The organism is Fictibacillus nanhaiensis (assembly GCF_036213205.1).
GTDB lineage: Bacteria > Bacillota > Bacilli > Bacillales > Fictibacillaceae > Fictibacillus > Fictibacillus nanhaiensis_E.
Genome location: NZ_JARMFC010000001.1, coordinates 1 through 57,671, shown reverse-complemented (window position 1 = coordinate 57,671; position 57,671 = coordinate 1). Strand labels below are relative to the sequence as shown.

Genomic DNA, 57,671 nt, shown 5'->3' with positions numbered 1-57,671 from the left:
CCGACTCCTGCGGGACAAGCGGTCAGGTGAGACCCTTAACGGCGCGAAGCGGCAAGGGGCTCACCGATTGCCCCGCGGAAAGCGAGCAACCTGGAGCGGAAATCAACTACTACAAAGAGCATCATTGAATCTGAATAAACAGCTTTTAAGTTTTCTTATGCTCAAAAACAGTTTTTAGAACCGTATTATTGAATTATTTATAATTTTTAAAAAAGTATATAAAATTGTATACGTTTTCAATATAATAGGAATAAAGATATAGAAATTTTGAAGGAAGGCGTGAATTAAAGGAGGAGATGCAAGTGGAAAGACGGTGGCTCAACAGTTACCCTAGTGAGATTCCGGGACATCTTGATTACGACAGCAAACCTTTATTCGCGTATTTAGAATCCGCAGCAGAAGAAAAAACAGATAAAACTGCTGTACACTTTTTAGGAAAGACATTAACATTCGGCGAGCTTCATGAATGCAGTTTACGCTTTGCACATGCTCTAACAACGCTAGGTGTAAAAAAAGGTGATCGTGTTGCCATCATGCTGCCCAACTGCCCACAGGCAGTCATCGCCTATTATGGCACGCTTTTTGTAGGTGGAATTGTTGTGCAGACGAATCCACTTTACACGGAGAGAGAGTTACGCCATCAGTTATCAGACAGCGGGGCAAAAGTCATTGTAGGATTAGATCTTTTGTTTGGAAGAATTTCAGCCGTTCGCGGTGATACGAACATTGAACACATAATCATGACGTCTGTGAAAGATTATCTGCCTTTTCCTAAGAATTTGATCTATCCATTTATTCAAAAGAGGCAGAATCCAACAGTAGTTGTTGATATTACGTACAATCATGAAGTTCATTCGTTTCGAGATCTGCTTAAACGCTCTCAACCAGTGAAGCCTCAAGTAGAGGTTGATCCTGATGAGGATCTTGCGTTGCTGCAATACACTGGAGGTACAACTGGGCCAGCAAAAGGTGTGATGCTGACTCACAAAAACCTAGTCACGAATGCGTTGCAGTGCAATACATGGATGTATAAAAACAGGGAGGGAAAAGAAAAGATCCTCGGTGCTCTGCCTTTCTTCCATGTATATGGTATGACGTGTGTGATGAACCTTGGCATCATAACGAGAGCAGAGATGATTATACTGCCGCGGTTTGATCCAGCGCAAGTATTGAAGACGATTCATAAGGAACGACCAACGCTATTTCCAGGCGCTCCGACTATGTATATCGCACTTCTGAATCATCCCGATCTAAAAAAATACGATCTTTCATCCATTCAAGCATGTATAAGCGGATCGGCTGCCCTACCGCTTGAAGTCCAACAAAAATTCCAGGCGGTCATTTCAGGCTCATTAGTAGAAGGGTATGGACTTACAGAGGCTTCTCCTGTTACACATGCGAACCTCATTTATGGCAATCAGGTAAGAGGGAGTATAGGGTTACCTTGGCCGAACACTGAAGCAGCAATCATCTCAGCAGAGACCGGTGAATGGGCAGAGCCAGGTGAGATCGGAGAGTTAGCTGTAAGAGGACCTCAAGTAATGAAAGGGTATTGGAACCAACCTGAAGAAACCGCATCTGTTTTTAGAGAGGATTGGCTCATTACTGGAGATATGGGTTATATGGATGAAAAAGGTTACTTTTACATTGTAGATCGCAAGAAAGACTTGATTATCGCTGGAGGATTTAATATTTATCCTCGTGAAGTAGAAGAAGTTTTATATGAACACGAAAAAGTAAAAGAAGCTGTAGTAGTTGGTGTGCCTGATGCATACAGAGGAGAAACGGTTAAAGCTTTTGTTGTGCTAAAGGAAGGAGCAGAATGTACGGAAGAAGAGTTAAATAAATTCTGTCGAGAACACCTTGCATCCTTTAAAGTGCCTAGGCTCTATGAGTTTAGACAAGAGCTGCCAAAGACGATGGTAGGTAAGATCTTAAGAAGAGTTCTTTTGGAAGAAGAACGAGAAAAAGCAAAGCAAAGCTCGTGAAAGCTGCCACCTGGCGGCTTTTTCTATGTAAGAATATCACTCGACGAAAAAATGAAAAACGTTAACTTCAAGTTAAACTTGTAAAATGTATAGAAAAAATGACATAATGAAATTGACAGAAAAGAAAGATTTGTTTTACAATTATGAATGAACAATCATTCATTTTTGAAACGGTGATTGTGTTATACAAAAAGAGGCGATAGAAATGAAACGTAAAGGTCCAAAATACGAAAAAATAATTGATGCGGCTGTAAATGTGATAGCAGAACATGGCTACCATCAATCCCAGGTTTCAAAGATAGCGAAAGAAGCAGGTGTCGCTGACGGCACCATCTATCTATATTTTAAAAATAAAGAAGATCTGCTTGTTTCTGTTTTTAATGAGAAAATGGGGACCTTTATCGAAAAAACAGAAAACGAGCTAAAAAGTAACGATTCAGCGATTGAGAAGCTTAGAATTCTTGTTGAGATGCACTTTAAGCAACTGACTGCTGATTTTGAACTATCAATCGTAACTCAGCTAGAGTTAAGACAGACAAACAGGCAACTTCGTGCTAAGATCGGTGAGGTATTAAAGAGATACTTAGATTTAATCGACTCTATCTTAAAGGATGGTATGCATGAAGGAGTTTTTGTTAAAAACATGGATTACAGATTGGCTCGTCAGATGATCTTTGGAACAATTGACGAAACAGCAACAAACTGGGTAATGAACGATCATCGTTATGATCTACCTGCTCTTGCTGGTCCAGTCCATCAGATGCTTGTAAACGGTCTGTCTGTACGGTCTGTAGATCTAGAAGATTGATTTTCAAAAAAGGAGGGAATGCAAAATTGGAATTCTTACAAATCGAAAAACAAAATAAAGTGGCAACGATCAAACTTAATCGTGCGCCAGCTAATGCACTATCAACTGGAGTTATTGAAGAAATCGATATAGCTTTAGATCAGATCGAAAATGATAACTCTGTTAAAGCGGTTGTAATTTTAGGAGAAGGACGATTCTTTTCTGCAGGAGCTGACATTAAAGAGTTTACAGAAGTTCCTGATGAGAAAGGATTTGCAGAGCTTGGGAAAAAAGGACAAGATGTCTTTAACCGAATTGAACAGTTCTCAAAACCGGTAATCGCTGCGATTCATGGAGCTGCGCTCGGTGGAGGACTAGAACTTGCGATGAGCTGCCACATAAGACTTGTAGCAGAAGATGCGAAACTTGGTCTTCCGGAGCTCACACTAGGGCTAGTTCCGGGATTTGCAGGAACTCAAAGACTGCCACAGCTTGTAGGTGTACCGAAAGCTTGCGAGATGCTCCTTTCCAGTAAGCCGATCTCAGGAAAAGATGCTGTCACCTTTGGTTTAGCAAACAGCTCTTATCCAACAGAAGAACTTTTTGAAAAGGCTTACAAAATGGCTGAAGAGTTTACTATGAAGAGTGCTGTCTCCATTAAGTACACTTTAGAGTTATTGCATTATGCGAGACATGGACTCTATGAAAAAGGTGCAGAGAAAGAACAAGAACTATTTGGAAAAGCTTTCAAAAGTTTTGACGGGCAAGAAGGAATCTCAGCATTTATTGAAAAAAGAAAGCCTGAATTTCAGGACCGATAACTAGGAGGGTAACCATGAACATTTATGTAATTTTAAAACGTACTTTTGATACAGAGGAAAAAATTTCTGTTTCAAACAATAAGATTTCTGAAGACAGTGCAGAATTCATTATTAATCCATATGACGAATATGCGATTGAAGAAGCGATCACGTTAAAAGATGCTCATGGTGGTACTGTTACGGTTGTAACGGTTGGAGACGAAGATTCTGAAAAAGAGCTTCGTACAGCACTAGCTATGGGAGCGGACCAAGCGGTTCTAATTTCGAACGAAGATCTGGACAGCCAAGATCAATTCACAACTTCGTCAGTTTTAGCAGCTTACTTTAAAGATAAAGAATATGACATCATCCTAGGTGGAAACGTTGCGATTGATAACGGTACTGGTCAAGTGGGACCACGTCTAGCAGAATTACTAGATATTCCGCATGTAACAACCATCACAAAGATTGAAGTGAACGGAACAACTGTAAACATCGAACGTGATGTTGAAGGAGATCTTGAGAAGATTGAAACATCGCTTCCATTATTGGTGACTGCACAACAAGGATTGAATGAGCCTCGTTATCCTTCGTTACCAGGGATCATGAAAGCAAAGAAAAAGCCTCTTGAAACGTTGGAGTTAGATGATCTTGATATTGATGAAGATGACGTAGAAGCGAAAACAAAAACAGTAGAAGTATACCTTCCACCAAAAAAGGAAGCTGGAAAAATCCTATCAGGTGAAACTCCAGACCAAGTAAAAGAACTTGTATCTCTGTTAAGAAATGAAGCGAAGGTAATATAAGGAGGAGTCATCATGGCAAAAAAAGTTTTAGTACTTGCAGAATCCCGTGACGGTGCGTTACGTAATGTTTCATTTGAAGCAATTGCAGCAGCAAAAGAAATTTCTAGCGGCGGAGAAGTGTTCGCAGTATTATGCGGTGACTCTGTTCAGTCGTTAGCCACTGAGTTAATTCACTATGGAGCTGATCGAGTACTCACAGCAGAAAATGAAAAACTAGCAAACTACACACCAGATGGTTATTTCCAAACATTAAAGCAGATCATTGATGATGAAAGCCCTGAAGCTATCGTGTTTGGACATACATCTTTAGGAAAAGATCTTTCGCCACGACTAGCAGCTCGTCTCGAGTCTGGTCTGATCTCAGATGTTACAGGACTTGAACAAGCTGGTGAAAACACTGTGTTTACTCGTCCAGTTTATTCAGGAAAAGCCTTTGAAAAGAAACTAATCTCTGATGGTCTTGTATTCGTTACGATTCGTCCGAATAATATTGCACCATTAGAGAAAGATGAATCTCGTTCCGGTGATGTTACATCTGTATCTGTTGACATCAAAGACTTAAGAACGATTGTTAAAGAAGTAGTTCGCAAAGCGTCTACAGGCGTAGATTTAGCAGAAGCTAAAATCATTGTTGCCGGTGGTCGAGGTGTGAAATCCGAAGATGGCTTCAAACCTCTTCAAGAACTTGCAGATGTACTTGGTGCAGCTGTAGGAGCTTCTCGTGGTGCTTGTGATGCCGATTATTGTGATTATTCATTGCAGATCGGCCAAACGGGTAAAGTTGTAACACCTGATCTGTACATTGCTTGTGGAATCTCTGGAGCCATTCAGCATCTAGCTGGGATGTCTAACTCTAAAGTAATCGTTGCGATTAACAAGGATCCTGAAGCTAGCATCTTCTCAGTAGCAGACTACGGAATCGTTGGTGACCTGTTTGAAGTTGTTCCATTATTAACGGAAGAGTTTAAAAAAGTATTAGTATAATAGAATGTAAATGAATGAAAACGTCCGTTTTTCTGGACGTTTTTTTCAATTTTTAGAGCGAGGAAGGTTTATGATGACTACAATTGCATTTATTCGTCACGGTGAAACGGATTGGAACATTGAAAAAAGAGCTCAAGGCTGTAAGGATATCCCGCTTAACGACAACGGAAAGTATCAAGCAGAACGTTTAGCAAAAAGATTTGTGGATGAGAATTGGGATGCTATTTATGCCAGTCCACTCCTTAGAGCGTTTAAAACAGCCGAGGCTATTAGTGGAACAACAGGGTTGAACGTTATAGCTGATGCAAGGCTTCGAGAGATCTCGTTCGGTGAAACTGAAGGGACCACAGAAAGCGAACGATTAGAACGTTGGGGAGAAAATTGGATGGAACTTGATTTAGGCAGAGAAACAAATGAAGATGCTGATCTTAGATGGAAAGCAGCGTTAAAAGATATTATTCAAAAGCATAAAGACGAGAAGGTTCTTATCATCACTCATGGAGCATTGCTTGTAAGGATTTTCAAAGACCTTCTTCAAGATGATACTGACCGCTGGTACGGACTTAACAATACGTCTTTTTCGATTTTTAACCTTAAAGCAGAGAACGATTGGACTTGTGAATTATTCAATTGCCAACGACATCTAGAAAAGAGTGCTACTATCTAACGTTTGTCGAATAAAAAACTTGGGTACCATAAAGTTGAGCAAACTATTAGCAACTGTAACATTTGTGAGATATACTTTGTTTACACTTTGTTATTTAAAAGGAGGGCCAAATAAATGGCTATTGTTAATGCATCAGATCAAACATTTAATACAGAAACGAACGAAGGTTTAGTGCTTGCTGACTTTTGGGCACCATGGTGCGGACCTTGTAAAATGATCGCTCCTGTACTTGAAGAAGTAGATCAAGAAATGGAAGAAGTAAAAGTAGTTAAGCTTGATGTTGATGAAAACCAAGAAACAGCGGGTAAATTCGGTGTTATGAGTATTCCAACTCTACTTGTATTCAAAGACGGTCAAGTGGTAGATCAAGTTGTCGGTTTCCAACCGAAAGAAGCTTTAGTTGAGCTATTAAACAAACATAAATAAGCTTTGGAGGAAAAGCCCGTTGCTCGGGCTTTTTTTTATGACTTTTTTACAAGCTATTCAATATTTTCTAGGAAATATTGTCGATAAATGAAAATATGTGGTATTGAAATCATGATAGTATTATGAAAACGTTGATACATGATATGATAGTAGAAAAGACTGCTATGAGTGAAGGGGGGGAAGAAATTGACCTCTATTTCTGTAAAACAAAAACTAATGTTACTTCCAGACCAACCGGGCTGTTATCTAATGAAGAATGAGTTCGGGAAAGTTATTTATGTTGGGAAAGCAAAAGTGTTAAAGAATCGTGTGAAATCTTATTTTTCTGGGACACATGATGGCAAAACACAGAGACTTGTTAGTGAGATTAGAGATTTTGAATACATCGTAACTTCTACTGAGATGGAAGCCTTAGTCCTAGAGATGAATTTAATAAAAAAGCATGACCCTCGTTATAACGTTATGCTTAAAGATGATAAGAGTTATCCATACTTAAAAATTACTGCTGAAAAACAGCCAAGGCTTCTATATATTCGGAAGATAAAAAAAGATGGCGGAAAATATTTTGGTCCGTTTGTGAATGCTTATGCGGCACAAGAAACGAAAAAGCTATTAGACCGTATTTTTCCACTTCGTAAATGTGACACGATGCCTAAACGGGTGTGTTTGTATTATCATATCGGTCAATGTTTAGGTCCTTGTGTATATGATGTGACCGAACAAGAAAACAAGAAAATGGTAGACGGTATCGTAAAATTTTTGAACGGCGGTTATCAGGACGTTAAAAATGAGTTATCAGAAAAGATGCTAGAAGCCTCCGAAGCGTTGAACTTTGAACGCGCAAAAGAACTTCGAGATCAGATTCAGCATATTGAAGCTGTTATGGAAAAACAAAAGATGATGACAGCAGACTTAGTCGATCGAGACGTTTTTGGTTATCATTTCGATAAAGGCTGGATGTGTGTACAAGTCTTTTTTATCAGGCAAGGAAAAGTGATCGCTAGAGATATTTCCGTTTTTCCATTTTATGGAGAAGCGAACGAAGACCTGCTTACCTTTATCGGTCAGTTCTATCTGCAAAAAAATCACCTTCTTCCTAAAGAGATTCTGCTTCCTCAAGAAGTGGATGCTAATCTTGTATCGGAGCTTCTTCAAGTGAAAGTATTGCAACCGAAAAAAGGACAAAAGAAAGAGCTTGTGGAATTAGCAACTAAAAACGCGTCTTTAGCTCTTCACGAGAAATTTGCCCTGATCGAGCAAGATGAGGCGAGAACGGTTAAAGCCGTTGAGAACCTTGGCGAGAGGATTGGGATTGCCGCACCTTATCGGATTGAAGCGTTTGATAATTCAAATATTCATGGAACAGATCCTGTTTCTGCTATGGTTGTTTTTGTTGATGGAAAACCATACAAAAAGGATTACCGGAAATACAAGATTAAATCTGTGGAAGGGCCAGATGATTATGCTTCTATGAAAGAAGTTGTTCGCCGCAGATATACAAGAGTGTTAAGAGAAGAAGGGGAGCTTCCTAGTCTGATTCTAATCGATGGCGGAAAAGGGCAGATATCAGCTGCTCAAGATGTGTTAGAAAACGAGCTTAACTTATTTATACCTGTAGCAGGTCTATCGAAAGATGAAAAGCATAGAACCTCACAGCTTTGGATAGGAGATCCTCCTGAGATGATACATTTGCCTAGAAACAGTCAGGAGTTCTACCTTCTGCAAAGAATTCAAGAAGAAGTTCACAGGTTTGCGATTTCCTTCCATCGAAAGGTTCGCTCTAAAAGCATGTTCGAATCAACTTTAGACAGCATCGCTGGAATCGGAGATAAACGAAAGAAAATGCTTCTTCGACACTTTGGATCATTAAAGAAGTTAAAAGAAGCTTCTGTTGATGAGATTCAAGCTGCAGGAGTACCTAAACCAGTAGCGGAACTTATTGAAAAAGCATTTTTATCAAATGAGTAGTTGCAGCCAAAGAGTAACTTTGTTAAAATAAATCCAACTTTATAAATATGCCATGCTTCGTATGAAGTGATGGTAGAGGAGCAAGAACCAATAGTAACCCATCTGAAGAGAAGAAGCTCTAGTGATGGTGGTGGAAAGGGGATTCTTGCCGAAGTGTAAAAGGACTTCTAGCCTTTTATGCTGGACCTGTATTGAAGAAATACAGAGCTGTCACACAAGTCCCCCCAGGGTTTGTGTGGAGGACTATCTCACGAGGGGGAACAAACTTGGCTTGCTACTTAGAGCAACAATAGGGTTTTTCCTTATTGTTGCTTTTTTGTATTTACTTTCAAAAAAGAAGTCTGAAAGTATACGTGCAAACTAGGTAGACGCGGTCAGTTTAACGTCAATAAAATCTTCTAATAAAAGAGATAGAATCTTACAACAAGAAGGGATTGGAGTATATGGGGAGAATCGTTCAAAAATTTGGTGGAACTAGTGTTGGCTCAGTTGAGCGAATACAGAATGCTGCAAAACGAATCATCCATGAAGTAGATGCAGGAAATGAAGTCGTGGTTGTGGTTTCAGCCATGGGGAAAACAACGGATGAACTTGTAAAGCTTGCTACAGATATTAGTCAGAACCCTTCTAAACGGGAAATGGATATGCTTCTTACAACGGGAGAACAGATTACGATTGCCCTATTGACGATGGCTCTGCATCAAGAAGGATATAAAGCTCAATCATTAACAGGATGGCAAGCGGGCATTCAAACAGAAGATACCTTTTCGAATGCAAGAATACTAGACATCGATTCAAAGCGTATCTCTTCGTTGTTAAACGATGGCCACATCGTGGTTGTTGCTGGCTTTCAAGGCCTTATTCCTGAAACCAAGGATATTGCCACTCTTGGCAGAGGTGGGTCAGACACAACAGCCGTTGCTCTAGCGGCAGCTTTAAAAGCAGATCGATGTGACATCTATACAGATGTGACAGGTGTATATACGACTGATCCCCGTGTAGTGAATTCAGCTAGGAAACTACCTTCGATCTCTTATGATGAGATGTTAGAGATGGCGAACCTTGGTGCAGGTGTTTTACATCCGCGAGCGGTTGAATTTGCGAAAAACTATAATATCACATTAGAAGTACGGTCAAGCATGAGTGAAGAGCGTGGAACATTAGTAGAGGAGGAAGTGTCTATGGAACAAAATTTAATGGTTAGAGGTCTTGCGTTTGAAGGAAACATAACAAAAATTACAGTCTCATCAGTACCTAATGAAATGCACGCATTATCCGAACTATTCACTATTTTAGCTTCGAACGGCATCAATGTAGATATCATTATTCAAAATGTATTAAATGAAGAAAAAACGAATATTTCGTTCTCAATTGAATCAAATTCATTGTCTGCTACACAAGAAGTGCTTGCCGCACATCAAGAAAAATTAGGATTTGAGTCGATCAGTTATGAACAAGGTCTGGCAAAGGTGTCAATCGTTGGTTCAGGCATGATCTCTAATCCTGGCGTAGCTGCTAAAATGTTTAAAGCTCTTTCAGACGAGGAGATTATGATAAAGATGGTGAGCACTTCTGAGATTAAAGTATCTACCGTTGTAAAACAAGAAGATATGATTAAGTCGATTGAAACGCTGCATGATGTATTTGAGTTAGATGCTCGGGTCCCAGTTCAGAACACGTAAGACCAGACATTGAAAAAGCCGGCAATCTGCCGGCTTTTGTTATTCAATCGTATCTTTTTTGTCCCATTGAACAGTAATAAAAACTTTGTTTCGTTTTGTAGATTCTAAAGCTTCTGTTGTGCATTTTTTTTGCAGCTGAACTTGTTCAGCAAGGAAGCCTGCTTCTAGGCTGAACGTTTGATGATTGAAGTTTTCCATTCGCTGCATAATCAGTTGAGAGTTTAAAGAGAAATTCATCTCTGTTTTCGAAGCTTCGATCATTTCAAGAGTGCCCCAGCCTGCTTCAACAAAAAAAGCGTGAACTTCTTCCATCGTATGTAAAGGATATTTTCTAGCTAAGTGTCTTCCTGCCCAATAGAGAATATTTCGTTCTTGTTTGCCAAGAAGTTCAGGTAACAGATCGCTTCGAAGGATCTCATAGCCAAAAGCTGAAACAGAAAGCTGTTCTACAGGGGTGTTTTCTTCCTTTGTCTTTTGTTTAAACATTCTGCATCCCTTCTTTCTAATTTTTATTATAACGGGAAAGCGGTTTAAACTCTATAGCAACTATCGGTATTTGTCGAAAATATTAACCGTCCAAAAGCGTTGATGTATCTAGAAAATTTACGTATTTAGTTGTTAGCGTTTTCTTGACGGTGTCAAACGATGGGAGTAAAATGGACATGTTGCTAGTTAATTAAGCTAATTGTTTAACACTCATCCTCTAAAAGAGGAAACTTAAAACGCTTACATGTGGAGAGGGACTAAGATTAGCAGCCAGAGAGAGGCTAAATTTGAAGGGGGCAAGAGAATGGCTGGCAGTAGAGATTTTATTAACAGAAGGATTCATTCATTATTAGGAGTAATTCCGATCGGGATTTTTCTCGTTCAGCATTTAGTTGTAAACCATTTTGCAACGAGGGATGCTGAAGCATTTAACAAAGCGGCGCATTTTATGGAAAGTTTACCATTTCGTATTTTCCTAGAAACGTTTGTCATCTACTTACCAATTTTGTTTCATGCCGTTTATGGACTTTACATTACGTTCCAAGCAAAAAACAACGTTACCCGCTATGGTTATTACCGCAATATGATGTTCCTCGTTCAGCGTGTAACAGGCGTTATCACACTAGTTTTTATCGCTTGGCATGTATGGGAAACACGTGTACAGGCTGCGTTGGGACAAGAAGTAAACTTTGATATGATGGCAGACATCTTAAGCTCTCCGTTCATGGTTGTCTTCTATCTTGTTGGTGTTTTATCAGCAGTATTCCATTTTTCTAACGGATTATGGTCGTTCTTTGTCAGCTGGGGCCTTACAGTTTCGCCTCGTTCACAGAAAATTTCAACATACGTAACAATGGGTGTATTTGTTGCACTTGCTATTGTTAGCGTAAGAACAATCTTTGCATTCATTTAAAAGGGGTGAGACAAATTGAGTAATCAGAAAATAATTGTTGTTGGCGGAGGTCTCGCCGGTTTAATGGCTACGATTAAAGCAGCTGAAGCTGGTGTGAATGTTGACCTCTTTTCAGTTGTTCCAGTAAAACGTTCGCATTCTGTTTGTGCTCAAGGTGGCATAAACGGTGCTGTAAATACAAAGGGTGAAGGAGATTCACCGTGGGAGCATTTTGATGACTCTGTTTACGGTGGAGACTTCTTAGCTAACCAACCTCCTGTAAAAGCAATGTGTGACGCGGCTCCAGGAATTATTCATTTAATGGACCGTATGGGTGTAATGTTTAACAGAACTCCAGAAGGTCTGCTTGATTTCCGACGCTTTGGAGGAACTCAGCATCACCGTACTGCGTTTGCCGGTGCTACAACAGGTCAGCAGCTTCTTTACGCTCTGGATGAGCAAGTTCGTCGTCATGAAGTTGCAGGACTTGTTACAAAGTATGAAGGTTGGGAGTTCTTATCTGCCATAATTGATGACGAAGGTCAGTGTCGCGGAATCACTGCACAGAACTTGAAGACAATGGAGATTGTCAGCTTTCCTGCTGATGCTGTAATTATGGCTACAGGCGGACCTGGTATTATCTTTGGTAAATCTACTAACTCTGTAATTAACACTGGTGGAGCAGCATCAGCTCTTTATCAGCAAGGTGTTTATTATGCGAACGGTGAGTTCATTCAGATTCACCCTACTGCCATCCCTGGTGATGACAAGCTTCGTTTGATGAGTGAATCAGCGCGTGGTGAAGGTGGACGTGTTTGGACATACAAAGACGGAAAGCCTTGGTACTTCCTAGAAGAGAAATATCCAGCATACGGTAACCTTGTTCCTCGTGACATCGCTACACGTGAGATCTTCCACGTGTGTGTTGATCTGAAGCTTGGAATCAATGGTGAGAACATGGTATACCTTGACCTTTCACATAAAGATCCTAAAGAACTTGATATCAAGCTTGGTGGAATCATTGAGATCTATGAGAAGTTCATGGGTGATGATCCTCGTAAAGTTCCGATGAAAATCTTCCCTGCTGTTCACTATTCTATGGGTGGAATGTGGGTTGATTATGATCAGATGACGAACATTCCTGGTCTCTTTGCAGCTGGTGAGTGTGAATATCAATATCATGGTGCTAATAGATTAGGAGCGAACTCGCTGCTTTCAGCTATTTTTGGTGGTATGGAAGCCGGCCCGTCAGCAGTTAGATATATTAGGGGATTAGAAAAAACAGTTGAGGATGTACCTTCTACTGTATTTGATAACCAAGTGAAAAAAGACCAAGAAGTATACAACAACATTCTTTCCATGGATGGAACTGAAAATGCTTATGTGATCCATAAAGAACTTGGAGAATGGATGACAGACAACGTAACGGTTGTAAGATACAACGATAAGTTAAAACAAACGGATGAAAAGATTCAAGAATTGATGCAGCGTTACAAAAACATCAATATTAATGATACTTCCAAGTGGAGCAATCAAGGTGCTTCATTTACTCGTCAGCTTTGGCACATGCTTCAACTGGCTCGTGTTATTACGCTAGGTGCACTTAATCGTGATGAAAGCCGTGGAGCACATTACAAACCAGATTTCCCTGAACGTAATGATGAGCAATGGTTAAAAACAACAAAAGCGAAATTCAATCCAACAACGAACGGACCAGAATTCGAGTATGAAGAAGTAGATGTTTCGCTTATCCAGCCACGTAAACGTGATTATTCTAAGAAGAAGGCAGGGGTGTAAGAATGAGCACAAAAATGGTGAAATTCGTCATCTCAAGACAGGATAACCCAGAAACTGCCCCATATTTAGAAGAGTTTGAAATTCCTCATCGTCCAAACATGAACGTAATATCTGCTCTTATGGAAATTCGTAGAAACCCTGTTAACTCAAAAGGGGAAGCTACGACTCCCGTTACTTGGGAGATGGGTTGTCTAGAAGAAGTTTGTGGAGCATGTTCAATGGTGATCAATGGAAAGCCAAGGCAATCTTGTACGGCTCTTGTTGATCAATTAGAACAGCCAATTCGTCTTGAACCAATGAAAACATTCCCGGTTGTCCGTGATTTGGCGATCGATAGAAGTAGAATGTTTGATGCACTTAAACGAGTTAAAGCTTGGATTCCAATCGATGGTACTTACGATCTTGGACCAGGTCCACGTATGCCTGAGACTAAGCGTCAGTGGGCATATGAACTTTCAAAATGTATGACTTGCGGTGTTTGTTTAGAAGCATGTCCGAACGTAAATACAAATTCGGACTTTATTGGACCAGCACCTTTATCGCAAGTTCGTCTATTTAACGCTCACCCAACTGGTGAGATGAACAAGGAAGAGCGTTTGAACGCGATCATGGATGACGGTGGTCTTGCAGCATGCGGTAACTCTCAAAACTGCGTGCAGTCTTGTCCTAAGGGTATTCCTTTAACAACGTCAATCGCAGCACTTAACCGTGATACAAGCTTCCAAGCATTTAAGAACTTTTTTGGCAGCGATCGTTAAACGTATAATATAGAGCTTCTCTCATCAGGGAGAAGCTTTTTTAGAACATTTCTGTATATGAAAGGCGGTAAAAGATTTGGCTAGGCAGGATTACATATCAAATATGGATGAGTGGCAGAAGGGATTCTCTTTTTATCACGACTTGCAAGTGCGTTTTGGTGAGATCGACGGATTTGGCCACGTGAACAATACGAATATCTTTACTTATATGGAAGAATCACGGATCGCGATGTTTAAGGAATTGGGTTTGATGACTGACTGGGGTGCTCCAGATTCGGAAGAGATTCCAGTTGTCGCAGACCTTCAATGCGACTATTTGGCCCAGATTATGTACGATGAAAAATTAAAAGTATATGTGAAAATAAATGAAGTAGGTTCATCTTCTATAGACATCCATTACTTAGGCATAAATGAGAAGAAGGTTCCTGTATTTACAGGGAGAGGCGCTATCGTACAGATTTCTAGAAAGAATGGACGCCCTGTAAAGTGGAATGATGAGCTCAATAAACAATTAAAAAACTTTTCCAAAGAAGCCCATGTATGAAAATGGGCTTTTTTTTATTGTTTATCTGTAATATTCTTCATACTTTTTAAATGAACCAAGTCACTCCCATCTGATTCTTTACATACTATATGTTGACTAAATACTTCCAATATTCGTTGGCGGTTCCTAAACCCTAGCAAGGAGGGGTGAATTCATTGAAAGATAAACACTACCGACCGAAGCCTCTACTTACAAAAAGAGAGAGAGAAGTTTTCGAACTACTAGTTCAAGATAAGACCACAAAAGAAATTGCGGAACAATTATTCATTAGTGAGAAAACAGTTCGTAACCATATTTCGAATACCATGCAAAAGCTTGGGGTTAAAGGACGCTCTCAAGCCGTTGTAGAGTTATTGAGGCTTGGAGAACTCGAGATTTAGTCAGAAAGCGGCTTTCATAGTGAAAGCCGTTTTCAGTTTGAATATACAGCAGGCAAAAAGTGTAATTGATTTTTCTAGCTGTTTTCCGCTATGATGAAAGCTATGATGTTAGTGGTTTATGGACCTAAATGAAAAAGGTGAAAAATTCATGAACAAAAGCTTGCAAGTAAAAAAAGTCTTAAATAATAATGTGGTTATTGCTATTAATTCCTCCAATGAGGAAAGGATTGTTATTGGTAAAGGAATCGGCTTTGGCAAGAAACCAGGTGAAGAGATCCTACCTAATCAAGTGGACAAGTTATTTGTCTTGAGAGATGAAAACGAACAAGAACAATACAAAACGTTATTAAATTCTATAGATGAAAAAATCGTGGAAGTGATCAATGACGTGATCGTGCATATAAGAACTCGTTTTGAGAATGAGTTAAACGAACATATACATGTCGCGTTGACTGACCATATCACGTTCGCGATCAAACGATTAGAACAGAGTATGGACATTAAAAACCCATTTCTAACAGAAACACAAACGCTATATCCAAAAGAATATACGGTCGCTGAAGAAGCGATTGAAATCATCAATAAATCGTTGGGCATTTATCTTCCTGAAGGAGAGATTGGTTTTGTTGCACTACATATTCATAGCGCAATAACGAATAAAAGTGTAACTGACATAAAGAAGCACTCTGAGCTCATCAACACTTTGATGCAGATGATCCAACATTCACTAGATCTTACCATTGATACGAAAAGCATTAATTATTTGCGTCTTGTTCGTCACCTTAGGCATGCGATAGAACGGGTCTCTATGGGTGATATCATGGAAGAACAAGAAAAGTTAGCAAAAGTGTTGAAAGAAGAATATCCTTTATGCTACAATTTGGCGTGGAAGTTGATTAAGGTTATGCAAAATACCTTACAAAAACCCGTGCCACATGCAGAAGCTGTATATTTGACAATGCATTTGCAAAGGCTTTCGCGTTATGACAATGATGACAAATGATAACAGAATATAGAACAACTCGTTTTTACGTGTTACTGATTCGATCAGGCATAAGTAAGAAACAAAAGTGTAGTAGATGCTTAATTAGGATATATTAATTCTGATTAGGGATTTACTCATGTTTCTTATTTATGTCTTTTTTTGTTTGATGCGAAAGTAAATGGAAGGGTTATCATAATAAAAGGAGGACTTCCTATGTGGAAAAAACTATTTGGTGTTCTTCAACGCGTAGGTAAAGCACTTATGCTGCCGGTCGCTATCTTGCCAGCTGCAGGTCTGTTGCTTGCCTTTGGTAATGCGTTCAAAAACCCAGCGTTAATTGAAAAAATTCCTGCATTAGATGTAGCGTGGTTCCAACTTGTTGCAGACGTAATGGAGAAATCGGGAGACATTGTTTTTGCCAATCTATCCTTATTGTTTGCCGTTGGTGTTGCTGTTGGCCTTGCAGGTGGTGAAGGGGTAGCTGGATTAGCTGCTATTATCGGTTACTTAATCATGAACGTAACCATGAGCGTTATTGAAGGGGTAACGCCTGATATGATCGGAAAAGATCCTTCTTTTGCGAACGTACTAGGTATTCCAACACTTCAAACTGGAGTGTTTGGAGGTATTATCGTCGGTATCTTAGCCTCCTATCTTTATAAGAGGTTCTATAACATCGAACTTCCTCAATACTTAGGATTCTTTGCTGGTAAACGCTTTGTACCAATCGTTACAGCGGTTTCAGCTTTAGCGCTAGGTATTGTTATGACGTTCATCTGGCCACCTGTTCAGCATGGACTGAATACGTTCTCTGAAAGCATGATTAATTCAAACTTAACGGTTGCAGCATTTATCTTTGGAGTGATCGAACGTTCATTGATTCCTTTTGGACTGCATCACATCTTCTACTCGCCGTTCTGGTTTGAGTTCGGCTCTTATAAATCTGCAGCAGAAGGACTTGTTCGTGGTGACCAAGCAATTTTCTTTGCACAATTAAAAGATAATGTTGAATTAACAGCTGGTACTTTTATGACTGGTAAGTTCCCGTTCATGATGTTCGGACTTCCAGCTGCTGCATTGGCTATGTATCACGAAGCACGACCTGAACAAAAGAAAATAGTAGCGGGTATCATGGGTTCTGCCGCGTTAACGTCTTTCTTAACAGGAATCACAGAACCACTTGAGTTCACTTTCTTATTTGTTGCACCAGTATTATTTGGAATTCATGCAATTTTCGCAGGGCTTTCTTTTATGGTTATGCACTTGTTAAATGTTAAAATTGGTATGACTTTCTCTGGTGGTGTAATTGATTACTTATTGTTCGGAGTACTTCCTAACCGTACAGACTGGTGGCTTGTAATTCCTGTAGGTCTCGTATTTGCAGTGATCTATTACTTTGGTTTCCGTTTTGCGATCCGTAAATGGAATCTTAAGACACCAGGGCGAGAAATCGTGGATGATGAAGTTGAAACGAATGTTGGACCGTCCAATAAAGATTCACTAGCAGCGAATATTTTAGAGGGATTAGGCGGAGAGTCCAATATCTCTAACCTTGACGCTTGTATCACTCGATTAAGAGTTTCTGTAAATGATCCTAAGGAAGTGGACAAGGATCGATTGAAAAAACTCGGAGCATCCGGCGTTCTTGAGATGGGTAATAACATTCAAGCGATCTTTGGAACTCGATCAGATACGATCAAGAGTGAAATTCAAGATATTATCAGTGGTAAGACTGTAGCAAAACCGAAGAATTCAGAGAAAACTCCTGAGCAAGGAAAAGTCGTGGAAACAAATGATGAAGGTGCTACACCAACTTCATCGATTTCTACAGATGATGATCGTTTTGTTTCTCCGATTAAAGGGAAAATACTACCGATCACAGAAGTTCCTGACCAAGTTTTCTCAGGAAAAATGATGGGTGATGGATTTGCAATTGAGCCAGCAGAAGGTTTGGTGGTTTCACCTGTTAATGGTAAGATAATGAATATCTTCCCGACAAAACATGCCATCGGTATTGAGTCAGATTCAGGCAAAGAAATTCTTATTCACTTTGGTATCGATACAGTGAAACTTAAAGGTGAAGGTTTTGAGAGCTTTGTTTCTGAAGGCGACAGAGTTAAGATTGGTCAAAAGATTTTAAAGGTTGACCTAAACTTTGTTAAGGAAAACGCACCATCCGTAATCACACCGATTGTTTTCACGAATATATCGGATGAAACAGTTTCCGTCGAAAAAACAGGAACTGTGGCTATAGAGGAAGAAAATATTATTACATTCAAAAAATAAAGGGGTAATTATCATGGCAGAAAAAACATTCAAAGTAACTAGCGAATCAGGAATTCACGCACGTCCAGCAACAACTTTAGTTAACCAAGCAGGTCAGTTCAGCTCAGATATTACACTTGATTACAACGGAAAAAGCGTTAACTTAAAATCAATCATGGGCGTAATGAGCCTAGGGATCCAACAAGGGTCTTCAATCGTGATCAAAGCAGAAGGTTCAGATGCAGATGAAGCAATCGCAGCATTAGAAAATGTAATGAAAAAGGAAGGGCTTGGTGAGTAATGTCTGAAAAAATTTCAGGTATTGCAGCATCAGCCGGCATCGCAATCGCAAAAGCATTTGTTCTTCAGAATCCTGAATTAACAATTGAAAGAAAGTCGATTTCAGATTCAGCGAGTGAGATCGAGCGTTTTGAAGCAGCGCTTAAAGTATCAAAAGAAGAACTTTCTGTTATTAAAGAAAAAGCGAACAAAGAGTTAGGCGAAGATAAGGCAGCGATTTTTGCTGCCCATCTTCTTGTTTTAAGCGATCCAGAACTAGTTGATGCTGTAAAACAAAAGATTGAAAGTGAAAAGGTTAACGCCGAAGCAGCAATGGATGATGTTTCTTCCATGTTCATCAATATGTTTGAATCCATGGATAACGAATACATGAAAGAGCGTGCGGCAGATATTCGTGACGTATCAAAGCGAGTTTTAGCTCATTTGTTAAATGTGACGTTTACAACTCCTGCAAGCATCACAGAGGAAGTTGTCATCTTAGCAGAAGATTTAACTCCTTCTGACACAGCTCAACTAAACCGTAATTTTGTTAAAGGCTTTGCAACTGACATTGGAGGGAGGACTTCTCACTCAGCAATCATGTCACGTTCAATGGAAATTCCTGCAGTAGTAGGAACTAAAACAATTACGGAAAACGTTGAGAACGGCGTCATGGTAATTATTGACGGTTTGGATGGACACGTAATCGTGAATCCTACTGAAGATGAAGTCGCAACGTACGAAGAAAAACAAAAGCAATATCAAAAGCAAAAAGCAGAATGGGCGAAGCTAGTGAATGAAAAAACATTCTCAAGCGATTCTGTTCAAGTTGAGCTTGCAGCTAATATTGGAACACCAGCAGACGTAAAAGGTGTTCTAGAGAACGGTGCAGAAGGCGTTGGTTTATACCGAACAGAATTCCTTTATATGGGCCGTGACCAACTTCCAACTGAAGAAGAGCAGTTCAAAGCATATAGCGAAGTGCTTCAAAAGATGGAAGGTAAACCAGTAGTCATCCGTACACTTGATATTGGTGGAGATAAAGAGCTTCCTTATTTAAATCTTCCGAAAGAGTTAAATCCTTTCTTAGGATTCCGTGCGATACGTCTTTGCTTAGAAGAGCAAGAGATTTTCCGTACACAACTTAGAGCACTTCTTCGTGCAAGTCAATATGGGAACTTGAAGATCATGTTCCCGATGATTGCGACACTTGGAGAATTCCGTGCTGCTAAAGGAATCTTATTAGAAGAAAAAGAAAAGCTCGTTTCAGAAGGTATAGAAGTATCTGAATCCATTGAAGTAGGTATCATGGTGGAAATTCCATCAACAGCTGTAATGGCAGATACATTTGCTAAAGAAGTAGACTTCTTCAGCATCGGTACAAACGATTTGATTCAATATACGATGGCTGCTGATCGTATGAACGAACAAGTTTCTTACTTGTATCAGCCGTACAATCCAGCGATCTTAAGATTAGTGAAAATGGTTATTGATGCAGCTCATAAAGAAGGCAAATGGGCTGGTATGTGTGGAGAGATGGCAGGAGATCCAATCGCAATTCCAATTCTTCTAGGACTCGGCCTCGATGAATTTTCGATGAGTGCTACATCTGTTCTTCCTGCTCGCAGTCAGATCCTAGGTCTGTCTAAAGAAAAGATCAGTGCACATATGGATGAAATTCTACAAATGGAAACGATGGAAGACGTTGTAAAGTTTGCAGAAGAGAATTTCTAAAGTAGAAAAAAGACTATGGGGAATTTCCATAGTCTTTTTCTATAGATGTTTGAGTGAATATGATTGGACACGAGAGTAGTTGATTTCCGCTTCAGGTTGCTCGCTTTCCATGGGGCGTGTGGTGAGCCTCCTGCCGCTACGCGCCATTAGGAGTCTCCACCTGACCGCTCGTCCCATAGGAGATGGCAACCTTACGCTCCAATCAACTTGCAATTGAGGAAAACCACAAGCAATGACCTTTAGAAAAAACACCCTTTCATAGTGGTTATTAAAAATTTCTCTGCAGCAAAGAATAACGGGCAATAGAAGACCGCACAAACTTTAAAACATTCCATTAACGAATAGTCTTGCAATTTCATAAAAATATTAGCAGAATAGAAAACAGTGATTTAACGCCAGTATGTATATAGAGATGAGGCGATGCTTTTTGAATAGACCCATTGGAGTCATTGATTCAGGAGTAGGAGGTTTAACGGTAGCAAGAGAGATCATGAAGCAGCTACCGAAAGAAGAAATTATCTACTTAGGAGACACGAAAAGGTGTCCGTATGGTCCAAGACCATTTGAAGAGGTCAGGACTTATACATGGGAAATGATTGACTTTCTTTTAGAACAGGAGATTAAGATGCTCGTTATCGCCTGTAATACAGCTACTGCAGCAGTATTAGAAGAAGCGAAGAGGAAGTTAGACATTCCGGTCTTAGGAGTTATCCATCCAGGTGCCCGTTCCGCTTTAAAAGCGACGAAAAATAATCACGTCGGTGTAATAGGGACAGTCGGAACGATCAATAGTGGTGCTTATAAACAGGCGCTAACGCAGATTCGTAACGATGTAATCGTAGAAAGTTTAGCGTGTCCCTTGTTCGTTCCGCTTGTTGAACAAGGAAAACTATCAGGTGAAGAGACATTAAGTGCAGTTTCAGAAACATTATATCCGCTTAAGGATCTTTCCATCGATACGCTCATCTTAGGGTGTACTCATTATCCTTTATTAAGACCTGTTATTCAGCAAGTGATGGGTGAACATATAACGTTGATCTGTTCAGGTGCTGAAACTGCGCGTGAAGTATCTGTCATCCTCGATCATAGCGGGCTCTTAAATACAGAAGATGCTAAACCGATGCATAGATTTTTAGCTACAGCAGAGAGCAATCATTTCCTGCAGATTGCTAATCATTGGCTAGACCGCAAGATTGAAAAAGTAGAATGTATTAAGTTGTAGTTTTTAAAGAGCATGAAATTTAGGTAACCTTATAATGAGAATATTGAAGTGAAAAGAGTAGAATCCATTTAGGGATTCTGCTCTTTTCTTTTAATTAATGCCAGTTTCTTTTATTTTTTGTACAAGTGGTCTAACGGGAGAGGATAGCTCGTATACATAGTAGTACAAACCACTTGAGGAGGGAAAGTATGCGCAAAATGATGAAGTCAGGTGCACCGCTTATCATATTATCAGCTTCATTGCTGGTATCAGGTTGCGGACTATGGGGAGAGAAAGCAGGAAATGAGCTTGATCCCCCAAAAGTGAATTATGTGAAAGAAGGTCAGTCGCTGGATAAGAAAGATAAAGCAGCGAGTGCAGAGCAAACGAATAAGCGGCAACTGTTTTTATTCGACAGCAACGGGATGGTTGTTCCGCAAGTTCTTGCTCTTCCAAAGAACGATGAAACTGCAAAGCAAGTACTTCAGTATCTTGTGAAAGACGGTCCTGTAAGCAATCTGCTTCCTAACGGTTTTCAAGCTGTTCTACCTGCAGATACAGAAGTGTTGTCGGTAAATATTAAAAAGGGAACAGCTACAGCAAATTTTTCAAAGGAATTTACAGAGTACAACGCAGCAGATGAAATGAAGATCTTACAAGCTATTACTTTTACACTTACTCAGTTTGACAACATAAAGAAGGTTAAAATACAAATCGCAGGAAAGAACCAAAATTCAATGCCTGTTAACAATACACCAGTTGGTGACGGTGTGAGTCGCGTTGACGGCATAAATCTCGAGAATGGAAGTGTGGCAGATATCACGAACAGTGAACTGGTAACGCTCTATTTCTTAGCACAGACACAGGATCAAACTTATTATGTACCCGTAACACGACGAGTTGCAAAAGAGGGAACAGATAAAGTAACAGCAACAATCGAACACCTAATTGATGGCCCTTCTGCAGAGAGCAGCCTTCTAACAGATTTTAGAACAGATGTGAAATTGTTGAGTACTCCTGTCGTTAAAGATGGTGTGGTTACACTTAACTTTAATGGAGCTCTCTTAGATAACAAAGAAGAAAGCATGATTGCAGATGAAGTGTTAAATTCAATTGTTCTTTCCCTTACAGAGCTATCTGAGGTGAAAAAGGTAGCGATTAAAGTAGACGGAAAGTCAAAGATTTTTAATGAAAAAGGGAAAGAGCTCACCGCTCCAGTTTCAAGACCTAAAGAAGTAAACACAGGTGAATTTTAAAATCAAATAGGTTGTGATACAGTAAAGAGGCGAGATATTCGTCTCTTTTTTATTGGCTCTTTTCTAAAGGATTGTTGCTTTTAAATCTTATTGTATTTACTTCTTTGACTGTTGATAGGAGTGGAAAGCGAGCAGCCTGTAACGGAAATCAACACTTCCAAGAGCAACAAAATTTACGAAAACAGCCTTTTTATTTAATCCATATTTATAATAGGAATTCACATGATTTTCACTAAGTAAAGATCTACTTTTATCGCGGAGGAATAAACTACATGAAAATTTTAGTCGCAACAAAAAATAGAGGTAAAGCTAAAGAATTTCAGTCGATGTTAGGAAATCTTGGGGTTGAGATACTCACTTTAAACGATATCGAAGGAAGTCCTGACGTTGAAGAAACAGGAGTCACTTTTGAAGAGAACGCTATTTTAAAGGCTGAAACTATTTCTAAACAGATGAATATTCCTGTTATTGCGGATGACTCCGGATTAGAAATCCATGCGTTAGAAGGACGACCTGGCGTTTATTCAGCTAGATATGCAGGTATACATAAAAGTGATGAAGAGAACATGAACAAAGTCTTAGAAGAACTTCAAGATGTTGAAGATAACAATAGAAACGCTCAGTTTGTATGTGCTTTGGCTTTTGCGAGACCTGAAAAAGAAACCCTAATTGTAAAAGGGGAATGTAAAGGTCAGATATTAAGAGAAAAGAAGGGAACTGAAGGTTTTGGGTATGATCCGATCTTCTTTCTCCCCCAATTAAATCGTTCGATGGCAGAGTTAGCCAAAGAAGAAAAAAATAAAATTAGTCATAGAGCAGTGGCATTGGAAAAATTAAAAAAACTGATCAATGAGGAGGATCTCTTATGGGAAAAGCCTTAATCGTTAGTGATAGTCATGGGTTAACTGATGAGTTAGAAACATTAAAGAGCCGCTATCAAAATAAAGTAGATCTTATGATTCATTGCGGGGATTCAGAGCTTTCGACATCATCTAAGGAAATGTCTGGATTTGTAACAGTTAAAGGAAATATGGATTATTTAGGCGATGGTTTTCCTAACGAAGCGATTGAGCTGTTGGGAGAAACATGTATATATATAACACATGGTCATTTATATGATGTAAAAATGTCTTATCTTTCACTAGCATACAGGGCAGAGGAAACAGGCGCTGCCATTGCTTGTTTTGGGCATTCACATGTAGCTGAGGCCTTTGAACGTGAGGGGATGATCTTTATCAATCCAGGTAGTATCAGGCTGCCTAGAGGTTCGTTTGAAAAGACGTATGCTTTGTTAGAAATTGAAGATAATCATATTTCAGTAAGTTTTTATTCACTCGATGGTATACGTATTGATCAGTTAAGTAGAACATTTGAGAAAAAAATAGTTAGAAAATAAAAAAGTTGAGAAAATGGGTTGACTATAATTTAGATATCATGTATATTTAGTTATGTCGTCGCGACAAGGTCTAAAAATTGTCTGCGGGTGTAGTTTAGTGGTAAAACAAGAGCCTTCCAAGCTCTGGTCGTGAGTTCGATTCTCATCACCCGCTCCATTTGTTTTTCTCACGTTCAAATGGTCCATGAAAAGTTACATCTGAAGTAAACAGATCTTACAATTAAAATGCATGATAAAAATATATTTGTATCCACAGTCGACGGGTGGAACAAATCACTGTGTGCCCGCAGCGCATGGTAATTGCGGAAAGCGCCATTGCTATGCGAAAGGGGCTCCAATACATATGTCCCAGTAGCTCAGCCGGATAGAGCATACGCCTTCTAAGCGTACGGTCGGGAGTTCGAATCTCTCCTGGGACGCCATAATACTTACATAAAACAACTTTTCGACACGCTTGATGTCCTCTGTTAAAGGATACCGAGCGTGTTTTTTTATTTTTGTTGAAAGCGCTTTAAAAATGTTTACAATGTGACGCGTTAAAGCTTCAAAACCTTATGGGCATGGGAATGAAAGCGTGTGCAAAATAACTGAAAAGTCAGAATTCTGTAAAATATCCAAAATTCGTGGTTGATTCTTTAATAAGATGGGCGTAATATTGTCAACAATTATTAAATTATTTTTAAAAAATTCAAATAATTCAAATTGACACGTAAAGGAGGATCACGATGCAGGAGCAATGGGTTTATGTTAATGGTGAGCACGTATTAAAGGAAGACGCCAAAGTCTCAGTTTACGATCATGGATTTTTATATGGAGATGGGGTGTTTGAAGGTATTCGAGTCTATAACGGAAATGTATATCGACTAGATGAACATCTTCAGCGTTTATACGAATCAGCTCAATCCATTATGCTGACAATTCCGCACACTAAAGAAGAACTAACAGACATCATTGTAGAAACGCTCCAGAAAAACAAATATCGTGATGCTTATATTCGACTAGTAATTTCACGAGGAAAAGGAAATTTAGGGTTGGACCCTTTTACATGCGGCCAACCGGGAGTCATTGTTATTGCAGAACAACTTGCGCTATTTCCTAAAAAACTTTATGAAACAGGTTTAGAAATCATAACGGTGGCAAGCAGAAGAAACCGCCCGGATGTTTTAAGCCCTAAAGTTAAATCGCTAAACTATCTAAACAATATCTTAGTTAAGATTGAGGCTAGCCTTGCTGGCGTAAGTGAAGCATTGATGCTGAACGATCAAGGGTACGTGGCGGAAGGTTCTGCTGATAATGTATTCATTATCAAAGGAAATACGATTAAAACACCGCCAGGATACTTAGGCGCTCTAGAAGGTATTACTCGAAACGCGATTGTTGAGATCGCACGAGCACAAGGATACAACATGGTTGAAGAACCATTCACGAGACATGATGTTTATGTGGCAGATGAAGTATTTCTCACTGGAACTGCCGCTGAAGTTATTGCGGTAGTAAAAGTTGATGGAAGAGTAATCGGAAATGGAGCACCAGGTGAACATACGAACAAACTTTTAAAATCGTTTAGAGAAAAAGTAGTCGAAGAAGGAGTTAAGGTGTATCCGAACCAAGCTGTTCAAGCTGGATAAAAGAAGTATAGGAGTGTTACAAATATGCGCAGTAATATGATCAAGCAAGGAATCGATAGAGCCCCGCACAGAAGTCTTCTCCACGCAGCGGGAGTTGCACCAGAGGATATGGATAAACCTTTTATCGGTGTTTGTAATTCCTATGTTGATATTATTCCGGGGCATATGCATCTAAACAAAGTAGGTGAATGGGTAAAAGAAGCCATTAGAGAAGCGGGTGGAATTCCGTTCGAGTTTAATACGATTGGCGTAGACGACGGAATTGCGATGGGCCATATCGGCATGAGGTATTCACTTCCTAGTAGAGAAGTCATCGCAGACGCAGCAGAAACTGTTATTAACGCCCATTGGTTCGACGGTGTGTTCTACATACCAAACTGTGACAAGATAACGCCTGGTATGTTAATGGCAGCTGTAAGGACGAATGTTCCTGCAGTGTTTGTTTCAGGTGGTCCAATGGAAGCCGGAAAATCTATGGCGGGAAAATCCCTATCCCTTGCCTCGGTATTTGAAGGAGTAGGTTCTCATTTAGCAGGAAAAATGACAAGAGAAGAACTATTAGAACTTGAAACAAGTGCATGCCCCACTTGTGGGTCATGCTCAGGTATGTTTACTGCCAACAGCATGAATTCCATTATGGAGATGCTAGGAATTACACTACCTGGTAACGGTACGATTGTAGCTACTTCAGACGAACGAAGAGAACTGATCAAAGAGGCGGCAACGTCACTTATGGATCTTGTGAAAAATAATATAAAACCTAGAGATATCATAACGAAAGAAGCAATTGATGACGCTTTTGCATTAGACATGGCGATGGGCGGCTCAACGAATACCGTTCTTCATATGCTTGCCATCGCAAATGAAGCTGAGATTGATTATGACTTATCATCAATCAACGAGATCGCAGAGCGTATTCCGTATTTATCAAAGATCAGCCCCGCATCAGATTATTCCATGCAAGATGTTCACAGAGCGGGCGGTGTCAGTGCGATCATCAATGAACTCTGTAGAATGGAAGGGGCTATCCATAACGATCGGTTAACAATAAGTGGAGAAACGTTAGAGCACCGAGTCCGGCATGCGGAAATTTTAGATGATGATGTAATTCGTAGGAAAGATAACGCTTACTCACCAGTAGGTGGTTTATCTATTCTTTATGGAAACATTGCACCAGATGGCTGTGTTATCAAAGTAGGAGCTGTTGACCCTTCAATTAAAACATTTCAAGGCGAGGCCATTGTTTATGAATCCCAAGAAGAAGCGATTGAAGGTATCAATAATGGTGAAGTAAGAGAAGGGCATGTCGTTGTTATACGATATGAAGGACCGAAGGGTGGACCAGGAATGCCGGAGATGCTCTCTCCAACTTCAGCTATTGCTGGAAGAGGGTTGAGTACGAAAGTAGCACTGATCACGGATGGAAGATTTTCAGGGGCGTCTCGTGGTATTTCTATCGGTCATATCTCGCCAGAAGCAGCACAAGGCGGACCTATCGCGTTCGTGAATAATGGAGATCCGATCTTAATTGATCTAGTGAATAGAACCATTCATGTGTTGTTAACAGAAGAAGACTTAAAAGAGCGAAAAGAAGGTTGGGTGAAACCAGAACCGAAGATTAAAAAAGGGTATCTCGCTCGCTATGCGGCGCTCGTAACATCAGCGAATACTGGAGGAATCTTAAAAATTTAAAACAATAAAACGATGACGGAGAACAATGGTAGATGTGGGATACACAGAGAGCCGGTGGTTGCTGTGAACCGGTTATTCCTAATACCAGGACATCCCTCCTGAGTGTCCTTTTGAAAGTTTCTTAGTAGGAAGGGCCAAGCGATAAGACCATTTTAACGCTTGTTATCAAATGACGATTTTTTCGTCTTGAGGCAGCCTTGCATTAGTTAACAAGAGCTGTGAATAAGGGTGGTACCGTGGAAAAAATGAACTTTTTCACCCCTTGGATAGGATTAACCTGTCCATTTGGGTGGAGGAGTTTTTTTATTGGTTTTTTTAGCCATTGTTGCCCTTTTGGTTATTTTTCAAGAGCAACAATTGATGCGCTAAATTTCATTTTCCAAATAAAGGTTCGAAGTTAAAGGAGGAATGAAAATGAAGGCCAGTTGGGTGGCTGAGAAAAAATCAGTCGAAACTTCATTAGTCTCTGGTGCTGAACTATTTATTCAAGGGTTGCAGGATGAGAAAGTAGAAGTTCTGTTTGGTTATCCAGGAGGTGCTGTACTTCCAATCTATGATGCCCTCTACAAATCAGAGATGAAGCATGTTCTCACAAGGCATGAACAAGGAGCTATTCATGCCGCACAAGGCTATGCAAGAGTAACAGGAAAACCAGGCGTTGTGTTAGCAACATCAGGGCCAGGTGCTACTAACCTTGTTACAGGTATAGCGGATGCGATGATCGATTCCATTCCTCTTGTTATCTTCACGGGGCAGGTAGCGACAACTGTGATCGGAACGGATGCTTTTCAAGAAGCGGACATCGTCGGGATCACAATGCCGATTACAAAACATAATTATCAAGTTCAGCGAGCAGAAGATCTGCCGAGAATTATGAAAGAAGCCTTTCATATAGCGAACACCGGAAGAAAGGGACCTGTTTTAATCGATATACCGAAAGATGTTGCCGTTAAAACAGCTGAATTAAAAGAGGTTGCGGGTATTCACCTTCCGGGTTACCAACCAACATTAAAACCCAATATTCTTCAAGTTAAAAGATTGAATGAAGCCTTGTTGCAAGCGAAGAGACCTGTCCTCTTAACAGGTGCGGGAGTACTGGCGGCAGGTGCTGAAAAAGAGTTGGTCGCATTCGCGGAATATCACCAGATACCGGTTGCTCAAACCCTTTTAGGTCTTGGGGGATTTCCAGCTGAACACCCGCTTTGCTTGGGAATGGCGGGAATGCATGGAACATATGCGAGCAACATGGCACTTTATGACTGCGATCTGTTAATAGGCGTTGGGGCTAGGTTTGATGACAGGTTAACCGGAAATCTGGATCATTTTGCTAAAAAAGCGGTGGTTGCACATATTGATATTGATCCAGCAGAAATTGGAAAAAATGTTCCAACTGAAATTCCTATCGTGGGGTGTGCGAAAGAAACACTTTCCGCATTAAACCAGACGAAAGGTGATAAAGGAGACTATAACGAGTGGGTTATTCAACTAACGAAGCACAAGACTGAATTTCCACTTACGTACAAGACAAATGAATCAGAATTAAAACCACAGCGGTTAATGCAGATTCTTCATGATGTTACGAAAGGAGAAGCCATCGTTTCAACTGATGTAGGACAGCACCAAATGTGGGCAGCTCAATATTATACGTTTTTAGAATCGAACAGATGGATAACGTCTGGTGGACTTGGAACGATGGGATTTGGATTTCCTGCAGCGATCGGAGCGAAAGTTGGAAAGCCGGATCTCCCGGTAATAGCAGTTGTAGGAGATGGCGGTTTTCAGATGACGCTTCAAGAACTCGGAGTTCTTCAAGATTGGGAGCTTCCTGTCATCGTAGTCATTGTGAACAATAAATCTCTCGGGATGGTAAGACAGTGGCAAGAAATATTTTATGAAAAACGATTCTCTCACTCTCTGCTTGATATTCAACCTGACTTTATCAAGCTAGCATCAGCTTACGGAATTGATGGGAAACGTGCTGAAACAGAAGATGATGTAAGAGAAGCTCTAACGCTAGCTCTTGCATCCAAAAAACCATTTGTTCTCGATTGTGTTGTTACTGCTGATGAGAATGTCTATCCGATGATCGCTCCTGGAAAAGGATTACATGAAATGATTGGAGTGAGAGGATGAGACGTATCATTTCAGCAACGGTTTTAAACGAAAGTGGTGTATTGAATCGTTTGACCGGATTGCTGACAAAACGCCAATTCAACATAGAGAACATTACGGTTGGACATACAGAAGATCCAGCCGTTTCAAAAGTAACATTAACGGTTTGGGTAGAAGATGATCGCAAAGCTGAACAACTTGTTAAACAGCTTCATAAGCAGATTAATATTTTAAAAGTTCGTGATCTGACAAACATGGCCCTGGTTTCAAGAGAACTTGCGCTTATCAAAGTTCTAACAACACCTGATACGCGCAGCGAGATCAAAATGCTGATCGAGCCGTTTCGAGCAACCGTCCTTGATGTTTCACTCGAGAACGTAACGCTTGAAGTTACGGGAGACGGTGAAAAGATCGATGCATTGATCGAATTGCTGCGACCATACGGAATTAAAGAGATTTCAAGGACTGGTGTTACAGCTATACCTCGAGGAACACAAAAGAAAGTACTTGAGCTTCACCCCTATTCTATTATGTAAAGGAGAATGATGATAATGGCAAAAGTATATTACGAAAACGATCTTTCTAACGATGTATTAAAGAATAAGAAGGTAGCAGTAGTAGGTTATGGTTCTCAAGGGCATGCTCATGCATTGAACCTAAAGGATAGCGGCTATGATGTTGTAGTTGGTGTTCGCGAAGGTCGTTCTTTTGATGAAGCAGTTAGAGATGGATTTGAGGTATATCCTGTTCGTGAAGCGGCTAGGCTTGCGGAAGTCGTAATGGTTCTATTACCAGATGAAAGGCAACCTGAAGTTTACAAAAATGAAATTTTACCTGAACTGTCTCCAGGAAATGCACTCGTTTTTGCTCACGGGTTCAATGTTCACTATCACCAAGTAGTACCACCTCAAGATGTGGATGTATTCTTAGTTGCTCCTAAAGGTCCTGGTCATCTTGTTAGACGTACATTTGAATCAGGTGAAGGAGTTCCAGCGCTTTTTGCGGTATACCAAGATGCTACAGGCACTGCTCGTGAAACTGCACTTAGTTATGCTAAAGGAATTGGTTCTGCTAGAGCTGGAGTGCTCGAAACGACTTTCCAAGAAGAAACGGAAACAGATCTTTTTGGTGAACAGGCTGTGTTATGTGGTGGATTATCTTCACTTGTGAAAGCTGGATTTGAAACACTAACAGAAGCTGGCTATCAGCCAGAAGTTGCCTATTTTGAATGTTTACATGAATTGAAGTTAATCGTTGACCTCATGTATGAAGGTGGTCTAGAGGGGATGAGGTATTCAATCTCAGATACAGCTCAATGGGGAGATTTTCAATCAGGACCACGTGTCATTGATGAAAGAGTGAAAGAATCAATGAAATCAGTTCTGAAAGATGTTCAATCCGGAGAGTTTGCTAAGGGTTGGATCCTAGAGAATCAAGCAAATCGACCTGTGTTCCATGTTGTGAACAATCAAGAGAAGAACCATCCTATTGAAAAAGTAGGGAGGGAACTTCGAGCAATGATGCCGTTCGTGAAATCAAAACAAAAAAAGGAGGCCGTTGCTAGTGCGGAAAATTGAGATCTTTGATACGACTTTGCGTGATGGAGAACAAACAGCAGGGGTCAATCTAAACACGGCAGAAAAAATTGAGATCGCCAAAAGACTAGAATTGCTAGGTGTAGATGTTATGGAAGCTGGATTTCCGGCTGCATCCAAGGGTGATCTTGAGGCTGTGAAAAAAGTAGCTTCTATTGTAAAGAATTCAACGGTTACAGCTTTGGCACGATCGAACACTTCAGATATTGATTATGCATGGGAAGCTCTAAAAGATTCTGCTGAACCAAGGCTGCACGTTTTTCTGGCAACATCGCCCATTCATATGACATACAAGTTAAAGAAAACACCTGACCAAGTCGTAGAGACGGCGGTTGGTGCAGTCAAATATGCACGACAAAAGTTCCCTGTCGTGCAATGGTCTGCAGAAGACGCATGTCGGTCAGATCTCGTATTTTTATCGCGCATTGTTGAGAAAGTAATCGATGCTGGTGCAACGGTTATCAACATACCAGACACAGTAGGTTTTACGAATCCCGAGGAATACGGAAAGATCTTTCGTTACCTATTAAACCATGTACCAAACATCGAGAAAGCTATTCTCTCTGCTCACTGCCACGATGATTTAGGGATGGCTGTTGCTAATTCTTTATCAGCAATCGAGCATGGAGCGAATCAGGTTGAATGTACGATTAATGGAATTGGTGAAAGAGCAGGAAACGCCTCGCTAGAAGAGATAGCGGTAGCATTAGCAATTCGGGAAGACTTTTATCAGGCGAAAACCCATTTGAAGCTAAATGAGATAAGCCGCACGAGTCAGCTTGTAAGCAGGTTAACAGGTATTGCTGTCCCGCCGAATAAGGCAGTTGTCGGAAAGAATGCTTTTGCACATGAGTCAGGTATACATCAAGATGGTGTGTTAAAAGAAAAATCAACATATGAGATCATCACACCTGAGCTTGTTGGTGTTCCTTCCAATCAACTCGTGCTTGGAAAACACTCAGGGCGTCACGCGTTTAAAGATTATTTGCATAAATTAGGTTTTCATCCAGATGAGAACAAAGTTAAAGTTCTTTTTGAAGATTTTAAACAGTTAGCTGATAAGAAAAAAGAGATGACAGAGGAAGATATCTTTGCCTTACTCATCGATCATAAAATACAACCTGAAGTGCCTTTGTATCAGCTGAAAGACATTCAAGTGAACTATGGTACGAATCAGATTCCAACTGCAACATTAAGACTGTTGACTCCAGATGGAAAACTGATTCAAGATGCAGCAACTGGTTCAGGCAGTGTCGAAGCCATCTACAATACACTTGGAAAGATGCTTCCCTCTTCAATCAAGCTGAATGATTATAGAATTCAATCAGTGGGAGCAGGGCGTGATGCTCTTGCTCAAGTGTTTGTTCAAATCGTTAGTGATGGTCATGAGATCAACGGAAGCGGAACGGCACAAGATGTTTTGGAAGCATCAGCTAAAGCTTATGTTCACGCCTATAATAAACTTCAGCTTCAAGATGAAAAGAAGAGCTATGAAGCGATGAGCATCTAAATTTAGGAGGGATGTTAGATGAAAAAGAGAATAGCAGTTTTACCAGGAGACGGGATTGGTCCAGAAGTGATCAAGGGTGCTTTACAAGTATTAGATGGTGTAGCAACGCGGTTTGGTCATGAATTTGAGACGATTGAACAACTATTTGGAGGTGCTGCTATTGACCAGGAAGGTAATCCACTTCCAGATTCCACGCTAAAAGCTTGCAAAGACAGCGATGCTGTACTGCTAGGTGCGGTTGGTGGACCAAAGTGGGATCAAGGGAATGTTCGACCAGAACAAGGATTGCTAGCTTTGAGAAAAGCGATGAACGTATATGCAAATGTAAGGCCTGTTCACGTTTATCCTGGACTTGAACATCTATCACCTCTTAAATCGAATAAGGTAAAAGGTGCTGACTTTGTATTTGTTCGCGAACTGACCGGTGGGATTTATTTTTCAGAGCCGAAAGAACGGAATGGAAAACGTGCGGTTGATACGTTGTCATATACAAGAGAAGAGATTACAAGAATCGTTGAAAAAGCGTTTGAGTTAGCTTCTTCTCGAAGAAGAAAAGTAACATCCGTTGATAAAGCAAACGTTCTTGAAACGAGCAAATTGTGGAGAGAAATCGTAGAGGGTGTAGCTAAAAAATATCCAAACGTTGAAAAGGAACACTTGCTGGTAGATTATGCTGCCATGCGGATGATCAGTAATCCTACAAGTTTTGATGTAGTCGTTACTGAAAATATGTTTGGCGATATTCTGTCAGACGAAGCCTCTGTTCTTACAGGTTCTTTAGGCATGATGCCTTCTGCTTCTCTAAGTGAAAACGGTCCTGGTCTATATGAGCCAATACATGGTTCAGCACCTGATATCGCTGGAAGTGGCAAAGCAAATCCGATCGGTATGATCCTAAGTGTCGCGATGATGCTTCGTCATTCGTTCCAGCTTGAAAAAGAAGCGGAAGCAATTGAACTTGCCGTTTTTGAAACGCTGCAGGCAGGTTATCGTACAGGGGATATCTTTGGAGAAAGCGAGACTCTAGTAACTACAAAAGAAATGGTCAATCAAATACATTTTAGATTGTTGGAAGATTCAACGAGTGCAACTCTTCTAGAGGTTTATGTGTAGGGAGGTAGATTTTTTGTGAGTAAAACAATCATAGATAAACTTTGGGAAAGCCATATTGTCGTAGAAGAAGATAATAAACCAGATCTCCTCTACATTGACCTCCACCTCATTCATGAAGTGACTTCGCCTCAAGCGTTTGCGGGTCTGAGAGAAAAGAATAGAACCGTCAGACGGCCTGATCTATGTTTTGCCACGATGGATCATAATATTCCGACGGTCGATCGATTCAATATAAAGGACGAAACATCACGTTTACAAGTGCAAACTCTTGAAAAAAACTGCACAGAATTTGGTATTCAACTAGAGGGATTGAACTCTGAACAACAAGGGATCGTTCATGTAATTGGGCCTGAGCTAGGTTTGACTCTACCTGGGAAAACCATTGTATGTGGAGATAGTCACACATCCACACATGGTGCTTTCGGAGCACTCTCTTTTGGGATCGGCACAAGCGAAGTTGAACATGTTCTTGCTACACAAACGCTGTGGCAGAACAAACCAAAACAGATGAACGTTAAGATTGAAGGAGAGTTAGGGTTTGGTGTTACAGCGAAAGACGTCATCTTATGGTTCATCGCGAAATATGGGACAAATGTTGGTACTGGTCATATTATTGAATTTTCTGGTAGCACGGTTAGAAAATTTTCGATGGAAGAACGAATGACTCTTTGTAACATGTCGATAGAGGCTGGAGCAAAAGCATCGGTCGTTTCTCCTGATGAAGTTACTTTTTCATATATATCAGGTAGGTGTTATGCTCCAAAGAATCAAGAATTTCTGGAAAGTTGTAAGAGATGGAGTGAGCTTGCGAGTGATGAAAACGCTAGATTTGATCAAACGATCGAGATTGATGCTTCAGAGATCGAACCGATGGTCACGTGGGGGACGACGCCATCCATGTGTTTGCCGATCAGTGGAGTGATTCCTTCAGAGGAAAGCTCTTCCTCTATAGAAGAGAAGCAATCGTTACTAAATGCACTCCAATATATGGGTTTTAAAGGAAATGAAAAAGTAGAGAATATCCCTGTTCAGCACGTTTTTATTGGTTCTTGTACTAATTCAAGGCTTAGTGACCTACTCCAAGCTTCTAAAGTTGTTGAAGGCAGAAATGTACACCCAGAAGTCCGTGCAATTGTAGTTCCAGGATCACAAGCTGTGAAAAAAGAAGCTGAGAACATAGGGTTGCATCAAATTTTTATAGACGCTGGATTCGAGTGGCGTGAGTCGGGATGTTCGATGTGTTTAGGAATGAATGACGACATTGTTCCAGAGGGAGAAAGATGTGCATCTACCTCAAACCGTAATTTTGCTGGAAGGCAAGGAAAAGGTGCGAGGACACACTTGGTTAGTCCAATCATGGCAGCTGCAGCAGCTTTAGAAGGGAAATTCACTGATGTTCGTTCCATACTTCCTAAAAAAGAACAGGAGGTAGATCGTTATGCCGGGGTTTAAAACACATTCAGGCAGTGCTGCAGTTTTAGAAAGAGACCATGTAGATACAGATCAGATCATTCCAAAACAATTTTTGAAAAAAATTGATAAAGCAGGATATGGTGAGTTTTTGTTCTTTGATTGGAGATATCACTCTAATGGAACAGAAAATAAAGATTTTGAACTTAATTCACCAGAAACAAAAGAAGCTTCAATATTAGTTACCGGTAAAAATTTTGGTTGTGGATCTTCAAGAGAGCATGCTCCTTGGGCTTTAAAGGATTATGGGTTTCAAGTGATCATAGCCGAAAGTTTTGCTGATATCTTCTTTAATAATTGTGTGAAAAATGGCATCTTACCAATCAGGCTCTCAAAAGATGAAATTCGACACCTGCAGAGAGAGAGGTCTGGAAGCCTCATACAAACGTTAAGAGTAGACCTTGAGCATCAACATGTAGAAAACGAAACGGGAGAAATCTTTCATTTTGAATTTGATCCGTATTGGAAAAAGATGCTTCTCAATGGATGGGACGAAATATCAGTAACTCTTCAACAAGAGTCGTTCATAAAAAAATATGAAGATGAAAGGATCGTGAACTGACAATGGGGATTTAACAATCACAGCTGAACGTTTATTTCACGCTTTGGAGGAAGTCTCAAAAATCGCGCACCGTACTCCACTCAAACAGTCCACAACTCTAAACAAATGGACCGGTGGAAACGTGTATATGAAGCTAGAAAATCTACAGAAAACGGGTTCGTTTAAATTGAGAGGAGCTTATTACAAAGTTTCAACACTAAACGAACTAGACTGCGCGAGAGGTGTGATCGCAGCATCGGCTGGCAACCATGCACAAGGATTAGCACTTTCCTGTTCACTGCGTGGAATAAATTCTAAAATTTTCATGCCTGAAAATGCACCGCTTTCCAAGATAGACGCCGTAAAATCGTATGGAGCAGATATCGTTTTAGAGGGTGATAATTATCAGGCAGCATATGAAGCTGCAAAAAGGGAAGAAGAGAACAACGGGGGAGTCTTTGTTCATCCTTTTGATGATTATGATGTGATTGCAGGACAAAGCACCGTAGCTCTTGAGATGCTGCAACAAAAACCGGAATTAAAAACGATTGTTGTACCAGTAGGAGGCGGAGGGCTATTGGCTGGTATTGCTCTCGCGGTAAAGTCGATCAGACCAGATGTGCGAGTAGTTGGCGTGCAATCGGCGAATGCCAGTGCCGTATATCAAGCCTTTAAAGGTACATCTAGAAAAACGACAACTCGCTGTACATCGATCGCGGATGGGATCGCGGTTGTTAAGCCTGGAGAGATTACTGTTCCTGTGATTTCAAAATATGTTGACGAAATGGTCACCGTGACAGAAGAGCAAATCGCATACGCCATGATGTTTATGCTCGAACGTGAAAAGGTGGTCGTAGAGGGTGCAGGTGCTGCTAGTTTAGCTGCAGTGATGTTCCATAGCAGTCTTGCGCTCGATCAAAAAGTTGGGCTCATCATCAGTGGCGGGAATGTAGACCCCGTTAAATGGTCATTGTATAAAGGGATGGCCGATAAGGTGAACTTGAAAAGAATTAGTTAGTAAAGAGGCTTGCTTAGAAGAGATATCTTTGAGCGAGCCTTTGTTTATTTTTAACAAATACATAAGCGGCAAAAGGTACCCAAAATAGCTTTTAGTGAAGAGACTTAGCATGTACACACAATGTGTTAGTTTTGATTTAGGTTTGTAACTTCTTAGTTATCTTGAGTTCATCAGGCGAAACTGCTATTCTTTAGTCAAACATTAATGGAAGCGGAGAGTTGTGATGACTAACGAAAAGAACAACAAAAACAATATCGTTCGGTTTCCTAACTTAAATGGGCGTCTTTTAGAAAAAGGAATGGATTCTTTAAAAAGTAAAAAATACGATGAATCCTTATCGTGTTTTGAACAATTGCTTCATGCAGACCCAATGCATTCACAAGGTAATCTTGGGCTTGTTTTGAGTTTGGTTGAATTAGGCAGATTACATGAAGCCAAACAGAGATGCGACCGTATGCTTAAAGAAGGGATCGGTGAATATTATGATGTACTTCAAATCTACTTAAGCATATTAGTTCAGTTATCAGAATACATAACCGTTGTTTCGGTGATTGAAGCTGTTCTTGAAGAGCAGAAGATTCCCGCAGACAAAGCCGAAACATTTTATCAACTTCTACAGTTTAGTCGTAAGGTAATCGAGCAGGAAGGTGTTCCAGAAGTGAAGAAAGACCCTGAACTTCCAACAACACCACCGGCTAATCCTGACTTTCAAGCGTTAAAAGAGATGCTTGAAAGCGATCAGGCAGACTCGCAGTGGATGGCTGTACAACAGTTAAAGCGCCTCGGTCCTGACATGATTGTTCCGATGTTTGAGTCTTTTTTAATAGATGAAAAAAAACATCCGGCTGTAAAAAGTTTAATTCTCCAATATCTTAAAGAAAATCAGTTAGACAAAATTGTAAAGATCGAGAAATATGGACAATTCACTGAAGTTGACATCGCGAAGCTTACGGATCTAAATGATGATTTCTTTTATAATGAAGTAAAATCTTTGATTAAAGACGAACTCGAACAAGAGAATCCATCACTACTCGAGATCGCACTTGCCGTGTGGAAGGATTATTCACTCGCTTTATACCCGTTTTTACCAACTCCAGAGAATAAGATTCTTTGGTTTGAAGCCACTGTTATAGCAGCGAATATTTTATGTGGGATGGAAGAAGAAACGGATCAAGAAGATGAAGAATTACAAAGAGCAGTAAAGGTTCTCGTCGAATTGGAAAGATTTTATATGCAGACTTAATGAGAAAGTGATGTAACTTGTTGAAATACAGAACGTCTATGCTATAATGGAATGGTTGTAATCTATATGATAGTTATGGAAATACCGATGTTGGAGGGAACATTTAATGACTGCTAAATGGGAAAAGTTAGAAGGTAATCAAGGTGTCTTAACGGTAGAAGTTGAGGCAACTGAAGTAGATACAGCGCTTGATCAAGCGTTCAAAAAAGTTGTAAAGCAAGTTAACGTACCAGGATTCCGTAAAGGGAAAATGCCGCGTAGACTTTTTGAACAACGTTTTGGAGTAGAGTCTCTTTACCAAGACGCTCTAGATATCCTATTGCCAAAAGCATATGGAGACGCTGTACAAGAAGCTGGTATCGAGCCGGTCGATCGTCCAGAAGTTGACATCGAAAAAATGGAACAAGGAAGCAACCTTGTTTTCACAGCTAAAGTAATCGTTAAACCAGAAGTTAAACTTGGTGATTACAAAGGTCTTGAAGTTGAAAAGACTGAAACTGAAGTTACAGATGAGGATGTTCAAAACGAACTTACTTCTCTACAAGAGCAACAAGCTGAACTTGTTGTCAAAGAAGAAGGAACAGTTGAGAATGGCGATACTGTAAACATCGACTTTGAAGGATTCGTTGATGGCGAAGCTTTCGAGGGTGGAAAAGCTGAGAACTATTCTCTTGAAATCGGATCTGGATCTTTCATCCCTGGTTTCGAAGAGCAATTAGTTGGTGAAAAAGCTGGTGCTGAAAAAGAAGTAAACGTAAACTTCCCTGAAGAGTACCATGCTGAAGAGCTAGCTGGTAAGCCTGCTGTTTTCAAAGTAAGCATTCACGATATCAAAGCTAAACAACTTCCAGAGCTTAATGACGAGTTCGCTAAAGAAGCTGAAGGCGATGCTGAAACTTTAGAAGATCTTAAAAAAGAACTTCGCACAAAGCTTGAAGAGAGCAAAAAGCAAGAAGCTGAAAACAAAACTCGTGAAACAGTAATCGAAAAAGCTTCTGAAAATGCAGAAATCGATATCCCTGAAGCAATGGTTAACACAGAGCTTGACCGCATGGTTCAAGAATTTGGCCAACGTCTTCAAATGCAAGGTATGAACCTTGACCTTTACTACCAGTTCTCAGGTACAAGCGAAGAAGCACTTCGTGAGCAAATGAAAGAAGATGCTGGAAAACGTGTTCGTACTAACTTAGTACTTGAAGCAATCGTTGAAGCTGAAAACATCGAAGTTTCTGAAGAAGAAATCGATGCAGAACTTAGCAAGATGGCTGAAATGTACCAAATGGAAGTAGAACAAATCAAGCAAATGCTTGCTATGCAAGGCGGAAATGATGCAGTAGCAGCTGACTTGAAAGTACGTAAAGCAATCGACTTTCTTGTGGAAAACAGCAAAACTGCTTAATCCAAATAATTAAATAAGTTCATAAACTAAAGCAAGGCGCGATCCTTATATATCGTGCCTTGTTTTGCCATACATATTAAATTCCTATTAAAATACACATCCTATCTGAAAAATAGGTTTTAAATCTTGTGGTATTGTTCATACTTATATAGAGCGTTACCATACATATTTATTAAGCGTTATTATTTCCGTTTTATTATGGAAGTGTGATACAATCCATTATAATCAACGGAATGCTTAAGTCGTAGAAAAGATAATTAGACTTTCCTTCAGAATATATCTGGATTTTAGTCAAGCGTTTCATCCATATTCTCGTTTTAGGGGTGATATCATTGTTTAAATTTAATGATGAAAAAGGGCAATTGAAATGTTCTTTCTGTGGTAAAACACAAGATCAAGTAAGAAAACTGGTTGCTGGACCAGGTGTATATATTTGTGATGAGTGTATTGAACTCTGTACTGAAATCGTAGAAGAAGAATTAGGTACTGAAGAGGATGTAGAACTAAAAGAAGTACCAAAACCAGTGGAAATTCGTAAAATTCTTGACGAGTATGTAATCGGTCAAGCTCAGGCTAAGAAATCCCTTTCTGTAGCCGTTTACAATCATTACAAACGTATTAATTCAACTCAAAAATCAGATGAAGTAGAATTAGCTAAAAGTAATATCGCAATGATCGGACCAACAGGAAGTGGTAAGACACTACTTGCTCAAACGTTGGCTCGTATCTTAAATGTACCTTTTGCTATAGCAGATGCTACATCTTTAACAGAAGCTGGATATGTTGGTGAGGATGTAGAAAACATTCTCCTCAAATTGATTCAATCTGCAGATTATGATGTAGAAAAGGCGGAAAAAGGAATCATCTATATTGATGAGATTGATAAGATTGCACGTAAATCTGAAAATCCTTCTATCACAAGAGATGTTTCCGGTGAAGGCGTTCAGCAAGCTCTTCTTAAAATCCTTGAAGGTACAGTAGCTAGTGTGCCGCCACAAGGAGGAAGAAAGCATCCTCATCAAGAATTCATTCAAATTGACACTACTAATATTCTGTTCATTTGTGGTGGAGCCTTTGATGGTATCGAACAAATCATTAAACGCAGACTTGGTAAGAAAGTGATTGGATTCAGTTCTGAAACGAAACAAGCTGACTTAAAAGCGGGAGAATACTTGTCTAAAGTTCTTCCTGAAGATTTACTTCGCTTTGGTTTGATTCCAGAATTTATCGGTCGTTTACCGGTTATTTCAAACTTAAACCCTCTTGATGAGGAAGCGTTGGTTGAAATCTTAACAAAACCGAAGAACGCACTTGTAAAACAATATCAGAAGTTATTGGATATTGACGGTGTAGAGCTAGAATTTACCGATGAAGCTCTTCGAGAAATTTCTGCTCAAGCCATCGAACGTAAAACAGGAGCCCGTGGACTTCGTTCAATCATTGAAGGAGTTATGCTTGATGTAATGTTTGAGCTGCCTTCTCGTGAAGATGTTGTTAAATGTATCGTAACGAAAGAAACGATCTCTGATAAAGTACCACCAACTCTCGAGTTAGAAGACGGTACGGTTATTGAACAATCAAAAGAGACTCCAAAAGAGAGTGCTTAATTTGAGGCCAGCTTATGCTGGTCTTTTTTGTTGTTTAGGAAATTAAAAAAACTAGACCTGTGATAGTTGATACGTAAAATGTTCGTATCATTTTGGGGAGAACGAGTATGAGTAAAAAGTACAAAAGTGGTGTTATTAAATTAATTCAAATCCATTCGCGTATCTGGATGGCAAGACGATATTTAAGAGATCCTACCAATTCTGCAGGGAAAGGAAAGCAGGGAGTGGATGTATTGGAGTCCGCGCTTTCTCATGCGCACATCGTTGATTCCTGCACAAGAACATCACTCGCTAGGCGCTTTCGTTTAATGGTCGTCGATGATACGGAAGTCATCTTTGCAGGGATGGAAAGATAAAGCTGGCAAGCGTTGAAGGCGAAACCGCGGCCATTTATTAAAGTTTTTATTGAGTTTTTTTATTACGATTTGGCACTGGCTAAAATTACGGATAAACATTCCGCACTGAAGATGAATGATGAAGATATTAAGAGCGTATTGATGAAGTTAAGGTATTAAAAAGATAGGACTGACCCCAAAAAGCACTTCACGTGATCTTTGGAGGGTCAGCACTATTTCATTTCATAGTCAGATTGCGTGTGAGCTGATCCCTATGAGTCAAAGTATGATGTCTATGGGTCGTAACTAAACACCTATGAGTCAAACGAAGACTTCTATGGGTCAAAAAGAGAGGTCTATGAGTCAAATCATAATCTATGGGTCAAAATCATAGGTCTGTGGGTCAAAATGGACACCCTTTGGGTCAAACAGCAATAAAAGTAAATGAAGCGGTGATACTGATTAAGATCAAATGTTGGGTTCTTTATTTGTCGTGTTCAGTAATGTAAACAGATATTCATTACTTATTGCAATCTATGTGAAATTGTCTTTTTAAAAGGTTGACCGTTTAGTTCACCACCTCCTCGGAGATACTATGATTATCACTACATAGGTACCGGGAGGAAAAACAATGAACTGGACTGGCATAGCATTACTTATTCAATTATTCTTTGGGATTGTTATAGGGCTATATTTTTGGAACTTGTTGCGTAACCAGCGTTCTCAAAAAGTAAGTGTGGATAAAGAATCTAGAAAAGAGATGGAGCAGCTTAGAAGAATGCGTTCGATCTCCCTATCAGAACCTCTGTCTGAACGTGTTCGACCTGGAAAGTTTGAAGATATCATCGGACAAGAAGATGGAATAAAAGCGTTGAAAGCTGCTTTATGTGGACCGAATCCTCAGCATGTTATCGTTTACGGCCCTCCAGGAGTGGGGAAGACAGCAGCAGCACGATTAGTTTTAGAAGAAGCGAAGCGAAATCAGTCATCTCCTTTTCGTTCTACAGCAGTCTTCGTAGAATTGGATGCTACGACTGCTCGTTTTGACGAGCGAGGCATTGCAGATCCATTGATTGGCTCTGTGCATGATCCAATCTACCAAGGTGCTGGAGCTATGGGACAGGCGGGTATTCCTCAGCCGAAGCAAGGGGCTGTCACAAATGCTCATGGCGGTGTTCTTTTTATAGATGAGATCGGTGAACTTCATCCTATACAAATGAACAAGTTACTCAAAGTTCTAGAGGATCGTAAGGTTTTTTTGGAAAGTGCTTATTATTCGGAGGAAAACGCGAACATACCGCACCATATTCATGATATCTTCCAAAATGGTCTTCCTGCAGATTTTCGAATGATTGGTGCCACAACTCGTATGCCAGAAGAGATCCCTCCGGCTATTCGATCTAGATGTCTAGAAGTGTTCTTTAGAGAATTACAGCCTGCTGAAATTGAACAGATCGCTAAAAGGGCAGCTGATAAGATTCAGTTGGGGATTGATGGTGATTCCTTATCATATATGGCCCAATATGCTAGAAACGGTCGAGAAGCGGTTAATATGATTCAAATTGCAGCAGGGTTAGCGATCACCGAACAACGAAAAAACATCACAAAGAGCGATGTAGAGTGGGTAACTCACTCAAGTAGAATGGCTCCAAGACCAGAAAGAAAAATTGGAGTCAAACCAAAGATTGGCTTAGTGAATGGTCTTGCTGTATACGGTCCAACAAGCGGAGCGTTGCTTGAGATTGAAACGACCGTACTTCCTGCAAAGAAACAAGGTTCCATTACGATAACAGGAATAGCAGAAGAAGAGAGTATCGGTAATCAATCGAAGTCTATTCGAAGAAAAAGTATGGCAAAAGGTTCAGTAGAGAACGTTATTACAGTACTTCGTTACATGGGAGTAGATGCATCCATGTATGATATCCACGTGAACTTTCCAGGTGGTGGCCCGGTAGACGGTCCATCAGCAGGAATAGCGATCGCCTCATCCATATACTCAGCTATTCACAACATTAAAATAGATCATGAAATCGCAATGACAGGTGAGATCAGCATACATGGTAAAGTGAAACCAGTCGGTGGAGTGATGGCGAAGATACTAGCTGCGAAAGATGCAGGTGCAAAACGTGTTCTTATCCCGTTTGAGAATAACCAAAAGATTTTCGATACGATTGAAGATGTAGAGATCATTCCAGTAAAAAAACTTTCAGAAGTATTTCAACACGCATTTTTAGATGACGGTGAAGAGCAATCTATTCCTGCGTCTGCTGCCTTAAACTCCCCTCCTTCTTCTGTATAAGGAGAAGTAGGGAGTTTCTTTTTGTTCAGAAAATAGGATGATAAAAAATTTCAATCATGCTAGGAGAACGTTTTATTAGGAGTTTTCTAACAATCCGAAGCTTACATTAGACAAAGTTAAGCATTATCGGTAGAATTGTACAAAGACTAAGCATATAATTAATGATTACATAGCAGTTTTCGGAGGTGTTTTTAATGGGGGAAAAACGAGTTCTTCCGCTCCTCCCTCTTCGCGGATTGTTGGTCTATCCAACAATGGTACTTCATTTAGATGTAGGAAGAGAAAAATCTATTCAAGCGCTTGAAAAAGTGATGCTTGATGACCAGATGATCTTTCTATCTACGCAAAAAGAAGTTTCTATTGAAGATCCAGCACAAGAGGAAATTTATCATGTAGGAACGTTGTCAAAAGTAAATCAGATGCTCAAACTGCCTAATGGCACGATCAGAGTACTTGTTGAAGGTATTAAACGCGGAGAAATTACTTCGTTCACGGACGAGAAGACCCATGTAGAAGTAGAAGTTGAATTAACAGATGATATTGAAGTGAAAGAAGCCGAAACGGAAGCTCTTATGAGAGCTGTTCTGGCTCAATTCGAACAATACATAAACCTATCGAAAAAAGTAACGCCTGAAACCCTTGCCTCAGTTCAAGATATTACTGAACCTGGACGCTTGGCTGATGTTATTTCTTCACATCTTTCTTTAAAGATCAAAGAAAAACAAAAAATCCTAGAGATCTTTGATGTGAAAGAAAGACTTGAACACTTACTGGACCTTTTAAACAATGAAAAAGAAGTGCTAGGTCTAGAAAAGAAAATCGGTCAACGCGTTAAAAAGGCGATGGAAAAAACGCAAAAAGAATATTATTTGCGCGAACAGATGAAAGCTATCCAAAAAGAGCTAGGTGATAAAGAAGGCAAAGTTGGGGAAGTGAGTACGCTCAAAGAACGTATTGAATCTTCTGATATGCCTGAGACGGTCATGGAACTTGCAAAAAAAGAACTTGACCGCTATGAAAAGATGCCTAATTCTTCAGCTGAAAGCTCTGTTATCAGAACATATATCGAGTGGCTTGTTAATCTACCTTGGAAACAAGAGACGATTGATAATCTGGATATTCCACATGCGGAAACAGTTCTTAATGAAGATCATTATGGTCTTGAAAAAGTGAAGGATAGAGTCTTAGAATATCTTGCTGTTCAGAAGCTGACAAATTCTCTAAAAGGGCCGATTCTTTGTTTAGTTGGACCTCCAGGGGTTGGTAAGACATCGTTAGCAAGGTCGATCGCACGTGCCATAGGCAGAAATTTTGTGAGGATTTCACTTGGCGGTGTAAGAGACGAAGCTGAGATCAGAGGACATCGAAGAACATATGTGGGTGCGATGCCAGGTCGTTTAATTCAAGGGATGAAGAAAGCAGGGACGATTAATCCCGTGTTCTTACTTGATGAGATCGATAAGATGTCGAGTGATTTTAGAGGAGATCCTTCCTCTGCAATGCTTGAAGTGCTTGATCCTGAACAGAACAGCACCTTTAGCGATCATTATATTGAAGAGCCATATGATCTTTCTAAAGTTATGTTTGTAACGACAGCTAACTCTCTTTCAACCATTCCTGGGCCGTTATTAGATAGGATGGAAGTGATTTCGATCGCTGGTTATACAGAGGTTGAAAAGCTGCATATCTCTAAAAATCACTTAATTCCCAAACAGTTGAAAGAACATGGACTAAAGAAAAGTCAGATTCAGTTTAAGGATGATTCCATTATAAAGCTGGTCCGTAACTATACACGCGAAGCTGGTGTGCGTAATCTTGAGCGCCAAATTGCAGGGTTATGCAGAAAAGCAGCGAAGCAGATTGTATCAGCTGAAAAGAAAAAGGTTGTACTGTCTGCTAAAAATCTTGAAGATTATCTTGGTAAACCTCGATTCCGATATGGTCAAGCAGAACTTGAAGACCAAATTGGTGCAGCAACAGGATTGGCTTATACGACAGCAGGTGGGGATACTCTCTCAATTGAAGTGGCATTATCACCAGGTAAGGGTAAACTGATCTTAACAGGTAAGTTAGGAGATGTTATGAAAGAATCTGCTCAAGCTGCGTTAAGCTATGTTCGCACGAAAGTGGAAGAGCTGGGAATTGATCATGATTTTTATGAGAAAACAGATATTCATATACATGTTCCTGAAGGGGCAACGCCTAAGGATGGTCCTTCAGCAGGAATAACCATTGCTACAGCATTAGTATCGGCACTAACGAAAAAGCCAGTGAGAAAAGATGTAGGGATGACCGGGGAGATCACGCTCAGAGGTCGTGTGTTGCCTATTGGTGGTTTGAAAGAAAAATCATTAAGTGCGCATCGAGCAGGAATCAAAACCATCATACTTCCGAAAGAAAACGAAAAAGACATTGAAGATATTCCACAATCGGTAAAAGAGGGATTATCTTTTATAACCGTATCTCATTTAGATGAGGTATTAAAAGTTGCATTAGCGGGTGATAGAAAGTGAAAGTAAATACAGCAGAAATCGTAATTTCGGCAGTCGGACCAAAACAATATCCGGAAGGCAATCTTCCGGAGATTGCTTTGGCAGGACGCTCAAATGTAGGGAAATCGTCTTTTATTAATAAGATGATTCATAGAAAAAATTTAGCACGTACGTCTTCAAAACCTGGGAAAACTCAGACGTTAAACTTTTATATCCTAAATGAAAGTTTTTATTTTGTAGATGTACCTGGCTATGGTTTTGCTAAAGTGTCAAAGACAGAACGAGAAGCTTGGGGCAAGATGATTGAGCAGTATCTCGTTGAGCGCGATCAGTTAAAAGCTGTTGTTCAGCTCGTAGACCTTAGACATGCTCCATCAAAAGATGATGTTTTAATGTACGATTGGTTAAAATATCATGAGCTTCCTGTTATTGTAGTCGCTACGAAAAGTGACAAGATCCCAAAAGGAAAATGGGACAAGCATAAAAAAGTAGTCAAGGAAACCTTAAACATGGACAAGAGCGATAAGATCGTTCTATTCTCATCTGAAACCGGACATGGAAAAGATGAAGCGTGGGGCGTACTCAATTCTTATCTTTCTAAATAATGACTCTAATAAAAGTTTTCATGTTTAGATGCTTTAGAGGTTTTCTTTTCCTCTACTTTGCAAGTTGATTGAAGAGGAAGGTTGCCGACTCCTATGGGACGAGCGATCAGGTGGAGACTCCTAAGGGCGCGAAGCGGCAGGAGGCTCACCGTTCGCCCCATGGAAAGCGAGCGACCTGGAACGGAAATCAACTACTATATGAGTACTTCTGTTTATGTGAAAACAGCCTCAACATAAAAACCCTCTATGTTTTTAAAAACATAGAGGGTTTTGTGTTTTTATTTCTTTTTAAAGAACATAAGGTAAGCCCCGATAACCATTAAAATAATAGGCCAAAAATCTTCAGCTTTCACAAATATATTTTCTACTGAAGGGGTATTACTCTTAAAGAAGAGCAACCAAAGAGCTAAAAGGGATAACAACAACCCAGGGATAAGCCCTTCTTTTGTTTTTCGATACTGAATTAGAAATGATACCCCTGCTAGTAAGACGATAACTTGGAGCGGTTCCGGCCATGTGGCAACTTTTGCTGCAGCATGGAAATGTATACCTAATCCGGTTAAAAATACACCTGAAAAAATACTTGAAGAATCCTTTCCAGAACCAGACTGGAGTATAAGAGCAATACCGATGATGATAAGTATACTTGGCCAAGTCAGATACGGTTGGAGCAGTTCGATATTCATTCTATTTGCAAAATAGAATAAACCAATTCCGAGTAAAATGATGCCGCTGAATGTGTTTCTTTGTTTCATAATGCCTCCATCTTAAACGTAAACCTTTGCTAAATTGGTCGATTTTTGTTATTTTTAATATTGGTGCTAAGTTTTAGTAATTATGGTTATCCTAAAACTGCTAAACACACACCAAAAAGATAATAAATACATCATAGCATAAACGTTTAAATTCTGTTCACAATATTGGATATTCCGTATTTTGGGACATGTTATAATTAGTAATGAACATACATAATTAAGGGAGGTGAGCGCATGCATATTCTAGTGGTTGGACTTAATTACAAAACGGCACCCGTAGAAATTCGGGAAAAAGTTTCTTTTCAGCCCTCTGAATTAACTGATGCGATCTCTACACTCCGAAAACAAAAAAGTATACTTGAATGTGTAATCGTTTCAACGTGCAACCGCACTGAGATCTATGCTGTTGCCGATCAGCTTCATACAGGAAGATACTACATCAAATCTTTTTTGGCGGACTGGTTTTCAATTGATAAAGAAGAACTTTCACCATTTTTGAGTATTAGAGATGGAGAAGCTGCTGTCGAACATCTTTTCCGTGTAGCTGCAGGCTTGGACTCTATGGTTATTGGTGAAACTCAAATCCTTGGTCAAGTAAGAGATGGATTCTTAGAGTCACAGAAACTTGATGCAACAGGGACAATATTTAATAAACTAATGAAGCAAGCGATCACATTTGCAAAGAGATGCCATTCAGAAACAGATATTGGTGAAAATGCCGTTTCGGTTAGCTATGCAGCTGTTGAGCTCGCTAAAAAAATCTTTGATGGTTTGCAAAATAAAACCATCTTAATCGTTGGTGCGGGTAAGATGGGTGAGCTTACAGCGAAACATCTGCATGCGAGTGGAGGAAATGAAGTACTTGTTATTAATCGAACTTTTGAAAAGGCGCAAGAGGTAGCTAAAAAGTTTCATGGTACAGCACATCCTTTTGAAAACCTAGAAAGTTTGCTCATAAAAGCAGATATCGTGATATCTTCTACAGGTGCTAGTGAATTCGTCATTACAAAGAAGATGGCGGCACCAGCAGTTAAGAAACGTAAAGGTCTTCCATTGTTCATGGTAGATATTGCAGTACCTCGTGACCTAGATCCTGAGCTTCATGATTTAGACAGTGTTTTTCTTTATGATATTGATGACTTAGAAGGTATCGTAGAGTCTAATCTTGCTGAACGGATGAAAGAAGCGGAAAAAATTGAGATTATGATCGAGGCTGAAATTGTAGCTTTTCAATCTTGGATTTCAATGCTCGGTGTAGTGCCGTTAATATCTGCACTACGAGAAAAGGCGTTAAACATTCAAGCGGAAACTATGCAAAGCATTGAGCGTAAGCTTCCGGATCTTACGGATCGAGAAAGAAAAATTTTAAGTAAACATACGAAGAGTATCGTGAATCAATTGCTTCGTGATCCTGTGACTAGAGCCAAAGAGATGGCTGGTGAACCAGGAGCTGAAGAACAGTTGCAATTATTTACTGAAATTTTCGGACTACAAGATTATTTGGATAAACAGAAGCAGTTGGAAACAGCATTTGCTGCGAACGTCGAAGAGAAGTCTTCACTAACAGATGAAGTGGTTCCTTCGGCTGTAGTTAGAACTTAAGCTCTCGTTTCCCTCGAGCTCATGGAGTGTGAGCAAAAATGAATTGGATATATGATCTTACTATCGTTCTATATGCACTAAGCATCATAGGCTATTTTATAGATTTTCTTCAAAACAACCGGAAAGCAAACCGATTTGCTTTCTGGTTGCTTTCTATTGTCTGGGTACTTCAAACAGTCTTTTTAGTGTTAAGGATGTTGAAAGATCAACGGTTTCCTATATTAACACCCTCAGAAGGCTTGTTTTTTTATGCATGGATCCTTGTAACGTTCTCGGTTGTCATGAGTAGGTTTTTCCGGGTTGATTTTCTCGTGTTTTTTACGAACATTCTTGGTTTCTTGCTCGTCTCGATCCATTTGTTTGCTCCAACAGGACAAGCAAGTGCTGTGATTGAGAAACAGCTGATCTCAGAACTATTGATCATTCATGTAACGATGGCATTTATCTCGTACGGAGCATTCTCACTCTCCTTTATATTCTCGTTCATGTATCTTCTTCAGCATGGTATGTTGAAACGAAAGAAATGGAGCAAAAGGCTGCAGCGTTTTGGGAGTCTATCATACTTAGAGAAGCTTTCTTTTCGATTGAATACGATTGGAGTTCCGTTGCTCTTGCTCAGTCTAATATTGGGAGTCGTATGGGCATTCTGGAAAATAAATGACTTTACACTTCTTGATGCCAAGGTCATCTCGTCATTTATTGTCCTTTTGGTTTACAGTACTTACCTCTATCAAAAGGTTGGAAGAGGAGTGCAAGGTAAAACGTTAGCGCTTTGGAACGCTGCTGCCTTCCTAGTCGTATTGATCAACTACTTTTTAGCGTCGACGTTTACTGAATTTCACCTTTGGTATAAGTAAAGAATAGGAGATTCATATCATGAGAAAAATTATAGTAGGTTCAAGAAGAAGTAAATTAGCGATTACACAGACAAACTGGGTGATCGAGCAATTAAAAAAAACAGGAATGCCTTTTGAATTTGAAGTAAAAGAGATCGTAACAAAAGGTGATATCATTCTTGATGTTACGCTCTCAAAAGTAGGCGGAAAAGGTTTGTTCGTTAAAGAGATCGAACAAGCGATGTTAGATAAAGAGATTGATATTGCCGTTCACAGCATGAAGGATATGCCTTCTGAACTGCCTGAGGGACTCGAGATCGGCTGTACACCTAAACGCGTTGATCCGAGAGATGCTTTAATATCCGAAAAATACTCGTCGTTAAGAGAGCTTCCTGCGGGTGCAGTTGTTGGTACAAGCTCACTAAGAAGAGCTGCACAGATTTTGAACAGACGCCCAGATTTAACGATTAAATCTATTCGAGGTAATATTGATACTCGCCTTAACAAGTTAAAGTCTGGTGAGTTTGATGCGATCATCCTAGCTGCTGCAGGACTTGAAAGAATGGGCTGGTCTACAGATGTTGTAACCGAGTACTTAGACATTGACCTGTGTCTCCCTGCTGTTGGACAAGGTTCATTAGCTATTGAATGCAGAAGTGAAGATCTTGAAGTAAAAGAATTGTTAGCTACACTGAACGATGCTTATACGTTTGACACGGTTTTAGCAGAGCGCTCTTTCCTGAACACGTTAGAAGGCGGCTGCCAAGTTCCAATCGCAGCATTTGCTACAATGGATGAAAACCAAGAAGTTTCATTAACGGGTCTTGTTGCAGATCCTGAAGGAAAGACCGTGTTAAAGGAAATGAAATCAGGTAAAGACCCTCACCGTGTTGGTTTAGAGTTAGCTGAAAAATTAAAGGTATTAGGTGCAAAAACAATACTAGATGCAGTAAAAAAGGATTTAAATACGTAATGAATACTTTTATAGGACCATTAGCAGGTAAGCGAATACTTGTTACACGGCCGAAAGAGCAAGCAGAGCCATTGATCTCACTTATTCAAGAGAAAGGTGGCATCCCTCTTTCTTTTCCTATTGTGTCTATAAAAGGTGTAAGAAATGATGGTTCACAATCTTTACTAAAGAATCTATCATCTTATCAATGGATTGTTTTTACGAGCAAAAATGGGGTAGACTACTTTTTTGATTTGATCCAAGATAGTGCCGCTTCACTTAAAAATACTAAGTTTGCTGCAGTTGGTGATAAAACGGCAGAATCATTAAGTAAAAGAGGGGTCACATCTATTCTTGTGCCCGAACACTTTCATGCTGAAAGCCTAGTGAAGACGCTAAAAAAACACGTCTTATCACATGAAAGAATTTTATTTCCAAAAGGAAACCTAGCACCATCTTTTATTAAAGAAGAGTTGAAGGATACAGCAGTTGTTGAAGAGTTAGTTGTTTACAAAACTGAATCAGAAGACCATTTAGATTGGTCGATCGTGCACCAAGCTGATTGCCTGTTCTTTATGAGCCCTTCTGCTGTAACCTTTTTAAGTAAAGAGCTAAACATTGAAAATGTAAATAGTAAGCCTGTAATCTGTGTTGGACCAACAACGAAAAGTGCTGCAGAAAATTGCGGTTTTCATCAAGTTTTAATGCCTAATCAATTTACCGCAGAAGATATGGTGAACTGTGCCATCTCTTATTTTCAAGGAGGAAGTTAATATGAATTTTCAGCGTCATCGTCGTTTAAGAAAATCAGCATCCATGCGTTCGCTAGTGCGTGAAACGCACCTTCATGTTTCAGACTTTATCTATCCATTGTTTTTTGTTGAAGGAGAAAACATAAAAAAAGAAGTCCCTTCCATGCCAGGTGTGTACCACCTATCCCTAGACCTTCTTCAAGAAGAGGTAAAAGAAATTGAAAGTCTTGGCATTCAGTCTATTATCGTTTTTGGCGTACCAGCTGAAAAAGATGAGTGTGGAAGTTCAGCTTATGATCATAATGGAATTGTACAAAAAGCAATTTCACAAATTAAAGAGGTTGCTCCATCACTAACTGTCATTGCAGACACTTGTTTATGCCAATTCACAGATCATGGACACTGCGGTGTGATTGAGAATGGTGAAGTATTGAATGATGAAACCTTGACGCTTCTTGCAAAAACAGCTGTATCACAGGCTAAAGCAGGAGCGGATATCATTGCACCGTCAAACATGATGGATGGTTTTGTTGCAGCGATCAGACAAGGACTTGATGAAGCTGGTTTCTATGATGTTCCGATCATGTCTTACGCAGTTAAATACGCATCATCCTTTTATGGTCCGTTCCGTGATGCAGCTCATAGCACCCCACAGTTCGGTGATAGAAAAACATATCAGATGGATCCGGCGAACCGACTTGAAGCTCTCAGAGAGGCTGAATCAGACGTGGCTGAAGGCGCTGATTTCTTAATGGTAAAACCAGCTCTTTCTTACCTAGATATTCTAAGAGAACTAAAAGACCGATATCCTCTACCATTAGTAGCTTACAACGTGAGTGGAGAGTATTCCATGATTAAAGCAGCTGCTATGAACGGCTGGGTAGATGAGAAGAGTATTGTACTTGAGAAACTGATCTCTATGAAACGAGCAGGAGCAGACTTAATTATTACGTATTTTGCTAAGGATGCTGCAAGATGGCTGAATGAAAAATAAGGAATGAGGTGTTAGTATGAGAAGCTTTGAAAAATCGATTGCTGCTTTTCAAGAAGCGAAAGAGGTAATGCCCGGAGGAGTTAACAGTCCTGTTCGTGCATTTAAATCTGTAAAAATGGATCCTGTTTTTATGGAACGAGGAAAAGGATCAAAGATTTATGATATCGATGGTAACGAATATATTGATTATGTATTGTCATGGGGACCCTTAATTCTTGGACATGCTGACGATCATGTAGTCGAGGCACTTAAGCAAACTGCTGAGCTGGGAACAAGTTTTGGTGCTCCGAATGAAATGGAAACGAAGCTTGCAAAGCTGGTAATCGACCGTGTTCCATCGATCGAAGTCGTACGTATGGTTAACTCTGGTACAGAGGCTACGATGAGTGCACTTCGTTTAGCTCGTGGATACACTGGAAGAAGCAAAATCGTTAAATTTGAAGGCTGTTACCATGGACACGGTGACTCTTTACTGATCAAAGCGGGCTCTGGTGTAGCAACACTTGGCCTACCGGATTCTCCTGGGGTTCCTGAAGGCATCGCACAGAACACGATAACAGTTCCATACAATGACCTTGAGAGCTTGCAAGTAGCATTTGATCAATTTGGAGAAGATATTGCTTGTGTGATTGTAGAGCCTGTCGCAGGCAACATGGGTGTAGTTCCTCCGCAAAAAGGATTTTTAGAAGGCATTCGTAAAATAACTGAACAACACGGCTCCCTATTAATCTTTGACGAAGTAATGACAGGTTTTCGAGTAGATTATGAATGTGCACAAGGTTATTTTGGAGTAACACCTGACCTAACTTGTTTAGGTAAAGTAATTGGGGGCGGCCTACCTGTTGGTGCTTATGGTGGGAAACGAGAGATCATGGAACAAATCGCGCCGAGCGGTCCGATCTATCAAGCGGGTACGTTATCAGGAAATCCGCTTGCAATGGCTGCAGGCTATGCTACCCTTTCACAACTTACGAAAGAAAGTTACACCTATTTTCAAAAGCTCGGAGATCAACTAGCTTCTGGAATTTCTGAAGCGGCTGAACATTACGGTGTTGCGCATACCATCAACCGTGCTGGCAGCATGATTGGATTTTTCTTCACAAATCAAGATGTTATCAACTACGACACGGCTAAGCAATCCAACTTGGATCACTTTAACTCGTGCTTCAAAACGATGCTTCAAGAAGGCATCTCGTTGCCTCCTTCACAATTTGAAGGATTATTCTTATCTACTGCACATACAGACGAAGATATTAATAAAACAGTTTCTGCTTTTAGAAAGGCTTTTTCACAATTAAAATAATCATGTATTATAGCGTTCGCTAACTTCAGCGGACGCTATTTTTGTTTTTTAATAAGCTGTCAACTAATAAAAATCATATTTCGTCCTGTTCCCTCATACACCTATATTGTATAACTATATGCAACCTGAAAGGAGGAGAAGGGCATGAGTCAATCGAAGCTGCGTTTCTCCATTGAGGAGTCTGTTTGGCTAAAGAAAGGACAGGAAGTAGCTGAAGTTTTGTCGATGTCACTAGATCCTGAGATTCATATTACAGAGGAAGCCGGACAGGTTTATATCAAGGGAGCCCTAATTTTAAATGGCAGATACCGGTCAGAAAATCAAGAACAGAACGAGGGAGTATCGGTTCAGAATACACTCTCAGAGAGTATGTCTTACCGCTCTCTTACCCAACTGAACGTGGCAGAAGATGGGATGACAGATCTTGTGCATCGTTTTCCAGTCGATATTACCATCCCATCTTATCGAGTAGAGGATTCAAATGAGGTAAAAGTGGAAGTGGAATCGTTTGAATATGAACTTCCGAACTCTACGTGCTTTGAACTATCTGCTTCAATCTGTATTTATGGGATAAAAGATGAAAAGCAGCGTCAGGAAAGTCCAGCATACGATCTTCAGAAAGAAGCGGTTCGAACGAGTGCCACGGAAGAAAGGTCTGTACAAAAAGAAGAAAAACAAGATATTTTTACTCCTTTTCAGTTTGAAGCACGTCAAAGTGGAGGCATACCTTCACAATCTTCTTATCAAAACGAATTTGCAGCTAGGTTCGATGATAAGGAAGCAGAGGTTCGTGCTGAAAAGACAACACCATTTGAGTTTAAACCACACTTTGAGGCACAAGATGATCGGACGATGGAAACAACATTCGATTCGTTAAAAGCTATTGCGTTCTCAATGGACGATACAAGAAACAATGATGAGGCTACTATTGATGAAGCAGTGAATTCCGATGAAGAGAATTCACAGCTTTATGGAGAAGTAGATGACATGGAAGAAAATAATAATTCAGATGCCTATGATCATGAAGAAGGCGATTATGAGAGCTATGAAACTTCTTATCAAAAAGAAGACGATTCACAATCTAACTATTCACAGTATGAGCAACCTTATCAAGATACGAATAGACCATACTCATATAACCCGTATCAACAACACGAAGCTTACCAGCAACAAGTTTCGAACCAAAATCAAGGCGGGTATCAGCAGGAAGATGAATATGAGCAACAAGTAGCATATCAACAGCAAGATGCTTATCAACAGCAATCTAATCAGTATGGAAATTATCAATATCAGCAACATGCTTCACAACGTCCTTCATACGGGTATGGCGAACAATCATATGAAGCAGAGCAAGAATATGAGAATGCAAGTAATAACGGAGCTGAAGAGCAGGAAGTAAATTATGAATCATACGATACGAGTTACGATGATTATGAGACTGAAGCGGAGTCTATGGAAATGCATAAACAACGTGATGAGCCTAGAGATGAGAATGCTCTTTATTTAACGAAGATGCTTTCTGCTAAAGAAGACCGTTTTTCTAAAATGAAGATGTACATTCTTCAGCGTGGAGATTCACTAGAACACATTTGTGAGCGATATGATATCTCGTTGAATACGCTCATGCGTATGAACCAACTGCAGCAAGGTGAAGTAACCGAAGGGCAGATTATATATATCCCTGTCAGTTCACGTTAAGTAGAGGTGCTATTATGGAGCTGATCAACACCTTAAAAGATGAATATGAACTTCATGGGATGAGATGGAAAGAAAAACCTCATATCATCATGACAGATTATGGAGAGAAACGTATCCGTTATTGGAATGAAAGCGACTGTATGAAATGGCACATAAGATGGCGCGATGAGTCCGCGAAGGGCTCAAGCGCTGTGCCAGATCGTATGATTCGTACTAAAAGCGGTGAGCCTGCCGTAAAATATGGAAACAGGTGGCTTACTGTTCATGATCATACTGAAGAATTGTTTGGCTGTGAAGACGTAGAACGTTGGGGTCAGTTCATTGGCACATTACTAAATACAGCAACAGCAGAGTCTGCAGAAAAACAAGAAGTATTCATGCAACAAATTGAACCTCCGGCCTTCGATTTGAATCATTGTATCAAGCTCGCTCAAAAGTATTTGGAAGCTAATTTTCAGTGTATGGTAACGAGTATTAATGAGAGTAAGCAAAGATTAGAATTTTCGCGTGCGATTAAAAATAAAGTAAGAAACCCTGCATTACCTGTTCTTGATAAAGAATTAAGTGTAAAAAATGGCAGGAAGGTCTTTCACTTCCTATTTTATCAGGGTGGTGAATCTTTACCAGTAAAGGGGTATCTGCCACTTCGTAAGTTTATGTTAGAGTGGTTGGAACAAACCTCACCTTCATCTTTAAAACTCTTGTTATCGGAGGTGAATAAGCATTTTTCTTTGGACAGAGAACAAGGATTGTTATTTTTAGCTGAGATCGTTACGCCTTGGGAACTGCACGATTGTTTAGATCAATTAGATAACAGCTCTTTAGAAAGAATGATAGAAGGTCTTAAGAAATATGAAGATTGCTGGGAAAAAAATCGAACTTTGGTTAAGGCGGTAACTGAATGGTTTGATGAAAAAAGAAGGAAGGTGGCCCTATGACAACGGAAAAAGAAACATTAAATTACGGGCCCGTCCTTTTTCATTATGATCTATTTCCCGAGAAGTTAGAGCAGCACGGGAAAGTGAAGAAGGTCATAACGAAAAGGGGTACATTTGCACTGAAAGAAGCAGAGATGACAGAGGACGAAAGAAACTGGTTTACACATGTGATTCAGCGTCTTTCCGAGATAGGTTTTCATCAGGTCGTTCCTCTGTATCCGACCAAGTTTGGCGATTATACAGTTCAGTTAGGATCAAGAACATATTATTTAATGCCGTGGTTTGCGTCTGATGAAAGAAACGAGAGAGCTAAAGACGAAGTTCTTATCGATCATTTAGGAAAAATCCATGCTTTAACACTGAAGGAACAAGACTTTTCGAATGAAGTAGTCGAACATTCGTATCAGTATCTCATGAACAGATGGGAAAACAGGCAATATGAGATGGAGAGATTTACGGAAGAATCAGAACAGAAAACGTATATGTCTCCCTTTGAATTAACGTATCTTAGTCACTTTCATCAAATTATGAGAATGACAGAAGAAGCGAAAAGAAGGTTGAAAGAATGGTATGAAACGTGTCAAAGAGAAAAACGTTACCGGAGCGTCCTTTGTCACGGAAAGGTTTCTAGAAACCACCTTATTTTTAATCCAACAGGTGAAGGACATCTACTCAATTTTGAGAAAGCTGTTCTGGATACACCAATCAGAGATTTAGCGGTTTATTTTAGAAGAGTAGCTCATCAAAAGGAATGGTCTGCAGAAGAAGGAAAATCATTATTGGACCTTTATGAAAAGCATGTACCATTGTTAAATGAAGAAAGAGGATTATTAATTAGTTATTTATCTTATCCTGAACCTGTTTTTAATGCAGTGGATCTTTATTGCATGAAACGAAATGATTATTCTCAAATTGAAATGGTGCATAGGCTTGAGAGCAGAATAAGAGCGATGAAAAAAATCCGGGATTTCTGTGATGCGATTATGATGGCTCCACCACCTGCACCGTTAGAGCAAACAGATTCTATTCCAACAAAAATTCACATAAATGATGAAGGAGATCACATATAACGACTATATGTGATCTCAGAACGTAGACAAA

50 protein-coding genes, 2 tRNA genes, 1 riboswitch and 1 other annotated feature are annotated in these 57,671 nt (G+C 39.9%); of the genes, 50 read left to right on the top strand and 2 right to left on the bottom strand.

Annotation, left to right across the window (positions count from 1 at the left end; translation table 11 throughout):
* Positions 1-296: 296 nt before the first annotated feature.
* The 9 genes from P4V41_RS00260 to P4V41_RS00220 all read left to right on the top strand — a co-directional run bounded on the left by P4V41_RS00260 (position 297) and on the right by P4V41_RS00220 (position 10,108).
* A complete protein-coding gene (locus P4V41_RS00260; protein WP_328082860.1) occupies positions 297-1,988 on the top strand; it encodes a long-chain-fatty-acid--CoA ligase in 1,692 nt (563 codons plus the stop codon).
* 205 nt (positions 1,989-2,193) lie between these two features.
* Entirely contained in the window at positions 2,194-2,796 is a 603-nt protein-coding gene (locus P4V41_RS00255) for a TetR/AcrR family transcriptional regulator (protein WP_328082857.1), read from the top strand.
* Between the two features lie 26 nt (positions 2,797-2,822).
* Positions 2,823-3,596 (top strand): enoyl-CoA hydratase, encoded by a 774-nt coding sequence (locus P4V41_RS00250; RefSeq protein ID WP_328082855.1) that lies wholly within the window; start codon positions 2,823-2,825, stop codon positions 3,594-3,596.
* Between the two features lie 14 nt (positions 3,597-3,610).
* On the top strand, positions 3,611-4,381 hold the full coding sequence (locus P4V41_RS00245) for an electron transfer flavoprotein subunit beta/FixA family protein (RefSeq protein WP_197193691.1): 771 nt from the start codon (positions 3,611-3,613) through the stop codon (positions 4,379-4,381).
* Positions 4,382-4,393: 12 nt separating this feature from the next.
* On the top strand, positions 4,394-5,365 hold the full coding sequence (locus P4V41_RS00240; RefSeq protein ID WP_328082853.1) for an electron transfer flavoprotein subunit alpha/FixB family protein: 972 nt from the start codon (positions 4,394-4,396) through the stop codon (positions 5,363-5,365).
* 70 nt (positions 5,366-5,435) lie between these two features.
* A complete protein-coding gene (locus P4V41_RS00235; RefSeq protein ID WP_328082852.1) occupies positions 5,436-6,032 on the top strand; it encodes a histidine phosphatase family protein in 597 nt (198 codons plus the stop codon).
* Between the two features lie 114 nt (positions 6,033-6,146).
* Positions 6,147-6,458: a thioredoxin gene (trxA, locus tag P4V41_RS00230; protein WP_137788705.1), complete on the top strand. Its 312-nt coding sequence runs from the start codon at positions 6,147-6,149 to the stop codon at positions 6,456-6,458.
* A gap of 216 nt (positions 6,459-6,674) precedes the next feature.
* Positions 6,675-8,426 (top strand): excinuclease ABC subunit UvrC, encoded by a 1,752-nt coding sequence (gene uvrC / locus P4V41_RS00225; protein WP_328083449.1) that lies wholly within the window; start codon positions 6,675-6,677, stop codon positions 8,424-8,426.
* A gap of 65 nt (positions 8,427-8,491) precedes the next feature.
* A riboswitch (Lysine riboswitch) is annotated at positions 8,492-8,680 on the top strand.
* A 189-nt stretch (positions 8,681-8,869) separates the two neighbouring features.
* The gene (locus tag P4V41_RS00220; protein WP_328082850.1) at positions 8,870-10,108 is read left to right on the top strand and encodes an aspartate kinase; all 1,239 of its coding nucleotides are present in this window, start codon (positions 8,870-8,872) and stop codon (positions 10,106-10,108) included.
* Between the two features lie 39 nt (positions 10,109-10,147).
* Here the strand turns inward: P4V41_RS00220 and P4V41_RS00215 are convergent, their stop codons facing one another.
* Positions 10,148-10,594 carry a YslB family protein gene (locus P4V41_RS00215; protein WP_328082848.1) on the bottom strand — a complete coding sequence of 149 codons (447 nt, stop codon included), beginning with the start codon at positions 10,592-10,594 and terminating at the stop codon, positions 10,148-10,150.
* 304 nt (positions 10,595-10,898) lie between these two features.
* Here P4V41_RS00215 and P4V41_RS00210 point away from each other — a divergent pair, with 304 nt between their 5' ends.
* The 32 genes from P4V41_RS00210 to yihA all read left to right on the top strand — a co-directional run bounded on the left by P4V41_RS00210 (position 10,899) and on the right by yihA (position 46,740).
* On the top strand, positions 10,899-11,507 hold the full coding sequence (locus P4V41_RS00210) for a succinate dehydrogenase cytochrome b558 subunit (RefSeq protein ID WP_328082846.1): 609 nt from the start codon (positions 10,899-10,901) through the stop codon (positions 11,505-11,507).
* Between the two features lie 15 nt (positions 11,508-11,522).
* The gene (gene sdhA, locus P4V41_RS00205; protein ID WP_066396656.1) at positions 11,523-13,283 is read left to right on the top strand and encodes a succinate dehydrogenase flavoprotein subunit; all 1,761 of its coding nucleotides are present in this window, start codon (positions 11,523-11,525) and stop codon (positions 13,281-13,283) included.
* A 2-nt stretch (positions 13,284-13,285) separates the two neighbouring features.
* The gene (gene sdhB, locus P4V41_RS00200; protein ID WP_328082845.1) at positions 13,286-14,041 is read left to right on the top strand and encodes a succinate dehydrogenase iron-sulfur subunit; all 756 of its coding nucleotides are present in this window, start codon (positions 13,286-13,288) and stop codon (positions 14,039-14,041) included.
* A gap of 76 nt (positions 14,042-14,117) precedes the next feature.
* On the top strand, positions 14,118-14,585 hold the full coding sequence (locus P4V41_RS00195; protein WP_328082844.1) for a thioesterase family protein: 468 nt from the start codon (positions 14,118-14,120) through the stop codon (positions 14,583-14,585).
* Positions 14,586-14,740: 155 nt separating this feature from the next.
* Positions 14,741-14,965 carry a helix-turn-helix domain-containing protein gene (locus tag P4V41_RS00190; protein ID WP_066243534.1) on the top strand — a complete coding sequence of 75 codons (225 nt, stop codon included), beginning with the start codon at positions 14,741-14,743 and terminating at the stop codon, positions 14,963-14,965.
* A 148-nt stretch (positions 14,966-15,113) separates the two neighbouring features.
* Positions 15,114-15,968 carry a glucose PTS transporter transcription antiterminator GlcT gene (glcT, locus tag P4V41_RS00185; protein ID WP_328082840.1) on the top strand — a complete coding sequence of 285 codons (855 nt, stop codon included), beginning with the start codon at positions 15,114-15,116 and terminating at the stop codon, positions 15,966-15,968.
* A 195-nt stretch (positions 15,969-16,163) separates the two neighbouring features.
* Positions 16,164-18,236 (top strand): glucose-specific PTS transporter subunit IIBC, encoded by a 2,073-nt coding sequence (ptsG, locus tag P4V41_RS00180; protein WP_328082839.1) that lies wholly within the window; start codon positions 16,164-16,166, stop codon positions 18,234-18,236.
* Positions 18,237-18,249: 13 nt separating this feature from the next.
* On the top strand, positions 18,250-18,516 hold the full coding sequence (locus P4V41_RS00175; protein ID WP_066396644.1) for a phosphocarrier protein HPr: 267 nt from the start codon (positions 18,250-18,252) through the stop codon (positions 18,514-18,516).
* Positions 18,516-20,228 (top strand): phosphoenolpyruvate--protein phosphotransferase, encoded by a 1,713-nt coding sequence (gene ptsP / locus P4V41_RS00170; RefSeq protein ID WP_328082838.1) that lies wholly within the window; start codon positions 18,516-18,518, stop codon positions 20,226-20,228. Before P4V41_RS00175 ends, ptsP begins: the two co-directional genes overlap by 1 nt.
* Before the next feature lie 427 nt (positions 20,229-20,655).
* Complete coding sequence (gene racE, locus P4V41_RS00165; RefSeq protein ID WP_328082837.1) at positions 20,656-21,450, top strand: glutamate racemase; 795 nt, start codon at positions 20,656-20,658, stop codon at positions 21,448-21,450.
* A 197-nt stretch (positions 21,451-21,647) separates the two neighbouring features.
* Positions 21,648-22,685 (top strand): GerMN domain-containing protein, encoded by a 1,038-nt coding sequence (locus P4V41_RS00160; RefSeq protein WP_137790655.1) that lies wholly within the window; start codon positions 21,648-21,650, stop codon positions 22,683-22,685.
* A 272-nt stretch (positions 22,686-22,957) separates the two neighbouring features.
* A complete protein-coding gene (locus tag P4V41_RS00155) occupies positions 22,958-23,566 on the top strand; it encodes an XTP/dITP diphosphatase (protein WP_328082836.1) in 609 nt (202 codons plus the stop codon).
* On the top strand, positions 23,551-24,081 hold the full coding sequence (locus tag P4V41_RS00150; RefSeq protein WP_328082835.1) for a metallophosphoesterase: 531 nt from the start codon (positions 23,551-23,553) through the stop codon (positions 24,079-24,081). Before P4V41_RS00155 ends, P4V41_RS00150 begins: the two co-directional genes overlap by 16 nt.
* 83 nt (positions 24,082-24,164) lie before the next feature.
* Positions 24,165-24,238: transfer RNA gene (locus tag P4V41_RS00145), tRNA-Gly, on the top strand.
* A gap of 188 nt (positions 24,239-24,426) precedes the next feature.
* Positions 24,427-24,503, top strand: a tRNA-Arg gene (locus P4V41_RS00140).
* A 303-nt stretch (positions 24,504-24,806) separates the two neighbouring features.
* Positions 24,807-25,709: a branched-chain-amino-acid transaminase gene (ilvE, locus tag P4V41_RS00135; protein WP_328082834.1), complete on the top strand. Its 903-nt coding sequence runs from the start codon at positions 24,807-24,809 to the stop codon at positions 25,707-25,709.
* A 24-nt stretch (positions 25,710-25,733) separates the two neighbouring features.
* Positions 25,734-27,401: a dihydroxy-acid dehydratase gene (gene ilvD / locus P4V41_RS00130; RefSeq protein WP_328082833.1), complete on the top strand. Its 1,668-nt coding sequence runs from the start codon at positions 25,734-25,736 to the stop codon at positions 27,399-27,401.
* Positions 27,402-27,404: 3 nt separating this feature from the next.
* Positions 27,405-27,667 (top strand) — a binding site (T-box leader).
* Between the two features lie 148 nt (positions 27,668-27,815).
* Positions 27,816-29,534: an acetolactate synthase large subunit gene (gene ilvB, locus P4V41_RS00125; RefSeq protein WP_328082832.1), complete on the top strand. Its 1,719-nt coding sequence runs from the start codon at positions 27,816-27,818 to the stop codon at positions 29,532-29,534.
* Positions 29,531-30,049: an acetolactate synthase small subunit gene (gene ilvN, locus P4V41_RS00120; RefSeq protein ID WP_066396617.1), complete on the top strand. Its 519-nt coding sequence runs from the start codon at positions 29,531-29,533 to the stop codon at positions 30,047-30,049. Before ilvB ends, ilvN begins: the two co-directional genes overlap by 4 nt.
* 15 nt (positions 30,050-30,064) lie before the next feature.
* On the top strand, positions 30,065-31,090 hold the full coding sequence (gene ilvC / locus P4V41_RS00115; RefSeq protein WP_328082830.1) for a ketol-acid reductoisomerase: 1,026 nt from the start codon (positions 30,065-30,067) through the stop codon (positions 31,088-31,090).
* Positions 31,077-32,618 carry a 2-isopropylmalate synthase gene (locus P4V41_RS00110; RefSeq protein WP_328082829.1) on the top strand — a complete coding sequence of 514 codons (1,542 nt, stop codon included), beginning with the start codon at positions 31,077-31,079 and terminating at the stop codon, positions 32,616-32,618. The genes ilvC and P4V41_RS00110 overlap by 14 nt, the downstream gene beginning before the upstream one ends.
* A gap of 18 nt (positions 32,619-32,636) precedes the next feature.
* Positions 32,637-33,731, top strand: coding sequence for a 3-isopropylmalate dehydrogenase (gene leuB / locus P4V41_RS00105; protein WP_328082828.1), 1,095 nt, complete (start codon positions 32,637-32,639; stop codon positions 33,729-33,731).
* Between the two features lie 15 nt (positions 33,732-33,746).
* Complete coding sequence (gene leuC / locus P4V41_RS00100) at positions 33,747-35,183, top strand: 3-isopropylmalate dehydratase large subunit (protein WP_328082827.1); 1,437 nt, start codon at positions 33,747-33,749, stop codon at positions 35,181-35,183.
* On the top strand, positions 35,170-35,763 hold the full coding sequence (leuD, locus tag P4V41_RS00095) for a 3-isopropylmalate dehydratase small subunit (RefSeq protein WP_328082825.1): 594 nt from the start codon (positions 35,170-35,172) through the stop codon (positions 35,761-35,763). The genes leuC and leuD overlap by 14 nt, the downstream gene beginning before the upstream one ends.
* 43 nt (positions 35,764-35,806) lie before the next feature.
* Positions 35,807-36,760 carry a threonine ammonia-lyase gene (ilvA, locus tag P4V41_RS00090; RefSeq protein ID WP_328082824.1) on the top strand — a complete coding sequence of 318 codons (954 nt, stop codon included), beginning with the start codon at positions 35,807-35,809 and terminating at the stop codon, positions 36,758-36,760.
* 223 nt (positions 36,761-36,983) lie between these two features.
* The gene (locus P4V41_RS00085; RefSeq protein ID WP_328082823.1) at positions 36,984-38,003 is read left to right on the top strand and encodes a hypothetical protein; all 1,020 of its coding nucleotides are present in this window, start codon (positions 36,984-36,986) and stop codon (positions 38,001-38,003) included.
* A 106-nt stretch (positions 38,004-38,109) separates the two neighbouring features.
* On the top strand, positions 38,110-39,402 hold the full coding sequence (tig, locus tag P4V41_RS00080) for a trigger factor (RefSeq protein ID WP_137788726.1): 1,293 nt from the start codon (positions 38,110-38,112) through the stop codon (positions 39,400-39,402).
* A 332-nt stretch (positions 39,403-39,734) separates the two neighbouring features.
* Positions 39,735-41,009, top strand: coding sequence for an ATP-dependent protease ATP-binding subunit ClpX (clpX, locus tag P4V41_RS00075; RefSeq protein WP_328082820.1), 1,275 nt, complete (start codon positions 39,735-39,737; stop codon positions 41,007-41,009).
* Positions 41,010-41,116: 107 nt separating this feature from the next.
* On the top strand, positions 41,117-41,365 hold the full coding sequence (locus P4V41_RS00070) for a hypothetical protein (protein WP_328082819.1): 249 nt from the start codon (positions 41,117-41,119) through the stop codon (positions 41,363-41,365).
* 610 nt (positions 41,366-41,975) lie between these two features.
* The gene (gene lonB, locus P4V41_RS00065; RefSeq protein ID WP_328082817.1) at positions 41,976-43,643 is read left to right on the top strand and encodes an ATP-dependent protease LonB; all 1,668 of its coding nucleotides are present in this window, start codon (positions 41,976-41,978) and stop codon (positions 43,641-43,643) included.
* Between the two features lie 194 nt (positions 43,644-43,837).
* Complete coding sequence (gene lon / locus P4V41_RS00060; RefSeq protein WP_328082816.1) at positions 43,838-46,156, top strand: endopeptidase La; 2,319 nt, start codon at positions 43,838-43,840, stop codon at positions 46,154-46,156.
* On the top strand, positions 46,153-46,740 hold the full coding sequence (gene yihA / locus P4V41_RS00055) for a ribosome biogenesis GTP-binding protein YihA/YsxC (RefSeq protein WP_328082815.1): 588 nt from the start codon (positions 46,153-46,155) through the stop codon (positions 46,738-46,740). Before lon ends, yihA begins: the two co-directional genes overlap by 4 nt.
* Positions 46,741-47,018: 278 nt before the next feature.
* Here the strand turns inward: yihA and P4V41_RS00050 are convergent, their stop codons facing one another.
* Positions 47,019-47,495 (bottom strand): LiaI-LiaF-like domain-containing protein, encoded by a 477-nt coding sequence (locus P4V41_RS00050; RefSeq protein WP_328082814.1) that lies wholly within the window; start codon positions 47,493-47,495, stop codon positions 47,019-47,021.
* A 234-nt stretch (positions 47,496-47,729) separates the two neighbouring features.
* On the opposite strand from P4V41_RS00050, the gene hemA reads away from it, so the two are divergent.
* The 9 genes from hemA to ysxE all read left to right on the top strand — a co-directional run bounded on the left by hemA (position 47,730) and on the right by ysxE (position 57,640).
* Positions 47,730-49,097 carry a glutamyl-tRNA reductase gene (gene hemA, locus P4V41_RS00045; RefSeq protein WP_328082813.1) on the top strand — a complete coding sequence of 456 codons (1,368 nt, stop codon included), beginning with the start codon at positions 47,730-47,732 and terminating at the stop codon, positions 49,095-49,097.
* A gap of 38 nt (positions 49,098-49,135) precedes the next feature.
* Positions 49,136-49,954, top strand: coding sequence for a cytochrome c biogenesis protein (locus P4V41_RS00040; protein ID WP_328082811.1), 819 nt, complete (start codon positions 49,136-49,138; stop codon positions 49,952-49,954).
* A gap of 19 nt (positions 49,955-49,973) precedes the next feature.
* The gene (gene hemC, locus P4V41_RS00035) at positions 49,974-50,906 is read left to right on the top strand and encodes a hydroxymethylbilane synthase (RefSeq protein ID WP_328082810.1); all 933 of its coding nucleotides are present in this window, start codon (positions 49,974-49,976) and stop codon (positions 50,904-50,906) included.
* Positions 50,906-51,658 (top strand): uroporphyrinogen-III synthase, encoded by a 753-nt coding sequence (locus tag P4V41_RS00030; protein ID WP_328082809.1) that lies wholly within the window; start codon positions 50,906-50,908, stop codon positions 51,656-51,658. The genes hemC and P4V41_RS00030 overlap by 1 nt, the downstream gene beginning before the upstream one ends.
* A gap of 1 nt (position 51,659) precedes the next feature.
* Positions 51,660-52,631 (top strand): porphobilinogen synthase, encoded by a 972-nt coding sequence (gene hemB, locus P4V41_RS00025; RefSeq protein WP_328082808.1) that lies wholly within the window; start codon positions 51,660-51,662, stop codon positions 52,629-52,631.
* Between the two features lie 16 nt (positions 52,632-52,647).
* Positions 52,648-53,934 (top strand): glutamate-1-semialdehyde 2,1-aminomutase, encoded by a 1,287-nt coding sequence (gene hemL, locus P4V41_RS00020; protein ID WP_328082807.1) that lies wholly within the window; start codon positions 52,648-52,650, stop codon positions 53,932-53,934.
* Between the two features lie 144 nt (positions 53,935-54,078).
* Complete coding sequence (locus P4V41_RS00015; protein ID WP_328082805.1) at positions 54,079-55,632, top strand: LysM peptidoglycan-binding domain-containing protein; 1,554 nt, start codon at positions 54,079-54,081, stop codon at positions 55,630-55,632.
* A 14-nt stretch (positions 55,633-55,646) separates the two neighbouring features.
* Positions 55,647-56,570, top strand: coding sequence for a hypothetical protein (locus P4V41_RS00010; protein WP_328082804.1), 924 nt, complete (start codon positions 55,647-55,649; stop codon positions 56,568-56,570).
* The gene (gene ysxE / locus P4V41_RS00005) at positions 56,567-57,640 is read left to right on the top strand and encodes a spore coat protein YsxE (protein ID WP_328082803.1); all 1,074 of its coding nucleotides are present in this window, start codon (positions 56,567-56,569) and stop codon (positions 57,638-57,640) included. The genes P4V41_RS00010 and ysxE overlap by 4 nt, the downstream gene beginning before the upstream one ends.
* Positions 57,641-57,671 lie beyond the last annotated feature (31 nt).

What these genes read in the sequence shown, in the direction of transcription:
- P4V41_RS00040 (WP_328082811.1), top strand. Translation starts at nt 49,136, where the DNA reads ATGAATTGGATATATGATCTTACTATCGTTCTATATGCACTAAGCATC.
- ilvE (WP_328082834.1), top strand. Translation starts at nt 24,807, where the DNA reads ATGCAGGAGCAATGGGTTTATGTTAATGGTGAGCACGTATTAAAGGAA.
- P4V41_RS00245 (WP_197193691.1), top strand. Translation starts at nt 3,611, where the DNA reads ATGAACATTTATGTAATTTTAAAACGTACTTTTGATACAGAGGAAAAA.
- P4V41_RS00155 (WP_328082836.1), top strand. Translation starts at nt 22,958, where the DNA reads ATGAAAATTTTAGTCGCAACAAAAAATAGAGGTAAAGCTAAAGAATTT.
- P4V41_RS00260 (WP_328082860.1), top strand. Translation starts at nt 297, where the DNA reads ATGCAAGTGGAAAGACGGTGGCTCAACAGTTACCCTAGTGAGATTCCG.
- P4V41_RS00160 (WP_137790655.1), top strand. Translation starts at nt 21,648, where the DNA reads ATGATGAAGTCAGGTGCACCGCTTATCATATTATCAGCTTCATTGCTG.
- P4V41_RS00210 (WP_328082846.1), top strand. Translation starts at nt 10,899, where the DNA reads ATGGCTGGCAGTAGAGATTTTATTAACAGAAGGATTCATTCATTATTA.
- P4V41_RS00030 (WP_328082809.1), top strand. Translation starts at nt 50,906, where the DNA reads ATGAATACTTTTATAGGACCATTAGCAGGTAAGCGAATACTTGTTACA.
- ysxE (WP_328082803.1), top strand. Translation starts at nt 56,567, where the DNA reads ATGACAACGGAAAAAGAAACATTAAATTACGGGCCCGTCCTTTTTCAT.
- P4V41_RS00150 (WP_328082835.1), top strand. Translation starts at nt 23,551, where the DNA reads ATGGGAAAAGCCTTAATCGTTAGTGATAGTCATGGGTTAACTGATGAG.
- hemB (WP_328082808.1), top strand. Translation starts at nt 51,660, where the DNA reads ATGAATTTTCAGCGTCATCGTCGTTTAAGAAAATCAGCATCCATGCGT.
- uvrC (WP_328083449.1), top strand. Translation starts at nt 6,675, where the DNA reads ATGTTACTTCCAGACCAACCGGGCTGTTATCTAATGAAGAATGAGTTC.
- ilvB (WP_328082832.1), top strand. Translation starts at nt 27,816, where the DNA reads ATGAAGGCCAGTTGGGTGGCTGAGAAAAAATCAGTCGAAACTTCATTA.
- P4V41_RS00240 (WP_328082853.1), top strand. Translation starts at nt 4,394, where the DNA reads ATGGCAAAAAAAGTTTTAGTACTTGCAGAATCCCGTGACGGTGCGTTA.
- P4V41_RS00015 (WP_328082805.1), top strand. Translation starts at nt 54,079, where the DNA reads ATGAGTCAATCGAAGCTGCGTTTCTCCATTGAGGAGTCTGTTTGGCTA.
- P4V41_RS00010 (WP_328082804.1), top strand. Translation starts at nt 55,647, where the DNA reads ATGGAGCTGATCAACACCTTAAAAGATGAATATGAACTTCATGGGATG.
- trxA (WP_137788705.1), top strand. Translation starts at nt 6,147, where the DNA reads ATGGCTATTGTTAATGCATCAGATCAAACATTTAATACAGAAACGAAC.
- lonB (WP_328082817.1), top strand. Translation starts at nt 41,976, where the DNA reads ATGAACTGGACTGGCATAGCATTACTTATTCAATTATTCTTTGGGATT.
- hemA (WP_328082813.1), top strand. Translation starts at nt 47,730, where the DNA reads ATGCATATTCTAGTGGTTGGACTTAATTACAAAACGGCACCCGTAGAA.
- P4V41_RS00255 (WP_328082857.1), top strand. Translation starts at nt 2,194, where the DNA reads ATGAAACGTAAAGGTCCAAAATACGAAAAAATAATTGATGCGGCTGTA.
- glcT (WP_328082840.1), top strand. Translation starts at nt 15,114, where the DNA reads ATGAACAAAAGCTTGCAAGTAAAAAAAGTCTTAAATAATAATGTGGTT.
- P4V41_RS00175 (WP_066396644.1), top strand. Translation starts at nt 18,250, where the DNA reads ATGGCAGAAAAAACATTCAAAGTAACTAGCGAATCAGGAATTCACGCA.
- P4V41_RS00050 (WP_328082814.1), bottom strand. Translation starts at nt 47,495, where the DNA reads ATGAAACAAAGAAACACATTCAGCGGCATCATTTTACTCGGAATTGGT.
- tig (WP_137788726.1), top strand. Translation starts at nt 38,110, where the DNA reads ATGACTGCTAAATGGGAAAAGTTAGAAGGTAATCAAGGTGTCTTAACG.
- ilvC (WP_328082830.1), top strand. Translation starts at nt 30,065, where the DNA reads ATGGCAAAAGTATATTACGAAAACGATCTTTCTAACGATGTATTAAAG.
- hemL (WP_328082807.1), top strand. Translation starts at nt 52,648, where the DNA reads ATGAGAAGCTTTGAAAAATCGATTGCTGCTTTTCAAGAAGCGAAAGAG.
- ptsP (WP_328082838.1), top strand. Translation starts at nt 18,516, where the DNA reads ATGTCTGAAAAAATTTCAGGTATTGCAGCATCAGCCGGCATCGCAATC.
- P4V41_RS00220 (WP_328082850.1), top strand. Translation starts at nt 8,870, where the DNA reads ATGGGGAGAATCGTTCAAAAATTTGGTGGAACTAGTGTTGGCTCAGTT.
- ilvD (WP_328082833.1), top strand. Translation starts at nt 25,734, where the DNA reads ATGCGCAGTAATATGATCAAGCAAGGAATCGATAGAGCCCCGCACAGA.
- leuB (WP_328082828.1), top strand. Translation starts at nt 32,637, where the DNA reads ATGAAAAAGAGAATAGCAGTTTTACCAGGAGACGGGATTGGTCCAGAA.
- leuD (WP_328082825.1), top strand. Translation starts at nt 35,170, where the DNA reads ATGCCGGGGTTTAAAACACATTCAGGCAGTGCTGCAGTTTTAGAAAGA.
- sdhB (WP_328082845.1), top strand. Translation starts at nt 13,286, where the DNA reads ATGAGCACAAAAATGGTGAAATTCGTCATCTCAAGACAGGATAACCCA.
- P4V41_RS00215 (WP_328082848.1), bottom strand. Translation starts at nt 10,594, where the DNA reads ATGTTTAAACAAAAGACAAAGGAAGAAAACACCCCTGTAGAACAGCTT.
- lon (WP_328082816.1), top strand. Translation starts at nt 43,838, where the DNA reads ATGGGGGAAAAACGAGTTCTTCCGCTCCTCCCTCTTCGCGGATTGTTG.
- P4V41_RS00235 (WP_328082852.1), top strand. Translation starts at nt 5,436, where the DNA reads ATGATGACTACAATTGCATTTATTCGTCACGGTGAAACGGATTGGAAC.
- hemC (WP_328082810.1), top strand. Translation starts at nt 49,974, where the DNA reads ATGAGAAAAATTATAGTAGGTTCAAGAAGAAGTAAATTAGCGATTACA.
- P4V41_RS00085 (WP_328082823.1), top strand. Translation starts at nt 36,984, where the DNA reads ATGACTAACGAAAAGAACAACAAAAACAATATCGTTCGGTTTCCTAAC.
- ptsG (WP_328082839.1), top strand. Translation starts at nt 16,164, where the DNA reads ATGTGGAAAAAACTATTTGGTGTTCTTCAACGCGTAGGTAAAGCACTT.
- ilvN (WP_066396617.1), top strand. Translation starts at nt 29,531, where the DNA reads ATGAGACGTATCATTTCAGCAACGGTTTTAAACGAAAGTGGTGTATTG.
- P4V41_RS00070 (WP_328082819.1), top strand. Translation starts at nt 41,117, where the DNA reads ATGAGTAAAAAGTACAAAAGTGGTGTTATTAAATTAATTCAAATCCAT.